At 57.2% G+C, this 54,512-nt stretch carries 61 protein-coding genes and 1 tRNA gene (2 of these 62 cut by a window edge); 26 read left to right on the plus strand and 36 right to left on the minus strand.

All coding sequences use genetic code 11. The annotated features are described in order from the left end of the window. Positions 1-286 carry the 5' portion of a histidine triad nucleotide-binding protein gene (locus BCF46_RS08950; RefSeq protein WP_121023438.1) on the minus strand. Its footprint begins 86 nt before the window's first position, so only the first 286 of its 372 coding nucleotides appear in the window; it begins with the start codon at positions 284-286; its stop codon lies beyond the left edge, outside the window. A 5-nt stretch (positions 287-291) separates the two neighbouring features. After that, entirely contained in the window at positions 292-1,869 is a 1,578-nt protein-coding gene (locus BCF46_RS08955) for a DUF5928 domain-containing protein (protein ID WP_121023440.1), read from the minus strand. A gap of 157 nt (positions 1,870-2,026) precedes the next feature. Between BCF46_RS08955 and BCF46_RS08960 the strand changes: the two genes are divergently transcribed. Further along, positions 2,027-2,845 (plus strand): sulfotransferase family protein, encoded by an 819-nt coding sequence (locus BCF46_RS08960; RefSeq protein ID WP_121023442.1) that lies wholly within the window; start codon positions 2,027-2,029, stop codon positions 2,843-2,845. 141 nt (positions 2,846-2,986) lie between these two features. Here the strand turns inward: BCF46_RS08960 and BCF46_RS08965 are convergent, their stop codons facing one another. The 3 genes from BCF46_RS08965 to nth all read right to left on the minus strand — a co-directional run bounded on the left by BCF46_RS08965 (position 2,987) and on the right by nth (position 5,527). Further along, on the minus strand, positions 2,987-3,676 hold the full coding sequence (locus tag BCF46_RS08965) for a VPLPA-CTERM sorting domain-containing protein (protein ID WP_147435982.1): 690 nt from the start codon (positions 3,674-3,676) through the stop codon (positions 2,987-2,989). Between the two features lie 206 nt (positions 3,677-3,882). Next, positions 3,883-4,878 carry an adenosine kinase gene (locus BCF46_RS08970; RefSeq protein WP_121023445.1) on the minus strand — a complete coding sequence of 332 codons (996 nt, stop codon included), beginning with the start codon at positions 4,876-4,878 and terminating at the stop codon, positions 3,883-3,885. After that, positions 4,871-5,527, minus strand: coding sequence for an endonuclease III (nth, locus tag BCF46_RS08975; protein WP_121024469.1), 657 nt, complete (start codon positions 5,525-5,527; stop codon positions 4,871-4,873). Before nth ends, BCF46_RS08970 begins: the two co-directional genes overlap by 8 nt. Before the next feature lie 116 nt (positions 5,528-5,643). Between nth and BCF46_RS08980 the strand changes: the two genes are divergently transcribed. From BCF46_RS08980 to BCF46_RS08995, 4 genes are all read left to right on the plus strand, one after another. Beyond that, positions 5,644-6,531, plus strand: a complete 888-nt coding sequence (locus BCF46_RS08980) for a methylated-DNA--[protein]-cysteine S-methyltransferase (protein WP_121023447.1) — start codon at positions 5,644-5,646, stop codon at positions 6,529-6,531. Between the two features lie 159 nt (positions 6,532-6,690). Further along, positions 6,691-7,326, plus strand: coding sequence for a YiaD family glycine zipper/OmpA-like lipoprotein (locus BCF46_RS08985; protein WP_121024471.1), 636 nt, complete (start codon positions 6,691-6,693; stop codon positions 7,324-7,326). A gap of 125 nt (positions 7,327-7,451) precedes the next feature. Further along, positions 7,452-8,096, plus strand: coding sequence for a YiaD family glycine zipper/OmpA-like lipoprotein (locus BCF46_RS08990; RefSeq protein WP_121023449.1), 645 nt, complete (start codon positions 7,452-7,454; stop codon positions 8,094-8,096). Between the two features lie 102 nt (positions 8,097-8,198). After that, positions 8,199-8,969, plus strand: a complete 771-nt coding sequence (locus tag BCF46_RS08995) for a FadR/GntR family transcriptional regulator (RefSeq protein WP_121023451.1) — start codon at positions 8,199-8,201, stop codon at positions 8,967-8,969. Here BCF46_RS08995 and BCF46_RS09000 read toward each other — a convergent pair. After that, complete coding sequence (locus BCF46_RS09000; RefSeq protein ID WP_121023453.1) at positions 8,959-10,188, minus strand: mandelate racemase/muconate lactonizing enzyme family protein; 1,230 nt, start codon at positions 10,186-10,188, stop codon at positions 8,959-8,961. The genes BCF46_RS08995 and BCF46_RS09000 overlap by 11 nt on opposite strands. Then, positions 10,185-11,273 (minus strand): alcohol dehydrogenase catalytic domain-containing protein, encoded by a 1,089-nt coding sequence (locus tag BCF46_RS09005; RefSeq protein WP_121023455.1) that lies wholly within the window; start codon positions 11,271-11,273, stop codon positions 10,185-10,187. The genes BCF46_RS09000 and BCF46_RS09005 overlap by 4 nt, the downstream gene beginning before the upstream one ends. A gap of 128 nt (positions 11,274-11,401) precedes the next feature. Here BCF46_RS09005 and pcaD point away from each other — a divergent pair, with 128 nt between their 5' ends. Both pcaD and BCF46_RS09015 read left to right on the plus strand, forming a co-directional pair. Beyond that, positions 11,402-12,187, plus strand: a complete 786-nt coding sequence (gene pcaD, locus BCF46_RS09010) for a 3-oxoadipate enol-lactonase (protein WP_245990056.1) — start codon at positions 11,402-11,404, stop codon at positions 12,185-12,187. A gap of 39 nt (positions 12,188-12,226) precedes the next feature. Further along, entirely contained in the window at positions 12,227-13,447 is a 1,221-nt protein-coding gene (locus tag BCF46_RS09015) for a TCR/Tet family MFS transporter (protein ID WP_121023458.1), read from the plus strand. Here the strand turns inward: BCF46_RS09015 and BCF46_RS09020 are convergent. The 8 genes from BCF46_RS09020 to fabA all read right to left on the minus strand — a co-directional run bounded on the left by BCF46_RS09020 (position 13,416) and on the right by fabA (position 20,579). Then, complete coding sequence (locus tag BCF46_RS09020) at positions 13,416-14,606, minus strand: endonuclease/exonuclease/phosphatase family protein (protein ID WP_121023460.1); 1,191 nt, start codon at positions 14,604-14,606, stop codon at positions 13,416-13,418. The genes BCF46_RS09015 and BCF46_RS09020 overlap by 32 nt on opposite strands. Beyond that, positions 14,603-15,583 (minus strand): threonine ammonia-lyase, encoded by a 981-nt coding sequence (locus tag BCF46_RS09025; RefSeq protein WP_121023462.1) that lies wholly within the window; start codon positions 15,581-15,583, stop codon positions 14,603-14,605. The genes BCF46_RS09020 and BCF46_RS09025 overlap by 4 nt, the downstream gene beginning before the upstream one ends. Next, on the minus strand, positions 15,580-16,401 hold the full coding sequence (locus BCF46_RS09030) for an alpha/beta fold hydrolase (protein WP_121023464.1): 822 nt from the start codon (positions 16,399-16,401) through the stop codon (positions 15,580-15,582). The genes BCF46_RS09025 and BCF46_RS09030 overlap by 4 nt, the downstream gene beginning before the upstream one ends. After that, positions 16,398-17,084, minus strand: a complete 687-nt coding sequence (locus BCF46_RS09035; protein WP_121023466.1) for a haloacid dehalogenase type II — start codon at positions 17,082-17,084, stop codon at positions 16,398-16,400. Before BCF46_RS09035 ends, BCF46_RS09030 begins: the two co-directional genes overlap by 4 nt. Before the next feature lie 56 nt (positions 17,085-17,140). Next, complete coding sequence (locus BCF46_RS09040) at positions 17,141-17,923, minus strand: metalloprotease (RefSeq protein WP_147435983.1); 783 nt, start codon at positions 17,921-17,923, stop codon at positions 17,141-17,143. Between the two features lie 103 nt (positions 17,924-18,026). Beyond that, entirely contained in the window at positions 18,027-18,815 is a 789-nt protein-coding gene (locus tag BCF46_RS09045; RefSeq protein WP_121023470.1) for an enoyl-ACP reductase FabI, read from the minus strand. 3 nt (positions 18,816-18,818) lie between these two features. Then, a complete protein-coding gene (gene fabB, locus BCF46_RS09050) occupies positions 18,819-20,048 on the minus strand; it encodes a beta-ketoacyl-ACP synthase I (protein WP_121023472.1) in 1,230 nt (409 codons plus the stop codon). A gap of 21 nt (positions 20,049-20,069) precedes the next feature. After that, positions 20,070-20,579 carry a bifunctional 3-hydroxydecanoyl-ACP dehydratase/trans-2-decenoyl-ACP isomerase gene (gene fabA / locus BCF46_RS09055; RefSeq protein WP_121023474.1) on the minus strand — a complete coding sequence of 170 codons (510 nt, stop codon included), beginning with the start codon at positions 20,577-20,579 and terminating at the stop codon, positions 20,070-20,072. 161 nt (positions 20,580-20,740) lie between these two features. Here fabA and irrA point away from each other — a divergent pair, with 161 nt between their 5' ends. From irrA to BCF46_RS09070, 3 genes are read left to right on the plus strand one after another with little or no spacing between them, the layout of a single operon-like run. Further along, positions 20,741-21,157, plus strand: a complete 417-nt coding sequence (irrA, locus tag BCF46_RS09060) for an iron response transcriptional regulator IrrA (RefSeq protein ID WP_073145298.1) — start codon at positions 20,741-20,743, stop codon at positions 21,155-21,157. 28 nt (positions 21,158-21,185) lie between these two features. Then, positions 21,186-21,857 (plus strand): DUF1007 family protein, encoded by a 672-nt coding sequence (locus BCF46_RS09065; protein WP_245989964.1) that lies wholly within the window; start codon positions 21,186-21,188, stop codon positions 21,855-21,857. After that, positions 21,842-22,744 (plus strand): nickel/cobalt transporter, encoded by a 903-nt coding sequence (locus BCF46_RS09070; protein ID WP_121023476.1) that lies wholly within the window; start codon positions 21,842-21,844, stop codon positions 22,742-22,744. The genes BCF46_RS09065 and BCF46_RS09070 overlap by 16 nt, the downstream gene beginning before the upstream one ends. A 30-nt stretch (positions 22,745-22,774) precedes the next feature. Here BCF46_RS09070 and BCF46_RS09075 read toward each other — a convergent pair whose 3' ends face one another. From BCF46_RS09075 to BCF46_RS09130, 12 genes are all read right to left on the minus strand, one after another. Beyond that, entirely contained in the window at positions 22,775-24,220 is a 1,446-nt protein-coding gene (locus tag BCF46_RS09075) for a TRAP transporter large permease (RefSeq protein ID WP_121023478.1), read from the minus strand. A gap of 3 nt (positions 24,221-24,223) precedes the next feature. Continuing rightward, positions 24,224-25,021 (minus strand): TRAP transporter small permease subunit, encoded by a 798-nt coding sequence (locus BCF46_RS09080; protein ID WP_121023479.1) that lies wholly within the window; start codon positions 25,019-25,021, stop codon positions 24,224-24,226. 95 nt (positions 25,022-25,116) lie between these two features. Further along, a complete protein-coding gene (locus BCF46_RS09085; RefSeq protein WP_121023481.1) occupies positions 25,117-26,163 on the minus strand; it encodes a TRAP transporter substrate-binding protein in 1,047 nt (348 codons plus the stop codon). A 271-nt stretch (positions 26,164-26,434) separates the two neighbouring features. Continuing rightward, positions 26,435-27,343: an FAD:protein FMN transferase gene (locus tag BCF46_RS09090; RefSeq protein WP_121023483.1), complete on the minus strand. Its 909-nt coding sequence runs from the start codon at positions 27,341-27,343 to the stop codon at positions 26,435-26,437. Between the two features lie 4 nt (positions 27,344-27,347). Next, complete coding sequence (locus BCF46_RS09095) at positions 27,348-27,908, minus strand: nitrous oxide reductase accessory protein NosL (protein WP_121023485.1); 561 nt, start codon at positions 27,906-27,908, stop codon at positions 27,348-27,350. Continuing rightward, on the minus strand, positions 27,905-28,729 hold the full coding sequence (locus BCF46_RS09100) for an ABC transporter permease (protein ID WP_121023487.1): 825 nt from the start codon (positions 28,727-28,729) through the stop codon (positions 27,905-27,907). The genes BCF46_RS09095 and BCF46_RS09100 overlap by 4 nt, the downstream gene beginning before the upstream one ends. Beyond that, positions 28,726-29,616, minus strand: a complete 891-nt coding sequence (locus tag BCF46_RS09105) for an ABC transporter ATP-binding protein (RefSeq protein ID WP_121023489.1) — start codon at positions 29,614-29,616, stop codon at positions 28,726-28,728. The genes BCF46_RS09100 and BCF46_RS09105 overlap by 4 nt, the downstream gene beginning before the upstream one ends. Further along, positions 29,582-30,913, minus strand: a complete 1,332-nt coding sequence (locus BCF46_RS09110; RefSeq protein WP_121023491.1) for a nitrous oxide reductase family maturation protein NosD — start codon at positions 30,911-30,913, stop codon at positions 29,582-29,584. The genes BCF46_RS09105 and BCF46_RS09110 overlap by 35 nt, the downstream gene beginning before the upstream one ends. 4 nt (positions 30,914-30,917) lie before the next feature. Next, a complete protein-coding gene (nosZ, locus tag BCF46_RS09115) occupies positions 30,918-32,855 on the minus strand; it encodes a TAT-dependent nitrous-oxide reductase (protein WP_121023493.1) in 1,938 nt (645 codons plus the stop codon). 13 nt (positions 32,856-32,868) lie between these two features. Then, positions 32,869-35,073 carry a NosR/NirI family protein gene (locus BCF46_RS09120; protein ID WP_121023495.1) on the minus strand — a complete coding sequence of 735 codons (2,205 nt, stop codon included), beginning with the start codon at positions 35,071-35,073 and terminating at the stop codon, positions 32,869-32,871. Further along, complete coding sequence (locus tag BCF46_RS09125; RefSeq protein WP_121023497.1) at positions 35,070-35,534, minus strand: hypothetical protein; 465 nt, start codon at positions 35,532-35,534, stop codon at positions 35,070-35,072. The genes BCF46_RS09120 and BCF46_RS09125 overlap by 4 nt, the downstream gene beginning before the upstream one ends. 124 nt (positions 35,535-35,658) lie before the next feature. Then, a complete protein-coding gene (locus tag BCF46_RS09130; RefSeq protein ID WP_121023499.1) occupies positions 35,659-36,471 on the minus strand; it encodes a LysR family transcriptional regulator in 813 nt (270 codons plus the stop codon). Between the two features lie 81 nt (positions 36,472-36,552). Here BCF46_RS09130 and BCF46_RS09135 point away from each other — a divergent pair, with 81 nt between their 5' ends. The 5 genes from BCF46_RS09135 (at position 36,553) to BCF46_RS09155 (ending at position 40,407) form a co-directional block, all read left to right on the plus strand. After that, positions 36,553-37,542: an aldo/keto reductase gene (locus BCF46_RS09135; RefSeq protein WP_211332796.1), complete on the plus strand. Its 990-nt coding sequence runs from the start codon at positions 36,553-36,555 to the stop codon at positions 37,540-37,542. Between the two features lie 220 nt (positions 37,543-37,762). Further along, a complete protein-coding gene (locus BCF46_RS09140; protein ID WP_121023501.1) occupies positions 37,763-38,542 on the plus strand; it encodes a hypothetical protein in 780 nt (259 codons plus the stop codon). A gap of 100 nt (positions 38,543-38,642) precedes the next feature. After that, positions 38,643-39,056, plus strand: a complete 414-nt coding sequence (locus BCF46_RS09145; protein WP_121023503.1) for a DUF7282 domain-containing protein — start codon at positions 38,643-38,645, stop codon at positions 39,054-39,056. Between the two features lie 122 nt (positions 39,057-39,178). Next, positions 39,179-39,721: a sigma-70 family RNA polymerase sigma factor gene (locus BCF46_RS09150; protein WP_121023505.1), complete on the plus strand. Its 543-nt coding sequence runs from the start codon at positions 39,179-39,181 to the stop codon at positions 39,719-39,721. Further along, positions 39,718-40,407 carry an anti-sigma factor gene (locus tag BCF46_RS09155; RefSeq protein WP_121023506.1) on the plus strand — a complete coding sequence of 230 codons (690 nt, stop codon included), beginning with the start codon at positions 39,718-39,720 and terminating at the stop codon, positions 40,405-40,407. The genes BCF46_RS09150 and BCF46_RS09155 overlap by 4 nt, the downstream gene beginning before the upstream one ends. A gap of 83 nt (positions 40,408-40,490) precedes the next feature. Here BCF46_RS09155 and BCF46_RS09160 read toward each other — a convergent pair whose 3' ends face one another. Together BCF46_RS09160 and BCF46_RS09165 are read right to left on the minus strand one after the other, a co-directional pair. Further along, entirely contained in the window at positions 40,491-41,036 is a 546-nt protein-coding gene (locus tag BCF46_RS09160) for an exopolysaccharide biosynthesis protein (RefSeq protein WP_245989967.1), read from the minus strand. A gap of 118 nt (positions 41,037-41,154) precedes the next feature. Beyond that, the gene (locus tag BCF46_RS09165; RefSeq protein WP_121023510.1) at positions 41,155-42,087 is read right to left on the minus strand and encodes a mechanosensitive ion channel family protein; all 933 of its coding nucleotides are present in this window, start codon (positions 42,085-42,087) and stop codon (positions 41,155-41,157) included. A 155-nt stretch (positions 42,088-42,242) separates the two neighbouring features. On the opposite strand from BCF46_RS09165, the gene BCF46_RS09170 reads away from it, so the two are divergent. The 3 genes from BCF46_RS09170 to BCF46_RS09180 all read left to right on the plus strand — a co-directional run bounded on the left by BCF46_RS09170 (position 42,243) and on the right by BCF46_RS09180 (position 44,460). Next, a complete protein-coding gene (locus tag BCF46_RS09170; RefSeq protein WP_121023512.1) occupies positions 42,243-43,046 on the plus strand; it encodes a formate/nitrite transporter family protein in 804 nt (267 codons plus the stop codon). A gap of 77 nt (positions 43,047-43,123) precedes the next feature. After that, on the plus strand, positions 43,124-43,312 hold the full coding sequence (locus BCF46_RS09175; protein WP_121023514.1) for a PLD nuclease N-terminal domain-containing protein: 189 nt from the start codon (positions 43,124-43,126) through the stop codon (positions 43,310-43,312). A 92-nt stretch (positions 43,313-43,404) separates the two neighbouring features. Next, complete coding sequence (locus BCF46_RS09180; RefSeq protein ID WP_121023516.1) at positions 43,405-44,460, plus strand: AI-2E family transporter; 1,056 nt, start codon at positions 43,405-43,407, stop codon at positions 44,458-44,460. Here BCF46_RS09180 and BCF46_RS09185 read toward each other — a convergent pair. The 4 genes from BCF46_RS09185 to BCF46_RS19785 are packed head-to-tail and all read right to left on the minus strand — an operon-like array spanning position 44,394 to position 48,347. Beyond that, positions 44,394-45,899: a phospholipase D family protein gene (locus BCF46_RS09185; protein ID WP_121023518.1), complete on the minus strand. Its 1,506-nt coding sequence runs from the start codon at positions 45,897-45,899 to the stop codon at positions 44,394-44,396. The genes BCF46_RS09180 and BCF46_RS09185 overlap by 67 nt on opposite strands. A gap of 29 nt (positions 45,900-45,928) precedes the next feature. Next, the gene (locus BCF46_RS09190; RefSeq protein ID WP_121023520.1) at positions 45,929-47,635 is read right to left on the minus strand and encodes a histidine kinase dimerization/phosphoacceptor domain -containing protein; all 1,707 of its coding nucleotides are present in this window, start codon (positions 47,633-47,635) and stop codon (positions 45,929-45,931) included. Then, positions 47,632-48,186 (minus strand): RNA polymerase sigma factor, encoded by a 555-nt coding sequence (locus BCF46_RS09195; RefSeq protein ID WP_121023523.1) that lies wholly within the window; start codon positions 48,184-48,186, stop codon positions 47,632-47,634. The genes BCF46_RS09190 and BCF46_RS09195 overlap by 4 nt, the downstream gene beginning before the upstream one ends. Then, a complete protein-coding gene (locus tag BCF46_RS19785) occupies positions 48,183-48,347 on the minus strand; it encodes a NepR family anti-sigma factor (protein ID WP_170157905.1) in 165 nt (54 codons plus the stop codon). Before BCF46_RS19785 ends, BCF46_RS09195 begins: the two co-directional genes overlap by 4 nt. A 98-nt stretch (positions 48,348-48,445) precedes the next feature. Between BCF46_RS19785 and BCF46_RS09200 the strand changes: the two genes are divergently transcribed. After that, positions 48,446-49,255, plus strand: a complete 810-nt coding sequence (locus tag BCF46_RS09200) for a response regulator (RefSeq protein ID WP_121023524.1) — start codon at positions 48,446-48,448, stop codon at positions 49,253-49,255. 47 nt (positions 49,256-49,302) lie between these two features. Here the strand turns inward: BCF46_RS09200 and BCF46_RS09205 are convergent, their stop codons facing one another. Next, positions 49,303-49,800: a Dps family protein gene (locus BCF46_RS09205; RefSeq protein ID WP_121023526.1), complete on the minus strand. Its 498-nt coding sequence runs from the start codon at positions 49,798-49,800 to the stop codon at positions 49,303-49,305. Positions 49,801-49,834: 34 nt separating this feature from the next. Beyond that, on the minus strand, positions 49,835-49,996 hold the full coding sequence (locus BCF46_RS09210) for a DUF1328 domain-containing protein (protein WP_121023528.1): 162 nt from the start codon (positions 49,994-49,996) through the stop codon (positions 49,835-49,837). 163 nt (positions 49,997-50,159) lie between these two features. Between BCF46_RS09210 and BCF46_RS09215 the strand changes: the two genes are divergently transcribed. Both BCF46_RS09215 and BCF46_RS20190 read left to right on the plus strand, forming a co-directional pair. Then, positions 50,160-50,495, plus strand: a complete 336-nt coding sequence (locus BCF46_RS09215) for an ElaB/YgaM/YqjD family protein (RefSeq protein WP_121023529.1) — start codon at positions 50,160-50,162, stop codon at positions 50,493-50,495. 3 nt (positions 50,496-50,498) lie between these two features. Next, entirely contained in the window at positions 50,499-50,834 is a 336-nt protein-coding gene (locus tag BCF46_RS20190; RefSeq protein ID WP_121023531.1) for a phage holin family protein, read from the plus strand. Between the two features lie 148 nt (positions 50,835-50,982). On the opposite strand, the gene BCF46_RS09225 is transcribed toward BCF46_RS20190, so the two are convergent. Beyond that, a tRNA-Arg gene (locus BCF46_RS09225) sits at positions 50,983-51,059 on the minus strand. Positions 51,060-51,153: 94 nt separating this feature from the next. Here BCF46_RS09225 and BCF46_RS09230 point away from each other — a divergent pair. From BCF46_RS09230 to BCF46_RS09250, 5 genes are all read left to right on the plus strand, one after another. Continuing rightward, complete coding sequence (locus BCF46_RS09230; protein WP_121023533.1) at positions 51,154-51,762, plus strand: TetR/AcrR family transcriptional regulator; 609 nt, start codon at positions 51,154-51,156, stop codon at positions 51,760-51,762. Positions 51,763-51,858: 96 nt separating this feature from the next. After that, positions 51,859-52,536, plus strand: coding sequence for a PspA/IM30 family protein (locus BCF46_RS09235; RefSeq protein ID WP_121023535.1), 678 nt, complete (start codon positions 51,859-51,861; stop codon positions 52,534-52,536). 39 nt (positions 52,537-52,575) lie between these two features. Then, positions 52,576-52,863, plus strand: a complete 288-nt coding sequence (locus tag BCF46_RS09240) for a hypothetical protein (RefSeq protein WP_073145277.1) — start codon at positions 52,576-52,578, stop codon at positions 52,861-52,863. 109 nt (positions 52,864-52,972) lie between these two features. Further along, positions 52,973-53,611 carry a lysophospholipid acyltransferase family protein gene (locus BCF46_RS09245; RefSeq protein WP_121023537.1) on the plus strand — a complete coding sequence of 213 codons (639 nt, stop codon included), beginning with the start codon at positions 52,973-52,975 and terminating at the stop codon, positions 53,609-53,611. Further along, a protein-coding gene (locus BCF46_RS09250) for a phosphatidate cytidylyltransferase (protein ID WP_342768420.1) crosses the window boundary here: on the plus strand, positions 53,611-54,512 show its 5' portion. 58 nt of this gene lie beyond the right edge of the window; only the first 902 of its 960 coding nucleotides appear in the window; its start codon is at positions 53,611-53,613; the stop codon falls past the right edge of the window. Before BCF46_RS09245 ends, BCF46_RS09250 begins: the two co-directional genes overlap by 1 nt.

Genomic DNA, 54,512 nt, shown 5'->3' on the forward strand with positions numbered 1-54,512 from the left:
CGCCGGTGTTGGCGATAGCACGGAAACCGTCCTCGCTAACGCCCTCAAGACGGCAAACTTCGCCTATTGCGCGCATGAAGCCCACCAACTCGGCCTCGGACGCCTCTTGGGTGAAATGGTCCATGGACACGTAAGACCCCTTCGGGATCACCAGCACATGACTGGGTGCCGCTGGAGAGATGTCGCGGAATGCCAAGGCGTGATCGCTCTCGAACACTGTGTCGTTAGGGATTTCGCCGCGCAGGATTTTGGCGAAGATGTTTTGGTCGTCATAAGTGTAGGCCATGGGCGTTAGTCCTCAAACAGATAGTCAATGTTCAGTATTTCATGGGCCGTGTCCTCGGTCACGTCTAGGAACGCCATCAACGGAGCCACGTTATCGCGGCGCGGCACGTTTTCGGATATTTTGAAATAGTTGGGGAAGTCCGCATCCTTGATCTGGTCACTTTCGTACAGGAAATTCTGGCGCACGGTGGGCAACAGCCGGTCGATTGTGTCTTGCGGCGTCATTTCACCTGCCAATCCGACACGCTTGGCATGGCCCAGCAGGTATTCATCCTCGAACCTGCAGTCAATTTCCAGCAGGCGGGTGGTTGAGTTGTCGGCGAACAAGTCCGTTAGCAAGTCCAGATTGGACGGATCAAGGCAGATTACCATGCGGTTCTGCTCGTAGTGGTCATAGAGCAATCGCATCAGCGCACGGCGGTGCCGTGTGCGTTTATCTAGTGTAGTCTGGATGCCGCCCAAATCAGGCAGAACCGCGCCCTCTTCGTCAAAAAGATACTCCGCCCCTTTCAACTCGGTATGTTCCAGAACGCGGCTCAGAAGGCGCTTGGCGACGTGCCATTTTTTGCAAGCAATAACCATCAGTTCGCGTTCGCGACCAAGCGAGCTTTCCCGTTCCCAGAAGCGCGGCGCGAACCGGCGGCCGATCCTGCCACGCCCTGTCAGGAACTTGAACAGCGTCTGCCCCTCGTTCGAGGTTTGGAAATCCATCCGCTCCGACGCATAGAGATCACCTAGCCGCTCTTTTAGCTCAAGCGCGTCGGGGGACGCCTTGCGGGCGAACAGAAACTCTTGGCTAAGCAGCAGATCATAGTGGTCGTTGTAGAAGGTGACCGGCATCCCGTAATCGGTGAACATCAGGAAGGTTAGGGTGCGGGTTTTGATCTCTGCGGATGGAACCAGATGGCGCACCACCGTCTGAAAGAAGGTCTCGTCGGGGATCCACGTGGTCTTGAAAAACCGCATCACGTCCGGCCTGTCGCGGGTAAAATCCAGCACCCATTCGACTGTACGCCGTCGCAAGCACCACCATTGCGACCCGATCATCATTTGCAGGTCAGCGGGTATATCGCGCTTTAGTCCAAGCTTCTTTTGCAGCTCATAGGAGGTGTAGAACAGCCATTTTCGCGCCCGTTCGTTGAACCAATGGCGATAGATCAGCCGGTCAGCCTTCATACCCGTCTTGATCCAATCGGACGCAAAAAAGTCGAAACTTTCGATGTAATCGACATCCTCCGCATCGAGCGCCTCATGGGCGTAGGTGGCAGATTTGATCGCCATGCAATCGCCTGACAGCATGTAGAAATGCGTGGCCCGCGGGAACTCGTCGACCGCTGCGCGCATCGCGTGCAAGGTGGCCTGCACCAAAGACCATTCGCCCCAACCACATTTGATGCGCTTTTTGGCGAAGGCGACGTTGGGATTATCATCCAGCGCTTCGCGAATTTTCTTGTAGGCAACGGGGTCTGCGGTGGCATCGAAATGGATCGCCATGCAATCGCCAGCCGCGGTCAGACGTTCAGCTTGATCAATAATCGCACCGGGGTCTTTATGACACAGCAGAATGAAGGCGATTTTTGCCATCTGGAATTTGACCCCGGACCTGTCTTAAAACTGTTTTAGGTTTTGCCTACATAACCTTAGCTTCTGTTGCTTAAACAGTCTGAGATTGTATTTTTAGGCTCAATCGTGGCTAAAACGTAAACAATAGGCCATTTGGTTCAAGAACGAGGGCGGTAGTATGGGGTTTCCAGGAACCTGGATGACGGAAAGCGAAAGTATGGTGTACCGCGTGGTGCCCAAATGCGCCTGCTCGTCCATCGGCCAAATCATGTACTATTCCGACCACGGCGAATTCTTCGACGGTGACATCCATGATGCCACCGGAAAGCTGCACAAATGGGCGATTGAAAAAAGCCAACCGAAGATCGAGAAGAACGTCACCTCCCACAAAAGCTATTCGTTCACCTGCGTGCGCAATCCGTATGGGCGCATCCTGTCGTCATTCTTCGACAAGATTTGCGGCATCCAACGCAACGGCAAACGCTATCGCGGCAATCTGGTCCCGTTGCTTGTGCAGAAATACGGCATTGAGGTCGGTGACCCGGAAACTGGCTTCGAATTCGACCAAATCGAGTCCTTCCGCCGCTTCTTGCTGTTCGCCCGCGACACCATCCGCTGGCGTCGCCCGATGGACCCTGACATTCATTGGTCAGCCCAGTCGGGCCACATCTCGACCTTCATTGTGAATGGCGGGCGCTACGACAACATCTTCTTTACCGAGAAGTTCAACGACGGCATGCAATCGGTGATGGATGCGGTGGACACCAAACACAAGGTGGATGTCGCGACGATCCCGCGCTTCAACGAAAGCGAAGGGCACGGCCCCAAGCGCGCGCACCCGATCGAGGATTATTTCGACGACCTGTCGATGCATCTGGTCTACGAAATCTACAAGCGCGATTTCAATCTGTTCAAATATGACTTCGACAACCCGGGCAACAAAATGCCCATCGGGGAAATTGATCTGGACGAGGTGCACGCCAAACTGGGTGACTAGCCTCGCATCCGGTTAAAGCCGTGCCCATGTTATCGCCGCCAATGACGAAGGTGAGGCCCCCGTTCTGACAAAATCGAATACCCAAACTAAAACGGCCGCGCTATGTGCGCGGCCGTTAAAAAGTGTTTCGAGAAGCCTAGCTTAAGCTGATTTTTTCTTACGACGCATCAGGCCAAACGCACCAAGTGCGGTCAACACAAGAGGCAATCCAGCTGGAACCGGTACAGTCGAAGGTGCCGCCGTGATGACACGGATCCAATCGCCAGGCTCGGATACGTTCATTTCGAGCGTAAGTACGCTGCCGGCGAAACTAAAGCCGTCATCGTTTGTTCCGCTGCCGTTAGTACCTTCCAAGCCGCGGGCACTGAGCGATGTGCCGTTGCCAGTCTCGTAGGTCGTCCCAGCGGCGCCCAGTTCGGCAGAACTGGCGATTTCCATCGTGCCATTTCTGTCTGCCATCACGCCAATGATGGCATCCGAGAACGTCCAGGTCACGCCGCCATGCTTCGTGACACCGTTACCTGCGGTGTTCAGAAAAATCATATGACTGCTGATGCGCGTGCCAGCCGCAAGGATTTGCGTGGCAAGGCTGTTGTCTAGATAGCTGTAAGACGACGCAGTAACGATGTTTTGCTGTTCGTTAAAACCTTGCTGCGCATTATTCGCCGTACCGTCCTCCAGCACATCAACTGGAGCAGTAATAATGGACGCAAAGGTGCCCCCTTCAGTACCTGTGGACAGTCCGCTACTTACACCGATTATCGCGGCCGACGCCATAGTCGGTAGCGCCAACGCAAGTGCGGATGCTGTTAAAATTTGTGTGAGTTTCAATTTATTCCCCTTAATTCAATCACTGTCTACAAGATGCCAGTATAAACGAAGCGTTGCCAAATAGCAACGATCGCGTCGGGAACGAGGAAAGCCGTTAGCTTTTTGTTAACAAAAAGCTTTCTGAAATCGCGTTTAGGTCACCCAAAAAGCCCATAGTAAGAGATCGCTCGCGAACTGCGGTCCGATTCTTTCAAAAATGCCAGGCTTTAGATTATTCGCTGGTCTTTAAAGAGCGCACGCAAATCAGCCTCTGGCCGTGCGCCGATGTGTGAAATCACCTCGGACGCTGCGACGCAGCCCATGCGACCACTGGTTTCCAAGTCGTGACCGTTGGTCAGCGCCCAGAGAAACGCCCCCGCGAACAAATCACCTGCTCCGGTTGCATCCACAATCTGCACTGGCATTGCGGGCACATGCCAACGCTGGCCGTGGGACAAAACATGCGCGCCGTCTTCGCCGTCGGTACAGGCCACGATCTCGACCTCGGAAGCAGCCATTGCCAGCGCCGTGTCGAAGTCTTCTGTCTCGTACATCGACAGCATTTCTGCGCGGTTGCAGAACAGAAGGTCGACGTGGTTTTGGATCAATCCGCGGAACGCATCGCGATGACGGCCAACGCAAAACGGGTCCGACAAGGTGAGCGACACCCGTCCACCAGCGCCGGTGCACGCAGCGATTGCCTTGTCGAATGCCGCCACGGATTGCGGGCCGTCAAAGCGGTAACCTTCCAGATAAATCCACTCGGCCTGCGCCATTTGATCCTCGTCGATGTCCTCTGGGCCAAGGAATTCGGTCACGCCAAGGTAGGTGTTCATCGACCGCTCCCCATCCGGCGTGACCAGCACAATGCAACGGCCGGTCTCGGCCTCGTGTGAAGCAGGCGCCAAAGGTGTCTCATAGACCGCACCCTGCGCACGCAGGTCATGTGCAAAGATCGCGCCAAGCTGGTCGTCCTTGACCTTGCCGACATACGCTGTGGAGCCGCCCAAATGGGCAATACCTGCGATGGTGTTGGCCGCAGAACCACCAGAGATTTCCTTGGCGGGACCGATAAGGTCGTACAACTCCACACCGCGCGCGCGGTCGGTCAACTGCATGATGCCCTTGTCGATACCGTTATCGGACAAAAACGCGTCAGTGGTGGATGCCAACACATCAACCATTGCGTTGCCGATGCCGACAACTTGGAATTTCTTAGTCATAAACTTTGTCCTCAGAGGTGCAGAGATCACGGATGATACAGTTGGCGCAGACCGGCTTGCGGGCTTTGCACACGTAGCGCCCGTGCAAGATCAGCCAATGGTGCGCGTGGTGTTGGAATTCGACGGGGATGTTGTCCTCGATGGCGCGCTCGACGACGTCCACATTTTTGCCCGGACAGATGCCGGTGCGATTACCGACGCGGAAGATATGCGTGTCCACGGCCTGCGCCGGATAGTGCCACCACATGTTCAGCACCACATTCGCGGTCTTGCGGCCCACGCCCGGCAGCGAGACCAAAGCGGCGCGCGATGACGGGACCACCCCGCCGTAATCATCCACCAGAATTTGGCTCAGTTTGATGACGTTCTTGGCCTTATTGCGATAGAGGCCGATAGTCTTGATGTGCTCGATCACCCCGTCGAGGCCAAGGGCCAACATCTTTTCCGGGGTGTCGGCAATCTCGAACAGTTTCTTTGTGGCTTTGTTGACACCGATGTCCGTCGCCTGCGCCGACAGTGCCACCGCGACAACCAAAGTATATGCGTTGACGTGGTCCAACTCGCCCTTTGGTTCAGGATCAGACGCGGCAAAGCGCGTAAAAATCTCGTGTATGGTGTGATAGTCGAGCTGTTTGGCAGGCTTGGTCATATGCGCGGTATGCCCCGTCACCCCATCAGGGGCAAGGATTTCCCTCTGTTGTTTCATCATGGCGAAAGCGCAAAAAACGGGTCGATACGGTGGGGTTTGCGGCATAGGTTGGATGTATGGAACATAGAACAGCACATATCGCCAATCATGACCACGCCGCCGGTGCTGAAGGCAGCTATCACTACGGGCTGGTGAAACGCGCCATTGAGGCGATTGACCAGCACAAAGATGGCCCACTGTCGCTGGAGCAACTGGCGCAAAGCATGCAGATGAGCCCTGCGCATTTTCAACGCGTCTTTAGCAAATGGGCGGGTGTGTCGCCCGGGCGGTTGCAACAATATCTGCGTCTTGGACATGCGAAAGCATTGCTGGAAGAGCGGTTCACCATGTTGGAGACATCGGACTCCGTTGGTCTGTCGGGGAGCGGGCGATTGCATGATCTGTTCGTCAAATGGGAGGCCATGAGCCCCGGCGAGTTTGCCCGCAAGGGCGAAGGTCTGACGATCTACTGGGGCTGGTTCGAAAGCCCGTTTGGTCCGGCCTTGGTGATGGGCACCGAGAAAGGGATTTGCGGCATCGGGTTCGGTGCGGAAACGGGCGAAGAGGCCGCGATGACGGATTTGGTCGGGCGCTGGCCGAACGCCACCTATGTGGAAGACCCGACGATGTTGCGCCCTTGGGTGCTGGCCGCTTTTGGCGCGGATGCGGCGGGAACCGAACATGCGCCGCTTTATCTGATTGGCGCACCCTTCCAGATCAAGGTTTGGGAGGCTTTGTTGGCGGTGCCAACGGGGCATGTCACCACCTATTCAGAGATCGCCAATACCGTAGGCCATAAGAAAGCAGTGCGCGCAGTGGGTACTGCCGTGGGGCGCAACCCGATAAGCTGGCTGATCCCGTGCCACCGCGCATTGCGCAAGTCTGGCGGGTTGGGTGGCTACCATTGGGGCCTGCCTGTGAAGCGCGCCATGCTGGCCTATGAAGCGGCGAAAACCGGCTTGTGATTTGGCGGTATTCCGCTGAATTTCGCTGTGTTTCAAAGACGTGACTACTGCGGCGGGAACCCGCCGGATTAGTCGTTTCGGCCTCTTGAAAGGCTTTCCGCGACGCCTCACCTTATGGGCAAGCGCCGCGCTGTCGCGGCTCAACGAGGAATTGAAACGATGAAACTTACTCTGCTTGCCCTGCCCGCTGCGGCCCTGATTTTGGCCGGTTGCGATGCGACCACTCCCAACCAGCGCACCAAGAACGGTGCACTGATTGGCGCTGCGATCGGTGGTGCTTTGGGCGCAAACTCTACTTCCGACAACAAGCTTGAGCGCGGCATCATCGGTGCCGCTGTTGGTGGTGCGGTCGGCGGTGCCATTGGCAACAGCTTGGACAAACAGGCCGAAGAGTTGCGCGGTGATCTTGGCAATGACAACGTAGGCGTGGTCAACACCGGCTCCGAACTTCGTGTGACGCTGCCGCAAGACCTGCTTTTCGCCACGGATAGCACAAACTTGCGTCCTGACCTGCGGGCCGATTTGCGTGCCGTTGCCAACAATCTGAACGACTACCCCAACAGCGAAGTCATCATTGTCGGCCACACCGACAGCACGGGTGACGCGACTTACAACCAGAACCTGTCCGAACGCCGCGCGCAGGCTGTTTCTTACGTTTTGCGCGATGCTGGCGTTTCGAGTTCCCGCCTGCGCACAATCGGTCGTGGGGAAAGCCAACCGATTGCGTCGAACGATAGCAATTCCGGTCGCGCCCAGAACCGTCGGGTCGAAATCATCATTCGCCCCTACTCCTAAACCAGCGGGCCGGCGGCATGTTTCCGCCGGCCTACGCTTCCCCCTTAACAGACGCATCGATTTGGCCTAATATCTGCCCATAACCCACGCCGCAAAGGCGGGACCCATATACCGAGGCAGGTACCATGACGATCAAACCTATCGCGGCCCTTGTGGCTGCCACGCTTGCTGTCAGTGCGTGTACAACCGACAGCGTTTCCCAAGCCAACAAATCGCAAACCGGCGCCATTATTGGCGGGGCCCTTGGTGGGCTTATCGGTGCGTCTAGTAACGACGACAAGCTGCTCAAAGGCATCGTTGGCGCTGGCATCGGCGCCGCTGCTGGTGGCGTGATTGGCCACCAGTTGGACAAGCAGGCCGAAGATTTGCGCCGCGACATCCCGAACGAGAACATCGACATCGTGAACACCGGCGAGGAGCTGCGGGTCACCATGCCGCAAGACTTGCTGTTTGCGGTGAACAGTTCTGATTTGCGCTATGATTTGCAGGCTGACCTGCGCGCCTTGGCTGGCAACTTGCGCGACTATCCGGACACGACGGTCAATATTGTCGGGCATACCGATGATACGGGCTCTGACGGCTACAATTACGAGCTGTCGGAGCGTCGTGCGCAGGCCGTTGCCTTCACGCTGGAAGACGCGGGCGTCACCCCATCGCGCATCCGGTCCTACGGGCAGGGCGAGACACGCCCCGTGGCATCCAACGTGACCGAGGAGGGCCGCGCCCAGAACCGCCGCGTCGATATCGTCATCCGGCCAAACGCGGCTTAATCCGGTTTAGAACTAATCAAAACGGCCCCCAAGTCGGGGCCGTTTTTTGTTGTCTAACGCGATGAGTGGTCATATATTTTTACCAATTAGCGGGGTGAGACAATGCCATTCAAGAAGATCGAGGCCGAGAAACTCTCCAACGCCGTTGTGCGCCAGATCGAGTTGCTGATCTTACGCGGCATCCTCAAACCGGGGGAGCGGCTGCCCTCCGAGCGCGAACTGGCGGAGAAGCTTGGTGTCTCGCGCCCGTCCTTGCGCGAAGCCGTTGCAAACCTGCAAGACCGCGGGCTTCTGGCGACCAAAGCGGGGGCTGGAATTTACGTGGCCGAAGTGGTCGGCGCGGCGTTTTCGGATGCCTTGGTGCAGCTGTTCGCGGATCACGACGAAGCGGTCTTTGACTACATTTCCTTCCGCCGCGATCTGGAAGGGTTGGCCGCCGCCCGCGCCGCGCGGCTGGGATCGGACACCGACCTGAAGGTCGTCGACACCATCTACCGCAAGATGGAAGCCGCGCATTCCAAACGGAACCCCGCCGAAGAGGCGCAACTGGACGCCGAGTTCCACCTTGCGATCATCGAGGCCAGCCACAACGTCATCATGCTGCACATGATGCGGGCGATGTTCCAGATGCTGCGCGAAGGCGTCTTCTATAACCGTCAGATGATGTTCAAGCAGCGCATCACCCGTGACACACTGCTTGAGCAGCATCGCGCAATCAACACGGCGTTGCTTGCCCGTGACGAGGACGGTGCCCGTGCCGCCGTGGAGGCGCATCTGAACTACGTTGAAGACAGCCTGAAAGACAGTCTCAAGGCGGAGCATAACGAGACAATCGCCAAGCTCCGGCTGGAGCACGAAAACGCTAGGTCTTAAGCGGCGCACCACCGGCAAAGGAATTGCCATTTTGGTAGTCACACGGCTCTTCCTGCATCTGAAGATGAAGGCCCGTTCCTGTGAACGGGTTTGCGCGCGCTAGATCCTCGTCCAGCGTAATGCCTAGACCCGGTGTTTCCGGTGGTGTGATGTAGCCGTTTTCAACCTTGATTGCCCCTCCGATCAAGTCAGCGTGGAAATCCGTCTCGATGGTTTCGCACATCAGCAGGTTGGGGATGGAGGTTGCCAGATGGATATTCGCGGCCCACTCGACCGGACCTGCGTATAAATGCGGGGCCATTTCGGCGTTGAAAACCTCGGCCAGTCCGGCCAGCTTCTTCATCTCCCAAATGCCACCAGCGCGGCCCAGTGCCGGTTGCAGGATTTTCACCCCGCCCGTGCGCAGCAAGGTTGCAAACTCCGCTTTGGTGGTAAGGCGCTCACCCGCGGCAATCGGGATGCGTACGGCTTTGGCGACCTCGGCGAACTCCAACGGGTTATCCGGCGGCAGTGGTTCTTCGAACCAAAGGGGTGAGTATGGTTCAATCGCCTGCCCCAACCGGATCGCTCCGGATGTGTTGAACTGACCGTGTGTGCCGAACAGCAGGTCGGCACGGTCGCCCACGGCCTCGCGGATCGCCTTGCAGAACGCCACAGACATGGTGATGTCGAACATCGCGGGTTGGTGGCCGGAATGGATCGTATAGGGGCCAGCGGGGTCGAATTTTACCGCCGTGTAGCCGCGATCAACGGCGTCTAACGCTGCTTCGGCGGCCATCTCAGGCGACGTCCAGAACTCCGTCAGATCGTGATGCGGCAGCGGGTAAAGATACGTATAGGCCCGAATTTTCGGGTTCATCTTGCCGCCCAGCATTGCCCAAACGGGACGATCCCGCGCTTTGCCAAGGATATCCCAGCAGGCCATTTCCAAGCCGGAAAACGCCCCCATAACAGTCGGATCAGGGCGTTGCGTAAAGCCGGAGGAATAGACGCGTCGGAACATCAGCTCGATATTTTCGGGGTTTTCGCCTTCGATATGGCGCGCGAAGACATCTTCGATCACGGCGCTCATGGCATCGGGGCCGACGGCGGAGGCGTAGACCTCCCCGATCCCTTCGATCCCGCAAGCGGTCGTCAGCTTCACGAATATCCAATACTGCCCGCCCCAGCCCGGTGCGGGGGGCGATGTTACGATGATCTGCAGGTTCTGGAGTTTCATTTGAACACAATCACGTTGCGACGTGCAGCGCCTGAGCGCGTGTCGGCAATGGCCTCGTTGATCTGATCCAGACGCCAGCGCCCCGACACCAATTCGTCGAGCTTCAGACGTCCTTGTCCGTACAGGTCTACCAGCCACGGAATGTCGCGTTTCAAAACCACATCACCCATTTTGGTCCCTTTCATGCCTTGCGCCATGGCGCCAAAAATAACTGGCTCATAGGTCGCCTTGTCACCCGAATGGGGCATTCCGACCAGATACATGTTGCCGCCAGAGCCTAGGAACCGCGGCGCGGATTCGAACGCAGGGATCGAGCCGACCGTGACCATGACGGCATCGGCCATGCGACCACCGGTAATCTCGGCCACTTTCTTCCATGGCTTGGGATCGGTCGCCAGCACACCGTCCGTCGCGCCGAACTCCTTCGCTGCTTCCAGCTTTTCAGGAACCATATCAATCGCGATAATCCGTGCAGCACCCGAGATTGCGGCACCTTGGATAGCGTTCAGGCCAACGCCGCCCGCCCCGATCACCACAACCGTTTGACCTGGCCGCACCTTTGCCGTGTTCACCACCGCGCCAACGCCCGTGACGACCCCGCAAGACAACAACGACGCGGCGTCCATCGGGATGGTGTCAGGGATGCGCGCGATCTGGCTTTGGTCAACCACCGCGCGTTCCGCAAACGCCCCGCAGGCCAGCCCGTGCTCCAACGCGCTTCCGTCGGGCATGGAGAGCGGGCCAGCCATCCGGTCATAGGGCGTCGCGCATTGCGTCGGCACGCCGGACGCGCAGGGTGTGCAGGTCGCGCAGGAGCGGATCAGGGTGACCAAGACCGCGTCGCCGATGGACAAGCCCGTGACGCCGGCGCCCAAGGCGGCCACGCGACCGGCAGCCTCATGGCCGTATACTGCGGGCAAGTCACCGCCCCATCCACCATCCAGATAGGAGATGTCGGAGAAGCAAATCGCGCAGGCTTCAAGGTCAACCTCCACCTCGCCCGCCTGCGGTGCACGAAGTTCCACCTCCTCGATGCTCAGAGGTGCACCGAATTCGTGGCACACGGCGGCTTTGATTTTGGTCATGGCTCGGCCCTCGCAGAATGTTGTGTTTGAACACAACCCGCGAAGCTGGCACATCGCAAGGGCGATATGCAATATTTCTGCCACGGGCCTGCATTTTCGCCCCCAACACGGATCATGAGGCCGTCACTGTGAAACTAGACCTTGGACACATCACCCTGAACGTAGTTGAGGACGGTGACCCGTCCGGCGCGCTTGTTGTGTTCTCCAACTCGCTCGGGACGTCGCTGGAGTTGTGGGACAAAGTGATTCCCCTGCTCCCGCAAAATCTGCGGCTAATCCGCTACGACATGCGCGGCCACGGGGCGTCGGATGTGCCGGATGCGCCCTATTCCATGGGGATGCTGATACGCGACGCCGAGGCATTGCTGGACCACCTGAAGGTGCGCGACTGCGTGTTCGTCGGGCTGTCGGTTGGCGGCATGATCGCGCAAGGTTTGGCTACGAAAAGGCTGGACCAGATACGCGCCATGGTGCTGTCCAACAGCGCCGCCAAAATGGGACATCCCCAGATGTGGAAGGACCGCATTGCGGCTGTTGAGCAAGGCGGGATCGAGAGCATCGCCGACGATGTTATGGAACGCTGGTTCTCGCGTGCATTCCTGAAAACGCCGGAGCTGGCCTATTGGCGCGACATGCTGAAGAGCACGCCGAAGCAAGGCTACCTTGGAGCGTGTGCTGCAATCGCAGGAACCGACTTTTACACGACCACAGCCGCGTTGACGCTTCCGACGCTGGCAATCGCGGGTAGCGAGGACGGGGCGTCGCCACCAGACTTGATCCGCGAGACGGCCGACCTGATCAAAGGTAGCCGGTTTGAGCTGATCCGGCGTGCGGGTCACCTACCTTGCGTGGAGCAGCCCGACATTTATGCGACCTTGCTGACGCAATTCCTGAGCGACATTGGCCATACGTAAACCTTGCCTTGCCCACTGGTCGCAGCCATTTAGACCGCTATGACCCGTAATCTGCCCATCACGTTCATTCTGATCACCGTGCTGATCGACGCCATGGGCATCGGCCTGATCCTGCCGGTGATGCCGCAGCTTATTCAGGATGTGGGACATACCGACATCTCAGGGGCGGCTGTTTGGGGTGGTATTTTGTCGGCGGTGTTTGCCTTCATGCAGTTCATGTTCTCGCCCATGGTTGGCTCTTTGTCAGACAGGTTCGGGCGGCGTCCGGTGCTGCTGACCTCTAACGCCGCCATGGCGTTTGACTATGTGTTGATGGCCTTGGCCGGCACCATCTGGTTGCTGTTGATCGGGCGTATCATCGGCGGCGTCACAGCGGCCACCCATGCGACGGCCAACGCCTTCATGGCGGATGTGTCCCCGCGCGAGAAGAAATCCCAGAACTTCGGCCTGATCGGTGCCGCCTTTGGCGTCGGCTTCGTCCTTGGCCCCGTGATCGGCGGCTTGCTGGCAGAGCTTGGACCGCGTGCGCCGTTTTGGGCGGCGGCGATATTGGCAGGTGCGAATTTCGTGCTTGGCTATTTCGTGTTGCCGGAAACCGTGACGCCTGAAAAGCAACGCTCGTTCCAATGGGCGCGGGCCAATCCGGTGGGCGGGCTGAAAGCTGTCACCGCCCTCCCCGGCCTTGGCGCTTTGCTGTCGGTCTATTTCTTCTACCAGATCGCCAACATGGTCTACCCGGCCATATGGGCCTATTACACCGCAGCCAGCTTTGGCTGGTCCCCCGGTGTCATCGGGGCGTCGCTGGCGATCTACGGTGTGTCCATGGCGATCACTCAGGCCGTGCTGATCCGTTGGGTGATTGCGAAACTGGGAGAGGTCAAAACCGTCTATTGGGGCTTGATATACAACGCCTGCACTTTGGCGATGATGGCGTTTACTTCCGACGGATGGGTGTTGCTGATGCTTACCCCGTTGGCGGCATTCGGGGCCGTCGTTGGCCCTGCGTTACAAGCCGTGATGTCGGGCCGCGCTGCCGACAACCAGCAAGGTGAACTGCTAGGGGTGATGTCGTCGATCAACGCACTTGGCATGATTTTCGCGCCGCTGGTATTCACCCGCGTGTTTTCCTATTTCACCGGTGAGGACGCGTTGTTTTTCCTACCGGGTGCAGCCTTCTTGCTGGCGATGGGATTGATGCTTGTCGCGTGGGGCATGGTCGCCCGCGCCCTTACGCGTCCCATAAGCGCAGGTGCGCCATGATTTGCCCGTGGTCCGAGGCCAGCTTGTTATAGGGTGCCTCGTCATGCGAGCCATCTGTCAGGTGGTCGTTGAATACCGAGAAGTACGACATTTCACCGATCTGATTGGTGCCACCTGTGAAGTGGCGTGACAACAGGATCTGGTCGATGCTCTCGAAGACCCCGCCAAACGCTGACGTATAGACCATGTCGCGCAGTGACTTGCGGACGAACAGCTTTTCGCAGCTTTCCAGACGCACCGCTTTGATCTTTTCCTGAATGATCTCGTTTTCTTCGTCTGAGTATCGGTCATTTGCCTTCTTGGCATCGTGCCGCCGCATCCACGCGTAATTTTTGAACGGGCGTTCACCGGCAATGATCTCGGAGCTGACGGCATTGTCGCTGTCGTTTAAATCGCCCAGCACGATGACGGGGTTCCCTTTGTTGATCTCTTCGACAACCAACTGGCGCAGCACCCAAGCCTCGGCCATACGCCGCGTCGCGGCACGTAGCGACCCAAGCGCGCGACCGACCGGATCATAGTTGACCAAGTCGACCTCGGGCGGCTGACCGCCCCCGTCAGGGCGCGTGAAATCGCCCAGTTTCGACTTCAGGTGGCAGTTGAAGACCGTGACGACCTGCTTTCCCACCGGAATCCGTGCCTTTAGGATCGGGCGCGACAAGCGATCGAGACGGAACGAGCCGCCATCCCCTCCGCCCATCATGGCGAACGGGATCACCAAGTCGGGATCAACCTCCTGAATCACTTCTGGTTTGCCGACGAAGCCATAGCGCGACAGGATTGCCAAACCGGGGCGGCGTTCCCCTGGCTCCCCGTCATTCAGGTTCGGCGCGAACGCCAGTTGCGCGCCGGAATAATCCTTGTAAGCGAGCTTGCGGAAAATCGCCTTGCGGGCGTAGCGCTTGTTGCGATCCGGCACGGCGTCTTCGTTGGAGGCCTTACCGCGACGGTCCGCCTCCGCGATCACCTCTTGTAGTGGGGCTTTGTCGAATATTTCCTGAAAGCCCACGATATCGGCGTTCAGCGTGAAGACCTGATCGGCCAGCCAGTCCTCCTTCCACGCGTGCTCCTCGGGTGTGTATTTCTCGAAACGATAATACTCCTGATCGGCGGCGATCAGGTTTTTGACGTTGAAGCTGGCAATGGTGAAATCGGTCATACGTCATCCCCGTATTTGGCGAGCGCCATCTGGAATACTTCGGCATCGACATTACCACCAGATGCCACGGCGATGACGTCATCGCCCTCGATTTTGTCCCCGTGAAACAGCGCTGCTGCAAGCGCGATCGCCCCGCCCGGCTCCAGCACCACCTTGAGGCGGGCAAAGGCGACAGCCATGGCGCGCAGGCAATCTTCCTCGGGCACGACAAGGCCAGAGCCACACAAGCGCTTGAGGATCGGGAAGGTAACATCGCCCGGTTGCGGGGTAATGATCGCGTCACATATCGAGCCTGACAGGCTTTTGTTGCGCTTGATCTCCCCCGCTTCCAGCGAACGGGTCACGTCGTCGAAGTTTTCCGGCTCAACAGGGCGGACACGCATGTCCGGCGCTTTGGCCTCCAGCGCCAATGCGATGCCAGAGGTCAGCCCGCCACCGCCGCAGCAGACCAGAACCTCTCGCGCATTCGCACCAAGTTCCGCCGCCTGCTCCGCGATTTCCAGACCGACAGTGCCTTGGCCTGCGATCACCAAGGGCTCGTCGAATGGCTTGATCAGGGTCAGGCCCCGTTCCGTTGCGAGGCGTGCGCCGATTTCGTCGCGATCCTCGGTTGCACGGTCATATAGAACCACCTCCGCACCCAAGGCGCGCGTGTTCTCGATTTTCATCTGGGGTGCGTCCGCTGGCATCACGATGACCGCACTCGTCCCGTGCTCACGCGCCGCCAAAGCCACCCCTTGCGCGTGGTTGCCAGATGAAAAGGCAATAACACCAGCCTTGAGCGCATTGTCGGTGAGCGCAGAAACAGCCGACCACGCACCGCGAAACTTGAAGGACCCTGTGTGTTGCAATGCCTCGGGCTTCACGAACACGCGGCGACCGGCAATGTCGTCAACAAACGGCGAGGTCAGCAGCGGTGTGCGCCGTACGTGGCCGTCAATCCGCTTTGCGGCGGCTTCGATCATTTCGATGTTCATTGCATTTCCCCCAACCACGCTTTGATCGTCAGCAGGGATTCCGGCTCGTCAAGGAATGGAACATGGCCCCGCCCTTGCACCTCGACGGACAGCATGTCCGGTCGGCGTCGCTCCATCTCTGCCGTGGTTTCGCGTGTTAGCAGGTCTGAATTCGCCCCGCGTAGCAGTGCCAATGGCAAGCCCTCCAAAGCATCGAAAAAGGGCCACAGATCGGGGTTCAGGTTTTGCGGCCCTGACAGCACACCTTCGCGCAGTTTGGGATCGTAGTTGATGTCCAACCCGTCGGGCTTTTCGACATAGTGTTTCTCTGCCTCTTCGCGCCAGCGGCTTTCGGGGACATCCTCGAACCCTGCCATCAATTTGGCGCGTTGGGCCGTTGCTTCTTCATATGTTTTGAACGCCGGGCGGCGGCCAAGATAGTTTTTGATCGCGTCCAGACCCGTCTCTGCGATCTCCGGTCCGATATCGTTGAGGCACACGCCCAGAAGCCGGTCTTTGACCGTCGCCGCCAACCCCATGGCAATGATGCCACCGCGCGAGGTGCCCAAAATTGCGGCTTTCGGGATGCCTAGATGATCCAGCAAGGCCAGCGCGTCCTGCCCTTCCTGCGGCAAGGTGTAGGTCGACGGGTCTGCCCAGTCCGACTGTCCGCGCCCGCGATAATCCATGCGGATCAGACGCACCTCATTCAGGTGCGGCGCGACATAGTCGAAGTCAGAGCTGTTGCGGGTTAAGCCTGCAAGACACAAGACCGGAAGCCCCTCTCCCTCGTCGGTGTAGTGCAGTGAAATGCCGTCAGCGTTGGTGAAATTGCTCATAGGGATGCCGCCAGTTCTGGAATGGTCGTCAGGTCGCTGAGGATGTGTGCAGGTTTCCATGGCAAGCGGTCGACGGGCTCGCCGGCACGGTTCACCCATGCGGTCGCAAAGCCGTAGCCTGTCGCGCAAGCCGCGTCCCAACCGTTTGAGGACACGAACAGCACTTCGTCCTTCGCGCAGCCGAACCGTTTACCGACCAAGTCGTAAACCGAAGCATGAGGTTTGAAGACACCCACATCTTCCACCGACAGGACATCGTCCAGATGTTCGCCAATGCCCGCTGACGACACTGCACCATCAAGCATGTTCGGGGAGCCGTTCGACAAGATCGCTGTGTTCATTCCAGCCGCCTTCAAATGGGCGAGCATGAACGGCACTTCCTTGTAGGCACGCAATTCCCAATACAGCGCGAGCATGCGTTCCCGAAGCTCCGGATCGTCCAGACAGTTGGCTTCCATGGCCCAGTCCAGCCCGTTTTGGGTCACGTCCCAGAAATCGGCATGGTCACCGGTTACCGCGCGGAGCCATGTGTATTGCAGCTGCTTGAGACGCCAGTCATTCGCGACCTTCTGCCAGCAAGCGGCAAGCTTGTCGCGGCCCGGCTCCTCTGCCGCGATACGGGCGGCGGCGGACACGTCGAACAAGGTGCCATAGGCATCGAAAACACAGGTGGTGATTGGCATAGGGGTTCCTCCGGCTGTGCAGGCAGAGTGGCACAGCCCGAGACCGAGGAAAACGCCTAAAGGTAGCGCATCAACATCGTGAGCCCGCCCCAGAAATGCGCGCCCGCCGTGAACAGATAGGCCGCCAGTGCCAACACGCCTTGCGGCTTGGTCAGCGGTGTTCTGTGCACCCAAGCCTCCGACCAGCTGAACAGAGATTGCGCGCCGAGTATGGCGAAAAAGAACAAGGCCATGGAGTGCATTGCCACGGCAGCGGCGGCCAAAGCCGCACTCATTCCCAAGGTGACGAAGTTTGTGACACCGGGCGCGAATGTGTCGATCAGGATGCGCACGCAACGCCCGCCATCAAGGGGCCAGAACGGCAACAGGTTGAAGAAGTTCAACGCACCGGTGACGATGGCAAACACCCATAAGAAATGCGCCGCCTCGGCGGAGTATGGCACGATGACCTCCGACAAGGCGTAGGCCAGCGCCATCGGGGCGAGGCAGATACCCGGCCCCATCAGGGTGATGAAAAAGTCGTGCGCTTGCGTCTCTGGCGCGCGGTCCGATATCGCCACGCCGCCCATCAACGGGATCAGGCGAAAGCGTGCGTCGTCATGGCCTGCGATGCGGTAAGCGGCAACGTGACCAAATTCATGGATCATCACAGACAGAACAATTGCCACGCCATAAAGCGGGCCGAAATACCAAGCGGCCGCCACAAAGGCGAGCACGCCCATGCCGAGCCCTTGGATGTCCATGCCAACGACCGTCAGGCCGCGATTGGATACCATCCCACCGCGAAGGGTGTAGACCATCAATGTGCACAGCACGATTGCAGCGAATAGCACGAACATTGCGAAACCTTTTTCAGACCTGACGGCAAAGAACACTGTTAAGATGGCCAAAGAAGGACGTCATATTGGCCCAATTATGGGCAAAAGCCGCGTGGCCTTGGCCCTACAGGTTCTCTGGTTGAGGCATGCCGAGCACGTGATATCCACCATCGACGCGGATAATTTCACCTGTCGTGCAGTTGCCGTGATCGCTGGCAAGGTAGACGGCGGTGCCGCCCACGGCCTCCAGCGTCGCATTGGCCCGCATGGGGGAATTTGCCTCCGTCTGGCGGAAGGTCTTGCGCGCACCGCCGATGGCAGCCCCCGCAAGGGTTTTCATCGGACCGGGGGAGATTGCGTTCACGCGGATGCCGTCCGGCCCAAGATCGTTGGCCAGATAGCGCACGGTTGATTCCAACGCCGCCTTGGCGACGCCCATGACGTTGTAGAACGGGGTCACGCGGTTTGACCCTTGATAGGTCAGCGTCAGCAAAGTGCCGCCGTCTTTCATCAACGGGGCCGCACGGCGGGCCACATCAATCAGCGAGTAGCAGCTGATGACGAGCGAGTTCTTGAAGTTGTCGCGGGAGGTGTTGATGAACCGGCCCGTCAGCTCGTTCTTGTCCGAAAATGCGATGGCATGGACGACGAAATCGAGGCCGCCCCACTTGTCTTCAAGTGTCTTGAAACAGGCATCTAGCGAGTCGTCGTCGGTGACATCCACATCCACCAAGATGTCAGACCCTACCGACGCCGCCAAAGGCTCTACACGTTTACCAAAAGCATCGCCTTGGTACGAAAACGCCAGTTCCGCGCCCTCGGCCGCCATGGCTTTTGCAATGCCCCATGCGATGGACCGCTCGTTGGCGACCCCCATGATCAGGCCGCGCTTGCCGTCCATCAATCCAGCCATTCTTTATTCCTTGAACTTTGAAAGCAACATGGACCCGTTGGTCCCGCCGAACCCGAAGGAGTTCGTCATAACCGTGTCCAGACCTGCGTTTTCCACCAGCTTGGTGGCAATTTCTTCCGGCTTCAGAGCCGGATCCAGCGTCTCGACATTGATCGAGGGGACGATGAAGTCGTCCTTCAGCATGAGCAGGCAATAGACGGCCTCCTGCGCACCGGTCGCCCCTTGGGAGTGGCCGGTCATCGACTTGGTGGAGCTGATTGGCGGCGTGCTGCCCTCGCCGAACACACGGCGGACGGCTTCGACCTCGCCCACGTCACCTACCGGTGTCGACGTGCCATGTGCGTTGATGTAGCTAACCTTGCGGCCTTCCGGGATCGTGTCCATCGCCAAGCGCATCGCCCGCTCGCCGCCTTCGCCCGAAGGTGCGACCATGTCGGCGCCATCGGAGGTTGCGCCGAAACCGGTGACTTCCGCGTAGATTTTTGCGCCGCGCGCTTTGGCGTGTTCCAAATCTTCCAGCACCACGATGCCGCCGCCGCCAGCAATGACGAACCCGTCCCGATCCGCATCGAACGCGCGGGAGGCTTTGGTCGGCGTGTCGTTATACTTGCTGCTCATCGCGCCCATGGCGTCGAACAGGCACGACAACGTCCAGTCCAACTCCTCGCCGCCGCCCGCAAACATGACGTCTTGTTTGCCCATCATGATCTGCTCGGACGCGGCCCCAATGCAGTGCAGCGAGGTCGAGCAGGCGGAGGTGATCGAGTAGTTGATGCCCTTGATTTGATACGCTGTCGCCAGATTGGCGGAAATGGTGGAGCCCATACATTTCGGCACCGCAAACGGCCCGATGCGTTTGGTCGCGCCCGTTTTTAGCACCGACTGGTGCGCGGCGAACATGGCAGAGGTAGACGGCCCGCCAGAGCCAGCAATCAGGCCGGTGCGTGGGTTGATCACATCGCTGTCCTCTAGGCCCGCATCAGCAATCGCCTGCTCCATCGCGATATGCGCGTAAGCAGCCCCCGGCCCCATGAAACGCAGGCGGCGTTTGTCGACATGCTCGGCCACGTCGATCTTCAACGTGCCGGCAATCTGGCTGCGAAATCCGTGCTCCGCCATCTCCGGCGAGGCGACAATGCCGGAGGTGCCGGATTTCAATGCAGCGGTGACTTCTTCGGCTGAGTTGCCGATGGGGGATACGATCCCCAGACCTGTAACGACGACGCGGCGCATGGGCGTGCTCCTCTTTGGACTTTAGCTCTCGGAGAGAGCGACTTTCATATCTTTGACTTCGTAAATCACTTCACCATCGGCTTCCACAATGCCATCGGCGACGCCCATAGTCAGGCGGCGGGTCTGGAGCGCTTTCGTGAAATCAATCTTGTAGGTCAGCATTTTGCGATCCGGGCGTACCATGCCTTTGAGTTTGACTTCACCCACACCCAACGCATAGCCGCGCCCCTGCCAGCCGCGCCAGCCAAGGTTGAAACCGGTCAGTTGCCACAGGCCATCGAGGCCAAGGCAGCCGGGCATGATGGGGTTGCCGGGGAAGTGGCACTCGAAGAACCACAGGTCGGGCGTGATGTCGAACTCGGCCAGAATGTGGCCTTTACCATGTGCGCCGCCATCGCCAGAGACCTCGGTGATGCGGTCCATCATCAACATGGGCGGCGCCGGAAGCTGCGCGTTGCCCTCGCCAAACAGCTCACCGCGCGCGCATTTCAGAAGTGCGTCCTTGTCAAAGCTCGTTGGGTAATCGCTCATGCCACCCTGCCCCCATATCTCGTTTTGTTACCTTATGTTACACCTAGCATTGGCGCTTTATCGCGTGCAAGGGCCGCCAACCTGTAAGCTGCGACTGATTTTCATTTGAAACATGGGGGGTGCACGCCCTATATGTAAGGCGAGCAAAGGGAATTTGGCGAATGTTGTCGATAGAAACCAAGCGTGGAACAGAATGGCTGGCGGGTGCAGGGTTGCGCCCGACGCGTCAACGCGTGGCTTTGGCGGAACTTTTGGTTGGCGACGGCCAGCATCGCCACATTACCGCTGAAAGCCTGCACGCGGCAGCCACTGACCAAACCGACGGTGTATCGCTGGCGACGGTTTACAACACGCTCAAAGCATTCTCCGAGGCCGGACTGATCCGCGAAATCATGGTCGACGGCACCAAAAGCTACTTCGACACCCGTGTAGACGACCACCCCCATTTCTTCTGGGAAGACGAAGGCCACCTGACCGACGCCCCGAAAGAGCAGTTGGAAATCGCCTCGTTGCCCGACGCACCCGCTGGGACCGAGATTGCCAAGGTCGATGTCGTGATCCGGCTGCGCCGCACCTGAACCGCCCGCATCAAGGGAATCTGACCCAATGTTGAATGCCCGAACAGGTATCGCCGCTGTACTTGCCGCGATGCTGGCCACTGGACCCGCACCTGTCGCCGCCCACCCTCATGTCTTCATTGATACGGGCCTCGAGATTATTTTCGATGCCGAAGGCCGGCTGACCCATGTGAAGGTGACGTGGAACTACGACGATCTTTATTCGCTGCTTTTGGCCGAAGATTATAAGGTCGACGCAGATGGCGACGGGATGCTTACCCCCGAAGAGCGCGAAGAACTGACGGGCTTCGACGCGGATTGGGTGCAGGGCTATGCGGGCGATTTGGAAGCGATACTGGACGGCCAGATATTGAGGCTGTCACGACCAATCGAGCCGACCGCGGATATGGTGGATGGCAGAATCATCTCGACGCATCTGCGCGAGGTTGTCGGGACGCCAATCCTGTCCGGTGACCCTATATCGTTTAAAGCCTTCGATCCGACATATTACACCGCTTATGACATGACGCTTCCGGTCACTGTCACAGGGCGCGACGACTGCCAAATCCTGCGTATCGAGCCTGATATTGACGGCCAGCTTGCGCAGATGCAGGCGCAGCTTTTGACGCTGGACGCGAATGCCGACCTTGAGGAAAACGACATCCCGCTGATCGGCGGGGATTTCGCCACCGACATCCGCGTCACATGCCCCGCGTTGTAATCGTTCCAGTCGCAATAGCTATTGCAGCGCTGATCTGGCTGTGGAGCAGCGGCGGATTTGACAGCCTTGCGGCCTTTGCAGCAGGCGAACAACGCGACTTTCAAAACCAAATCGCCCGCACTCTGCGCGCGTTGCGCAGTGGCGACGCGGGCGCGCTTACCCTGCTGATGACGCTGTGCTTTGCCTACGGATTCTTCCACGCCGTCGGGCCGGGTCATGGCAAGGTTTTGATCGGCGGTTATGGATTGGGTCGTCAGGTGCCATGGATGCGCTTGTCGCTGATCTCGCTGATCTCAAGCCTTGGGCAAGCGGTCACCGCCGTCTTGCTGGTCTATGCAGGTGTGCTGGTGTTCAACCTGAGCCGCACCCAAATGGTCGGCGCGGCCGAGGACTACATGGCCCCGTTCAGTTATGCCGCAATCGGGGCGATCGGGGTTTGGTTGACGGTGCGCGCGCTGCGGAAGTTCCTAAAGCTTCGCGAGCAGCCTGCCCATGACCACTCGCATCACGGGGACGGCACCTGCTCGGAATGCGGGCACAAACACGGGCCCAGCATGGAAGAGGTGGAGAATGCCAGCTCGCTGCGCGATGCGCTGATCCTGATCGGGGGGATCGCCATCCGGCCCTGCACTGGCGCGTTGTTTGTTCTGATCATCACATGGCAGATGGGCATTGCGATGGCGGGAATTGCCGGAGCCTTCGCCATGGCGCTTGGCACCGCTGTCGTCACCATCGGCGTCGGGGTTGCAGCCGTGACGATGCGGGCGGGTGTGATCGGATCGTTTGCGTCGTCGCGCGTCGCGACCCAGATCGTGCCAGCCATTGAATTGATTGCGGGGCTGCTGGTCCTTGTGATCGCGTCGGGCCTATTGCTGCGCGCCATATGAAAAGGCCGCCCCAAGGGGCGGCCATTCAGGTCAATTTCCGTATGCGATGGCAGGTAGCCACGTCACGATACTGGGGAAGGCGAACACGATCCCGAGCCCCGTGAGTTGCAGCAGCACAAAGGGGATAACGCCGCGGTAGATGTGGCCCAATGTAATATCCGGCGGGCAGACACCCTTGAGATAGAACAGCGCAAAGCCCACAGGCGGCGTCAGGAATGACGTCTGCAACGTCACCGCCACCAGAATGGCAAACCAAACGATAGACGGGTTATCCACCACCCCAAAACCGTCGACAGGGATGTCCAAAGCCAGAACAACCGGCAGCATCAGCGGCATGATGATCAGCGTGATCTCGATCCAGTCCAGCAGGAAGCCCAGCAGGAAGATGATGAACAGGATGAACAGCACAACCATATACTTGTCGTCGAAGGAGGACAGCACCAGATGCTCGATGATCTCATCCCCGCCAAAGCGGCGCAGGATGAAGGCAAAGAAATTCGCGGCGATGAAGATACCCACGATATAGCCCGAGGTGTTCAGCGTCTGGCGCATCACGTCCTTGAACACGGTCATATTCAGCTTGCGGTTCAGGAACGCCAGAATGGTCGCCCCCATGGCCCCCAGACCGGACGCCTCGGTTGGTGTGGCGAAGCCGAAGAAGATCGAGCCGAGAACCAAAAGGATCAGCGCCATTGGTGGCATGACCGACAGGGCGGTTTCCTTGATGATCGTCATATCGACCGGAGGGCGGTTTTCCGGCACCGGCATCGCTTTGGGATTAATCAAGCCATAGACGATCAGGAATACGATGTAGAGCACGCCCAACAAAAGGCCTGGGAACAGCGCGCCCATGAACAGGTCACCAAGCGAGATGGCCAACTGATCCGACATGATCACCAGCATGATCGACGGCGGGATTAGAATGCCCAACGTGCCGGACGCCGCGATCGTACCCGTCGCGATGGGTTTGGAGTAGTTCTGCGCCATCATGGTTGGGATACCCATGACGCCAAGCAGCACCACTGACGCACCGATCACTCCAGTCGAGGCGGCAAGGATGATACCGATCAACATGACCGACAGCGCCAACCCGCCTTTCAGCGCGCCAAACAGCACCTGCATGGCCTTCATCATGCGTTGGGCAACACCGGATTGATCAAGCATCAACCCCATGAAAATAAACATCGGCAAGGCGACAAGCACCGGGTTGTTGATGATCCCGCCAAAGAAGCGGCTGCCATTGGCAAAGAGCTTCGTGTACGTGATGCCGGTTCGGTCAAATTCTATGAATTCGTTGATGTATTTGCGGTTCGGATCAAGCACGAATTCGCCCAAAACGATGAACACCAATGACACCCCCACAAGGGCGTAGGCCACCGGAACACCACGAAACAACATCACAATGAAGACCGCAAACATCAGCAGAACAGACCATTCGTTCAGCGTCAGGAAGTTAAAGAGGGAAAGCAGTTGCATGAGTTACGCGTCCTTCGCTGAATTGCGCGATAGCGCATAGCCCACGACCAGCAACACTAGGATAGTCGCGATAGCGATGTAGCCTGTTTGCTCGAAAATGGGTTCTTTGGTGATGCGACGTGGATTTAGATCGGGCTGGCTCAACGCGTAGAACCAATAGGCCGCATAGTGGATAATGCGCGTCAGGAAGAACAGCATCGCAGGCAAGCTCCAAAGGACGACTTTGTGCAGCGAAACCGACGAGAAGATTGCTAGATTGCGCCGGAAAACACCCCATGCTGCAATAATCGCAATGATGAACATCACCGGCAGCGAGGATTTCAGCAGGTAGAGGTGGTGCAACCCGTTGGGGCTGCTCGACCCTTCAAGCGCAACGATGGACGACCACGCATAATGCAGCAGAATATCAGTCATGATGACCAAAAATGGCAGCAGCAGCCAGCCAATCGCGAAGACCTCGATCCTCGCCTTTTTGGCAGGTGAATAATTTTGGTGCAGAATGTCGACGCGCACATGGCTTTGCGTGGTGATGGCATAGGCGAAGCCCGTGAGCATCGCGAAGCCGTAGATCCACCATTGCGCATCATCAAGCCATGCTTGGTTCACACCGCTTTGGCGCAAGATAACTTGAGCCACGATGCCCACCATCAGGAGCGGAAACAGCCATGCAACGACATTCCCGACATTGATCATCAGCCGGTCAGGCCAGCCGTGATGCTCGCGATCTACGTCACCGGGATCGGTGATGGCGATGGATACATCATCCAGCCCTCCGGCCAGCTCTACAGTTTCACCCGACATGTTGTTCTCCCCCGCCCCGCTCGGAACGTCCAAATCTTTGGAAAAAGGGCGACCGACCGGGCCGCCCTCAAAGTTTTAGTCTCTAACTGCGCGCCTTAGTTGCGTGGGCGTGGCAGGTAGATGTTGTCGTTCCAGACTTTGTAGCCGGCACGGTATTCTGCCAAGTCAGCCCAGACTTCAGCGAAGAGCGGGTCTTCTTTTGCCAGATCGGCCGCAACTTCGTTCCAAGTGCTCTCGAACAGGTCAAGAAGCTCTGGCGACCACTGACGGATTTGAACGCCGTTCTTTTCGGTGTTCTCTACCATGGCTTCAAAGTTGGTCGCTTCGCCTTCCGCAAGGTTGGTCGTGATGTTGGCCAAGCAAGCCACTTCGATTTGTGCCTGTGCCATTTCGCCAAGACCTTCCCACGCGTCTTTGTTGACCAGCAGTTCGAACAAAGTGGATGGCTGGTGCCAGCCGGGGAAGTAGTTGAACTTCGCGATTTTGTGGAAGCCCAAGCGCGAGTCGATGCGCGGCATGGAGAACTCGGTCGCGTCGATTGCGCCACGCTCAAGTGCCGGGAAGATGTCCGACGCGCCAAGAAGCGACGTAGAGACGCCGATCTTTTGCATGACTTCAGCGCCAAGGCCGAAGAAGCGCATGTTCAGACCTTGCAGGTCTTCAGCGGAATTGATTTCATTCTTGAACCAACCGGAGGTTTCCGGCGCAATCACACCGCATGGGGTCACGTGCACGTCGTAGCCGGCTTCGTCATACATACGCTGCCAAAGTTCTTTGCCGTCATCATACAGAATCCAGCCAAGGAATTCGCCAGCTTCCGGGCCGAACGGCACAGCGGCAAACAGCGAGGCGGCCGTGATTTTACCCTGCCAGTAACCGGACGTCGTGAACGCGGCGTCGACAGAGCCGTTCGATACGGCGTCCAGTGCTTCCAAAGTCGGAACCAATTTGCCGGGGTCAAAGTGCTCAAACTCAACTTCGGTCGAAATCGAGTTCAGCTTTTCAACAAAGTCCGTCGCTGCAGTGCCAAGGATCGGAAGGTTCTTGCCGAAGGCAGATGTCATTTCCAGCACGTCTTGTGCTTGAGCAGAGCCAGCAGCGACCGATAGGCCAAGCGCGGCTGCGATTAGGTTGGTTTTCATAGTATCTCCTCCCAGAGAGCTAAATTGGTAATATTTTTTCACCACATTGGGGTTTTGCGTCAGTAGAGCGCCGTCAGCAATACCCAGAATTTAGTAGACTAGGTCCAAAACACGTCGTTAGCAGCCCTTAAATTGGCTGAAAGTTCGTTTTGACCAAGTTTTCCGGCTTTCGCAGTGAACCCGGAGCGGGGGAGTGAGCCTTGTCAGGCCCCCGATTCGCGACACCAGGCATGACGTGCGCCCGCATCACGGGGACGCATCACGACGTGCCTCAAACAGCGGAAATAGCTTCGAGATGTACATCTTTGAATTGCGCCAGACAGGCGTCAATCTCGGTACGAGTTTGGAACAAGCAGACCGCCGTCGAAAGGGCATCGGCAAGCGCCGCAGTCGGTGCCGACACTGTGATTTCACGCCAGCGGGTGTGGCTTGGCAAACCTGTGCGCGGGTCAAGAATGTGACCCACTTGTGCGCGTTCGTCAAAAGTTGTTCCAAGTGGCGCAGAAGTGGCCAGCGCCCGCGCGGCAAGCGGGACTTCACCGCCTGCTGCTAGCTTGACAGGCCACGCTTTTCCATCCGGATGCGTGCCAAGTGCGCGAAACTCACCTGTGTCGATCAATATATTGGTTAGGCCCTCGGAACGCAGCATCTCAGCCACGCGGTCTGCGATGTAACCTTGCGCGATCCCGTTCAGGGTCAGCGCCATGCCCGGCCGTATGGTTATCGAGGCGGGTTCAAGTGCGACCTGCTTCCAACCGGTAAGCGCAAGGGCATTTGTTACCGCGTGCTCATCTGGCAATGTGCCGTTTGCCGACGCCTCGGCGTAGCAGGCCCAGAGCGGTTGAACGGACGGATCGAACCGACCACCGCTTGCTTTATATACCGCACCAGCCAGCGACAGGCACTCCAGCAACTCAAACGCTGGGGCACGAAGTACGGCCTCACGGTTCAACCGCGACAACGCACTATCAGGGCGATAAAGGCTGAAAACGTCCTCCAGTCGCGAAATTTCATCGGCGACCCGCGCGCTGATCGCCTTCGCGTCCGGATGGGCAAAGCGCAGCGTGGCGCGGGCGCCAAGGGCAACCCCTTGCCATGTGTAGACCGGCTGCGCGTTGCTGCGTCCCGCGCAGGCAAGTGCGGCGGCGGTGATGGTCAGGAAACGGCGGCGGCTGGTCATGGGGTCATCCTTCCGAATTGCGCGACAGGGCGCGCAGGCGGTTGTCAAAATCGTCATCAGTTGTGTCGCCGTCCAAGGCAACGGGCGCAAGCACGGCACTGTCGGGTATCTGCGACAGCTGCATCACGTCGCCGCCATTGACGGCGGCAAACTTCACGGCGTCCTCGCGTTTGGAAAACGGCACCAGTTCCGGTGCGCCCATACCGCCCAAAACGCGGCCACCTACGACATAAAATGCATCCTCGGCGGTGATCCAGTTTGCCGCGCCGGGGGCGTCCCAAGTGGCGTTAGGGGCGCTCATGTCGTTGACCCAGACGGCCAGAATGTCGTGGCTCTGCTCCGGCATCCGCGTATAGGCCACCACGTCACGCACCTGAGAGAAAAACAGCGGCGCACCGGGAAGTCCGCCCAGATGCGCCTGCGCTTTGGGGCCTTCGTGTTCCAGCAGGTTCATCTGGCAGTAATGGCCCACGGCCTCCTCGGTCAGCGGCAAAGCGGTGGTGTCCTGCACGGCCTCTTCCTTGCACGCAGTCAGCAGCATCAGGGCGACGAGCAGATACCTCATGGCTCCACCTTCCTAAATGCCAATGCCGCCAGCACCAGCGAGACCAGCGGCCAGATCAGGATCGACAGCAGCGACTGCCACAGCGGGATCGCCGCCGCCGCCCCCGCCACGCCGGACGCCGCTGCGGTGGCTTGCGAGGCGGTCAGGTTGAACAGCCGGAACGCGTCGGCGGGGTTGGCGAGCAGCGCTGCGGGGAACACGTCCGTGGTGAAAAAGCCGCCATCATCGGCCACCACGGCGGCCAGCAGGCCCAGATCGTAGAGCACGACCAGCCCGAGCCACAGCCCGATTGCCAGACCGGCGGCGCCGGACACACGCCGCGCCAGCGAAGACAAAGCGTAGCCGATGCCAATAAACGTCGCGCCCAGCAGCACGGAAGTCCATGTCAGCCGCCACAAAGCACCCAGACCCGAAACCGCCGCCGGATCGGCAGCAATGGTGATCGCCGCCGCCACGCCATAGCCCGCGACGATGGCCACGATCAAGATCGCCGTGTGCGCCAGCAGCTTGCCTGCCAGCACTTCCCAGCGGGCGACGGGGTAGGTCAGCAGCAAGGGCAACGTGCCGCGTTCCACCTCGCCCGCGACGGCTTCAAACGACATGAGCAACGCCACCAAGGGCACCAGATAAACCGACAGCGAGGTCAGCGAGGCGACCACGACCGACAGCCGGTCCGCCCCAAGCGCACCCGTGGGCGCGGAGCCTGCGGCGGACAAAACCAGCGAGAACACTACCATCAGCGCCACGGCGATCAGCACCCAGCGGTTGCGCCGCGCGATATGCGCCTCGGTGACGGCGGTGGCAAGGATGCGGGCGATCATTGGCCGTCCCTCCGGCTGAAATGGCTGTAGATGTCTTCGAGCGACGGCGGAATGACCTCCAGATCCGCGACCTTTTCCTGCATCGCGGAGATACGTGCCAGCGTCGCCAGCTTGTCCTCCTGCGTGCAACTCAGATGCAGCCCGCCATTCAGGCGGATGGCATCGGGCAAGGCTGACATGATGTCCGTGACATAACCGTTGAGCGCGGTGATCTGCATCGATACCGGAAGCGCCGCCTCGCGCCGCAACTCTGGCAAACTGCCCTCAGCCACCATCCGTCCGCCAGACAGGATCAGCAGGCGGTCGGTGCGGGCCTCCACCTCGGTCAATGCGTGGCTGGACAGCAGGATCGACGCGCCATCGGCGGCCAAGCCGTCAAGCAGTTCGTAGAAGTCGCGGCGGGACACGGGGTCAAGGCCGCTGGTCGGCTCGTCCAGCACCAAAAGGCGCGGATGCCCGATCAGCGCCTGCGCCAGCCCCACCCGCTGCCGCATGCCCTTGGAGTAGGTGCCGATGCGCCGCTTGGCAGCATGGCCCAGCCCGACGCGATCCAGAAGCTCCATCGCGCCGGACACAGGCTCGCCGCGCAAGCGCATGTAATAGGTGATCTGCTCCAGACCCGTCAGGGCCGAATGGAACGCCGCGTTTTCCGGCAGGTAGGCCACTTGGCTGCGCGCCTTGCCCGGCGCCGCGCCGCAAACGGTGATCTCGCCACCATCCGGCGCGATCAGGCCAAGGATCACCTTCATCAGCGTTGACTTCCCCGCGCCGTTATGGCCCAGCAGCGCCACACGCTCGCCCGGCTCCACGGCGAGCGACACGTCGGACAGGGCTTTTACCCCGCCAAACGCCTTAGTGAGATGCGAGATCGTTAGCGTCGAAGTCATCTAGGTCACTTTCTTTCCGCCGCGCGGCCGCGTCGGCCTCCATCGCGGTGTATTCGGGTGAAACGGTTATGGTCGGTGCCGCCATCAGCGGTGCGCTATCGACCACGCCGCCGGGCAGCGTGGCGGGGAAGCTGGACTGCGCCCAGCGGATCAGTTGTACGGCAGGCGCGCCGGTCAGCAAAGACGCAGCGGGTTGCGACCACAGGATATGATCCATCAGGTCATTGGGGCGGAACGGGCTGTCGGCGATGCCGTCGCCGCCAAGGTCGAAACCGGGGTGGTCGGACCAATAGTTGCCACGCCCCTCAAAGCTCCATTCGATGTCACGGGTGCCCACGTATTTCACCTGCGTGCGGTTGCCGATGAAGGCGTTTCCGGTCAGCACATTGCGCTCCGAACCTGCGGTGAAATGTATGCCGATATTGCAGCCCTCGAAACGGTTGTCATAGATCAGGTTCTTGTGCGCGTTGTAGATAAACGTGCAGCGATCCGCCCCGCCGCGCACCAGATTGCCCGACACGTCGGCGTTGTTGGCGTAGTTCAGCATGACCCCGTGGCTAATGTCGGACAGGCTGAGGTTATTCTTCAAAACGACCTTGTTGGAGAACATGATCGCATAGCCCAGATGGTTGCCGATGGATACGTTGCCCGACACCTCGGAATCGTTGGTATACATGTAGTGCACCGCAAAACGCAGGTCGCGGAACAGGTTGTTGCGGTAGGTGCCCTTGCGCGAGGTGTTGGAGAATATCCCGTCGCGGCCCCAGCGGACGGTGTTGCCCTCGACCAGCGTGCCGGGAGAGTTCCACACATAGATGCCGTTGCCGCGGTCGTTCATGCGAAATTGCTGAGTACCTTCGATCACGTTGCCGCGCACCTGCGCGTCATGGCCGCCATGCACGTCGACGCCGTGCAGATTGCCCAGCACGCGGTTGTTTTCCACCAGCGCGCGGTCGGCCTTCTTCAAAATCTTGATGCCCGCGTCAAGGTTCTGGCTGTCCAGCCCCGAGCCTGTAACGGTCACGCCGGTCACGGACACATCCGGTGCGTCGATGGTCACCACGGTGCCCTGCCCCGTGCCGTCAATGATCGCGTCATGGGTGCCGGTGATGGTCAGCGGGCGGTCGATGGTGACGGGGCCGGCGTAAACACCGGCTGAAAGGGTCAGCACATCGCCGGGATTGGCCCCGGCGATGGCTTTTGCAAGCGTCCCCTGCCCCGCAGGCACGCTGACCTGCGCGGCCCAAAGGGGCAGCGCGACCAGCAGTGACAAAACAAAGAGCAGGGACCGCATCATGGCTTTAGGTTGCCTTTGGCTCAACGAACATCCGGCCGCGCATCTCCATGTGGAGCGCGTGGCAGAACCACTGGCAATAGTACCAGAAAACACCGGGCTGGGCTGCCACAAAGGTGACCGAGGAGGTTGCTTGCGCCCCGACTTCCATTGCAACACCGTGATTGCCCATGGTGAAGCCGTGGGTCAGATCGTCGATGTCATCAAGGTTGGTGACATAGACCGTCACCTCGTTGCCTTGCTGTACGGTAAACGACTCCAGCGAGAAGTTCGGCGCTTGGCTCGACATGTAGACGCGCACCTTGTTGCCATCACGGATGATAGTGTCCTGATAGTCATCCAGATCAACGCCATCTGCCTCGGCTTGTGCGCGGGCATCTGCCCACATCGGGTCATTGCGATCCCAAACCGATTTCGGGTTCACCTTGGACGGGTCAACGATGATCGAATCGTGCGGCTCGGCAAAAGTCGGGCCGTCATGGATCAAGGTCATCTCGTCGCCATCAATGGCAAAGAGCTGCTCGTTCTCCGGCTTCAGCGGACCAACATTCAAGAACCTGTCTTTCGAGAACTTGTTCATCGTCAGATAGTACTTGTCGTTCGCCTCCAGAGTTTCCCCCATCACGGTCGAGTTGTGGCCGGGCTGATAGTGCACGTCCTTCTTGGTGCGGATCGGGTCAACGTCTTCGCCGTTATACAGCTTGATCGCGTCTTCGATGTTCCATTTCACAACCTGGCTATCAAGGAACAAGGTGGTGTATGCGCCGCCCTTGCCGTCGAAGCAGGTGTGAAGCGGGCCAAGACCCAATTCAGGCTCTGCCACGACAACGCTGCGTGGATCGGCGCCGTCGTTGAAGACAGCATCCAGTTTGCGCACGTCGATCACCGACACGGTGGGCGACAGCTTGCCCGCGATGCAAAGGTGGATCTTGTCGGGGGCCATGTTGCAGCCGTGCGGGTTGTTCGGGATCGGGATGTAGCGGGTGTATTTGTTGCTCGTACCCTTACGCCCGTCCAGTACCTTGACGCCGTTCAACTCTTGGAAATCGCCAGCCTCGATGCCTTTTTCGATTTCCTTGATGTTGAAGACGACGACATGGTCCATGTCGGCCTCTGTCATCTCGGGCAGGGTCATGCCCATTTCCGAGTTATACGAGGTCGAGAACGCGTATTTGCCCTCATAGTCGCAATCGGTGTTGTCGAGGTTACCCGTTACCATCACCTGCCATGCAACCGTCATTTCGTCGGCATTCACGGCGGTGTAGAAGTTTACGTACTTCTCTGGCTCATCCAGAATCTGGCCATCATTGACCATCGGTACTTCGTCTTCACCGTTACAGAAGACGTAGTTCGTGCGTGGCCATTTTTGTGGACGCAGACCGTGGATTGCCTTGGCGTTCGGGATCTCGATGATCTTGTCGCACTTCATCACGTCACAGCGCACGCGGGCAACGCGGGTGTTGGCCTTGTCGTTCATGAACAGGAAGCGGCCGTCATATGTGCCTTCGGTGAAGGACATGTGCGGGTGGTGCAAATCGCCGTTTGGCGGGAACTCGTGGCCGTTAGCCGCCAGATATTCCTTGGTTTTGGGCAGCAGACCCTCGGTCAGGATCTTCTTGGATTCATTGGTGATGCCCCAGCCCGTCGCCGAGCAGGTGTTGAACACGGGGACCCGCATCAGTTCGCGCATGGATGGAACGCCCAGAATACGCATCTCACCGGCTTGGCCCGAGGACCAGAACCCGTAGAATTCATCAAGCTGGCCCGGGCCAACTTCGGCACCAGCCGCCGCGCGGGCGCTAGTGGCTGTGGCCATCGTGGCCGCCGTAACAGCGCCGCCGGCCAACATGGCACGACCGCCGAATGCCCCTGCGAGCGCTGCGCCTCCGGCCGTGGCGCCTAGCAGGCCACGACGGGTAATTGGCAGTTTCTTATCCTCAGACATAACTGATCCTTTCTCAGTTGGTTACTTGTGATTTGGTTTGGTTCGGGTGTCCCAGATTGGCGCGCGACAGGTCTGGCGCGGCGCCAACTTTCTCGCGGCGTTTCACCTTTTTGATGACGACGGGACAGGTGGTTTTGGACTGGTAGAGCACTTGGCAATGCAGGCAGTTGATGCATTCGTTCGGGTTGATTTCTCCCGTCGGATGGATCGATTGCACCGGACACTGATTGGCGCAGGTCTGGCACGGATTGCCGCACTCGTGATACCGCTTGAGCCAGTCGAACATCCGCAGCCGCGCCGGGATGGCCAGTGCCGCGCCCAGCGGGCAGAGGTAGCGGCAGAAGAACCGCTCCACGAACAAGCCCGCAATCAGCAGGGCGGCGACATAAGCCACAAACGGCCATGCGCGCACAAAGTTCAGGATGATGGCGGTCTTGAACGGCTCCACCTCGGCCAGACGCTCGGCTTGCTCGATGCTGGTCAGCGACACGCCAAAGAGGCCAAGGAAGATCATGTATTTCAGCGGCCACAGGCGTTCATGCAGACCCCAAGGCAGCGTCCATTGCGGGATGCGCAGCTTGCGGGCCACTTGGTTCAGCAACTCCTGTAACGCGCCAAACGGGCAGAGCCAGCCGCAATAGGCACCACGGCCCCAGAACAGCAAGGCAGCGGCCACGGCGAACCACAGAATGAACGTCAGCGGGTCAAGTAGGAACGCCTGCCAGCTGAAGCCCGAGACGAGCGAGCCAAACAATGCCATCAGATTAACGACGGACAGTTGCGCGTTGGCGAACCAGCCCAGATAGACCAGCGTGACGGTCAGGAAGCCCATTCGGAACCAGTAGAAGCCGCGTTCGTTGCGGGTGACCAAGCCTTGGAAGAAGAAGACACCCGTCAAGATCGTTAGCATGATGCCAAGCACCACAATTTCAACCTGTTTGCCCGCCCATATCCGTTTCCAAAGCGCCTGATGAGCGTCGGCCTCGGACTGGGTCGTGACCTGCGCGACCTCAGCCGGCACGTCCGGCGCAGGGGGCGGTGCGATGGTGCGAATGTATTTCTCCGGCAGCTCGTAGCCCAGATCGAAGGTGGTAAAGACCTTCTCAATGGCACCGACCTCGCGCTGCACCAGAAGCTGAATGCGGAAGGGTTGGGTTGGATCGAACCCGCTATCAGCGGGAATTTTGAACAGGTCGGCCTCGTTGAAGACCGGCGCACCGTCGGCTTCGATGGTGTTGATGCGCTTGTGCATCCGGTCACGGAACCGCACCGACACGTCGTCCTGAATAAGCACGATACGGTCGAAGATGCCGCCGCGCACATAGCCTGACCCCTTGAAGGAATAGAGCCCGCGCCCGACGATGGCGACGGCATGATCACCCTCCTCCAGCCAGTCTTGAATATTTGCTGCAACGGCGTCGCCCAGTAATGCGCGCCCGATGGCAGGGTGCGACACAAGGGCGGCCTGCATCTCGATAAACGTGGTTTCCGGCGCTTCGGTCAGGGCACGTTTGCCCGCACGCTCGTCTTCCATCGCGGCGAAGGCGGCGTTGACCTGCCCCACGTCCAGCGACAGGCGGCGCAATGTACCGTCGCCCTCAAGCGTCATCCAGTCAGTGGCGGCTTCTGCATCCGGGTTGATTTCGAACTGCGGGCCAGTGCCAGCCTCTTCTACCGCCAGCCCGCCCAGACCAAGCTCACGGGCAACTTTCAAACCCGCTCGAATAATGGAATCGTCGATCACCATGATCGTTACGGTCGCGCCCGAAATGATGTCGAGCTTGTGTGCGGAACCACCGGACTCTGCCTCGGCTACAAGGTCGAGGCCACGGTAGTTTGCCACCAATGCCTTCACCTTCTTGTCGGGGATGCCGATCAGAACAATCGGCTCGGAGTGTTTGACCAGTTCCACCCCAATAACCTGCGCCGCATCATCGACCGCGACCATTGTATGTATAGGCTTGCCTGAATAACCGGTGGTCGACACATAATCGGAGGTGACAAATGCCCACCCAACGCGGTCGCCATTCTTTAGAACCTGAACCGCAGCGATATCAGGATGAGTTGCGCCAAAAGCGTCGGCCCCTTCGACCAACTCGCCTGCTTGGACATCGGGCAAAAGCTTCGACAAAACCGACTCCGCTGCGGCTGGAAGCCCGCAAAGGAACGTCACTGTAACGAATGTCAGGATTTTCAGGAGGAAACGGAGGGTCGTCATGCGGCGGCATCCTTGAGAGAAGGGTGCCCGTCGCTGCGCATCACAAGGCCGGTGATATCCTGATCCGTTTCGGTCAGGAGCGGCTTGGTAAGCAGTGTAGCAAGCACAACCGGAGGGCCGCGCAGCATAGGGCGGATATTTCTTTTTTGAAGTCGTAGACATTGAATACGAACGCGATCCACCGTCGTTTCCAACGGCAAGAAGATCAGCTCAGAAGGCGATGACACGTTCGCTTGAAGCTCGGTTGACTGGCAACAGGTCAGGCAGTTGTTGCAGTCATTGGCAGGCTCAACAGGGACTCCATCCGCGTCAACAGGCACCGTTTTCACAACGCCATTGGCGCAAATTTCCACATAAGAGGTCGCGTTCTGAGAACCCGCGTGACCCATGCCCAGTTGGCCATACAAAGTAACGCACACGACCAAAAATAGCCGGATCAATAGGAAGAACGGTTTATTCATGGTTGCGATCTAGCAACGCGCTGATCGGAGTTCTTTGTGCTAAATCAAATAACTCCGATTCATCTAGAACTCATGGTTCGCCGTATCGCGCCGCTTGTGCACGCATAGCGGACAGGCGTGACCTCTAGGTCTGATGCTTTTTCAAAATCGCAAAGATGCGATCAATGACCTTACGCACCTCGGGGACGAACCGGTCCTCGTGGTGTGTCACAAGCCACTGATCATGCTCTAGTTCATCAATGACGGGTGTGACTTGTTTGAGCGCGCCAAAGTGGCGACCAATGAATGTCGGCAACACAACGCGCGCCGTTCCGGTCAATGCCAGATCAAGTGCATTTCGGGGACTCGTGACCTCGATCGAGTCGCCCCCATCTATCATCTGGAGAACCCATTTCGCGGAGGGCGTAGACCCAATGACCCGCGCCCATGTTTTGACGTTCCCATCACGGGCATAGACCGCAAACTGAATGCGCGTGACCCTGCGCCCTGCCAGGCCCGGCCCCTCAGGACGCTGGTTTCGAATGCCTATCAGCGCTTCACGTCTACCGATATCGACCTGCTCATCCGCCGCAATAAATCTCAGACGTATCTGATCTTGGCTGATAATATCGGCCACGTGGTCACATAATAAATGTGTCACCCACAGTCCGGCTGAGACCTTCACAACAGGCGTGTTCTGAACGGTAACAATCGGGAGAATTTGTTTCTCAAGCTCCTTAACCTTCGATAGCAACGCGTGCCCGTCTTCAGTCAACTCGTAGCCTCGTGCCAGACGCCGGAACAAATCCAACCCTATGCGCCGTTCCAAGGACAGCATTCGTCGCCCCAATGTCGGCGGGCTCTTTCCTGATTGTGCGGCGGCTGCAGCCAACCCACCCTCGCGCGCCACTGCTAGAAATAGGCGCAGATCATCCCAATCGAAGTTCATTTCATTCATGTAACGATCATTACAATACGTTTCATTTTGTTGAAACCGCTTTGGTGCTTTCTTGGTCATGTAAAAATTTAGGAGAGCACAATGAAATTTCTAGATAGCGAAATTGTTCCCTTGGGTATGGGCTGCTGGCCAATTGGCGGGGCGATGTATTCTGGCGATCAGGCACTTGGCTACACCCAAACCGATGATGATGAATCTATTCGCACCATTCACGCCGCACTCGATCACGGGATTACACTGTTCGACACTGCCGCTGCCTATGGGGCGGGACATTCCGATCGGTTGCTGGCCCGTGCTTTGCAAAAGAGACCTGACGCCAAGATCGTGTCAAAGATCGGGATCGCCATTGACGAAAAATCTAAGCAACTTACCTTCGGCGACACCAGCCCAGCAAGTGTTCTTCCGGCGATTGATCAGTGTCTGGCACGGTTAGAACGGGACAGCATTGATCTAATGCTACTCCATGACAATGCCCTGCCGGTCGCGCAAGCTGAAGTCGTATTTGACGAGATGGAAAAGGCCCGGCAAGCTGGCAAGATCCGCGCCTTTGGGTGGAGTACGGATTTTTCGACCAGTGCCGCAGCGGTCGCAAAGCGACCGGGGTTCGCAGCGGTCGAGCACGCCATGAATGTACTTGTCGATGCGCCGCGTATGCAGCGCGTTGTGCAGCAGAACGAGGCGATATCCCTTATCCGCTCGCCGTTGGCCATGGGGCTACTCAGTGGGAAATACGGGGCTGACAAGATCATTCCTGCAGGTGACATCCGGGCGAGCTCAAACTTGGTGGTTGAATACTTCAAGGGCGCGCAGGCGAACCCTGACTTCCTTGAAATGCTTCACGCAGTGCGTGACTTGTTAACAATTGGTGGTCGTAGCCTGGTGCAAGGATCACTCGGCTGGATCTGGGCAAAGCGCGCAGCGAACATTCCAATTCCTGGGGCTCGCAATGTTGCGCAAATCGAGGGCATTGCCAAAGCACTTGAGTTTGGCCCGCTGCCGCAGGGCGCAATGACTCAAATCGAAGAGCTGATATCACGAGACACGGAAGGTGACGCCGATAAGGAACTATGATCCCGAGGCTAGAACAATAACTAGAGCGCCCTACTCACTTCGTGCGGTCTGCGTTCCACGTAAGGGGGTATGGCGCCCCCACAATAATAACAAACTTGGTTGAAACTTTTTAGCACCCCATTCCGTGACTAAGCATATGGGAGTGTGTTTATCTCGAGCGCATTGCGCTGCGAATGATCATGGCATTCCTTGTTTAAAGTGGATCAAACAGGGGAAGAATATGAGCAAATCTGCAAAATTTATCGCGGCGGCCTTATCATTGATGGTGCTTACGGCGGGCGCAAATGCCGTAACCGTGGGCTCGTTCGACAGCACCCGCGTGCTGGCAAAACGTGTCCTGAACACTGGCGCAGATCGGGATGCCTTGCGGGGTGCAATCGCTGATGACGGTCACACATTGGCCAACACAACAGATGTCCTGACAACGGGTTATCTCAATGGGCTGGACGTTTTCTACACCTCAGTGCTGGGCTTTGGTAGCAGTTCCAGCGTCTTGTCCGCCGCGGAGCAATCCGCTCTGGTGAATTGGGTCAGTGACGGCGGCATCCTTTTGTCCACAGGCGAGCAGCCCTTTTTCCGCGCAAGCTACGAGTCTCTTCTTAATCCTTTTGGTATTGACCTCGTTGGGCAGGCATCCGCCAGCGGTTCTGTCTGGTCGGCAGACACCACTATCGCGTTACTTGGAAACGGTGTCGCGGGCAGCCTCATGTCGGACTCCGGTACCGGCATCTTGTCGACGGGACCCTCCACGACGCTTGCTACGAACAACGGTAGCGTTATTGGCCTAAGCAAGTCTTTCGGGTCAGGCCTCGTCATTGCCATCGGAGATAGCAACTTTCTTGACGACCAGCTTATCAATCCCGCCGGGGAACAGTTCTTCCGCAATGCGCTGAACACAGAAATTTCTACGGTCCCGCTCCCTGCCGGGCTGCCGCTACTCCTTGGAGGCATGGGTTTGCTAGGTCTAGCGCGTATGCGCAGCAACCACCGCAAAGGCTAACGCGGGAATAGATCAGCACATCTTTGAAACTATTCGGCGTTCATTTGCGTGACTACTGCATCTGGCCAATGAGCGCCGAGATTTATAACGGGAGAGAAACATGGAAAAGTTCACAATACTTGTATTTTTGGGCATGATGACCACGGGAGCCTTCGCGGACGGACATGCGCTTACTCCATCTGTTGAGGCCGCAGATCAGTCAGTTTCAAACGGCGTGGTAAGTGCTGAAACGATTGTCGCGGCTGAAAACGGATGGCTCGTAGTGCACCGTACAGATGCCGACAAAACGCCGGGCCCTGTGGTTGGACATGCCCCCCTGCGCATGGGAGAGAACATCGACGTCGCGGCAATCCTAAACGAAGATATCAAGGCGGGCGAAATGCTGATGCTAATGGTCCATTCCGAGGCTGGCGGCACAGAAACTGGCATTTTTGAGTATACTCTTGGCGCGAAAGAAGATGGTCCGGTTCGTGTTGACGACAAACTTGTCATGACCGTTGTGACTGCGCAGTAAACGCGACGTCTACGGGTCTCGAAAACTTAGCGTGTCGTCCGGAAGCTCCGGGAGGCACGGTGTCTCGAATTTGACATCACCTCTATTAAGCATACCGTATCGCCGATGGGGAACGGAACCAAATGACCACACCGGCAGAAATAGAAAAAATGATCGCGCAAACGGCTTTGCGCGATCAATCTGCTTTTTCTGCACTTTATGACGCGACAAGTGGGAAGCTTTTTGGCGTCTGCCTCCGGGTGTTGAACAACCGCGGCGAAGCGGAGGAAGTGCTGCAAGAGGTCTATATCCGCATCTGGCACAAGGCAGACAACTATGCTGTCACAGGCCATAGTCCCATGACTTGGCTGATAACGGTGGCGCGCAATCTTGCAATCGACAGGTTGCGGACGCGCAAAGCGCCCACCAGAGATATCGAAACAGTTTTTGATTTGGCAGATGAGGGACCCGGCCCCGAAGCCGCGGCCATCGCCAGTTCACAGCGAACTCAGTTGAACGCATGTTTGGACGAGCTTGAACCTGAGCGCGCTGATGCTGTGAAGCAGGCCTACTTGGCGGGAGAAACATATAAGGATCTAGCGGCGCGTCACGCAGTTCCCTTGAACACAATGAGGACTTGGCTCCGGCGCAGTCTACTCAAACTGAAGGAGTGCTTAACGCGATGACTGCTCCTCATGACCCCAATGACGACGACATCCTGGCAGCTGAGTACGTTTTGCGCCTTCTGGATACTGCAGGCCATCGCCAGTTCGAGGCGCGTTTGCGTGACGAACCAGCCCTACGCGATCTCGTGCATGAGTGGGAAGCGCGTTTGGCAGCGATTGCCGCCAGTGAGGTAGAAGAGGTCGCCCCTCCCTCCACCGTTAAGCTCGCCGTTTTCTCGGCGGTCGCGCCAGAGACAAGGGAAACATCGTCCCGCCGCAGCTGGTTCACGGGGCTAATCGGAGTTGCAGCCGCGGCGGCCATCGCATTTGTAGCAATTGGCCCACTCCTGCGCGACCAAGTCGACCTTAGCCCAAAATTTCAGACCGAGCTTGCATCAGCGGATGGCGAACTTGTTTTGGTTGCGGGTGTTATCCCGGCCATCCATGAGATCGTGATTGAACGCGTTGCGGGCCAAGCGCCAGAAGGGCGCGTGTTGGAGTTGTGGCTGATTGCAGAGGGGTCTGACGCGCCGATCTCCCTCGGCCTCCTCCAAACGACCGGCGAAACTCGCATTCGCGTAGCGGATGACATCGCCCCCAGCGTTCGCAGCGGTACAATTGCGATTTCTGAGGAGCCGCCGGGCGGGTCGCCTACGGGCATGCCCACAGGCCAAGTTTTGGCTACCGGAACTTTCGTCGATATATAAGATGCTCGCGCTATTTACCGAGGCAGTAGATCACCTTTGCGAGTGAAACTTGAATATAAGTTATGACAGGGATCAAAGCACCATCAGGTTACGCGTATGATCAACCAGGCAGCACCAACATACGGCACCAGACCAAGCATCACGAAAAGGCCGTCGCGGGCGAGCATTCCAAACGCCAATAGTGACACAGCGATACCAATCAAAGACGACGAAAACGGAACGAACTCCAGAAAGGGCATGATGAGCCCTGATAGAACACACAGTATTTGGGGGACAAAAATGAGTGGTCTATGTGCGAATGCCTCCAGTCGTGCCTGTGTATGATCATCCAACCAAGACAGTATCGGGCGCAACCTCTCGAAAGCAGATCTAACGCGCATACCATCTGCCTTGCGGGAGAGCAGCCACTCAGGCAGCCAAAGGTGATCTCGGCGCAACAGCATTTGCAGTGCAACAAAGAAGATCAAGAGACCCATCAGGGAAGAAAACATTGGTATCCCGCTGAGTGGTGTCGCGACCGCAATCGCGGGAACCAGCAAAACAGGGGAAAAACTGGCTTGGCCGACGCTTTGCACCAAGTCTCGAATGCCAATTTGCTTGTCTTCAGCGGCCTCAACAATGCTATCCAAAACGCTGATCAAGCTTCGCTGTCGTTTCACAATGTTGCCTTTTGTTATCTAGCGCACCGCCCTGCCCACTCGCGGCGACAGTGAGCACAGCCTTCGGGCGGTTAGATCCGTTTCAAAATCACTCGGCTGCTATCGATTGTGATTGTGCGGCGTCATCCATTGCCTCCTCACGCTCCACCACGATTGTTCGCGTCGGGAACGGGATATCAATATCGGCGTCATCCAACGCTTCTTTCACCTTGCGCTTCATGTCAGCCTTGTATTGGAAATACACGTCCGCATCACACCAGACCCGCAAAAGAAAATCTACGCTGCTGCTGCCAAGATTGTTTACTTGCAAGAACGGCTCTGGGTCCGCGTGTGACCTTGGGTCCGACATAACTGTATCTTTGATAACGCGCTCAGCCTGCGCAAGATTCACCCCATAGCCCACGCCAAATGTCCATTCGGCGCGCCGCGTCGAATACCCCGAATAATTCATGATGGTATTGCCCCAAACTTCCGAATTAGGGACAACAACGCGAACGTTGCTGAGATCTGCCAACTCAGTGTAGTTGAGAGTGATTTCTTTTACCGTGCCCATCACGTCATCGACTTGAACAAAATCACCTACTTTGAGCGGGCGAAACAGGATGATCATCACGCCAGCCGCCACATTGGACAGCGTCCCCTGCAGCGCTAAACCTACTGCCAGACCGGCAGCACCTATCACAGCCACAATCGAAGTCGTTTGAACTCCAAAAGTATTCAGGACGAACAAGCCTGTGAAAGCCAATATCGTGTAGCGCGCGATGTTACCCAGAAAGCTGAAAAGTGTCTTGTCCAATCCTCCATGCGATTCCGCGACACGACGAATCCGGCGGCGCAAAAACCCGGAAATGGCAAAACCAAGAATGATAATAATGGCAGCTGCGGCTAAGCTTCCCACAACAGAAAGCATGGCCTCTAAGGTAAGGATATCTGCGACGGACTTGCCATTATAGATGTCCATTTGAAATACCGAAGCCAACTGATCCCAGACCGATTCTTTAGATTCTGTGGTCTGTTCCATGTGCTTTTCCTTACTTCATCATCAATTGCGTTTTAGGGGCGCTTTCTTCCCCGAACTCTGAGTTTGAACGCACAAGGGCCCAAAGAGTTCCGCCCTTGGGGAACATTGCGCCGCATTGAAGCGTTGGACTGATCACTCACAAAGGAACGGTGACAATGGCGAAACAAGAAAAACTTGCGATAGAACGAGCTGAGAACCTTTCACCAAAAATGATCTTCGAAGTAATCCGTCGTGATGGGCAGGAGGAGTTGGAGCGCCCAAACCTTTCCCTCATGTGGTCGGGTGTCGCAGCAGGCATCATGATCTCGCTCTCAGTGCTGGGAGAGGCGATTTTTCGAACCCACTTGCCTGACACGGGTTGGAGATTTCTCGTGGAAAACATCGGGTACAGCCTTGGTTTCCTTGTGGTAATCCTAGGCAGGATGCAACTTTTCACCGAGAACACAATCACGACTGTTTTGCCCGTGATGCAAAAGCCAAACCGCGAAATGTTTAGCCGAATGGCTCTGCTATGGGCCATTGTATTGTTCGCAAATGTCGTAGGCGCTTTTGCTGCAGCGGCGCTTTTTGCATTTACATCAGCAATCCCCGCCGAACTACTTCCTGCTATTGAAGAGCTGTCACGCCACGCGACAGGGTTTGAGCCAGCAGAGGCATTTCAACGTGCGATTCCCGCCGGAGTACTCGTTGCCGCTATCGTTTGGATGCTGCCTGAGTCCGAAGGTTTCGGCTTCTTCGTTATCCTGACTTTTACTTGGTTGATTGCTGCGGGCGATTTTACGCACGTCGTAGCTGGCTCCGTTGAGATGGCATTCTTACTGGTACAGGGCCTGCTCCCCCCCCATGACGCAATTTTTGGGTTCTTCCTCCCGGTGCTAGCAGGCAACATTCTTGGTGGTACTGCGATCTTTGCGCTGTTGGCATTCGGGCAGGTCCGCAGAGAGTTGCCGGACGAGTAACTCGAAATATTGTTAGGAACCTTTATTGGCTTGGGGTGTTGGGATTGCGATAACAACGAATTGGAGGGTCTTTTCAAATGGAATATGCAGGTATTGGCGGTTTTATCGTCCTTGCGCTCAACATCTGGGCTATCGTTTCAATCATCGGGTCCGGTGCAACAACTGGGTCTAAGGTTTTGTGGACATTGCTCGTTCTCATACTTCCGGTGTTGGGCTTCATAATCTGGTTGATTGCAGGTCCGCGCGCCAACCGAAGCACAGTGTAACGACGCATTAATTATCGCACCTGGTTTCTGAGGCGCGCGAGGCTCAAGCCCGTGCGCCTCTATATTGGGCATTCTTATGATGGAGATAGACCATGCAACGACTGTCACTACAGACAACTTGTCTAGTCCTCCTCACGACCATCAGTGTCTTCACCGTACTGCACTACACTAAAGATATTTTTGCACCAGTTTTTGCGGCCCTGTTGCTTGGTATCGTTCTTACCCCGCTATCGGACTTTTGGATCCGGTTGCGCATCCCACCCGCACTGGCGGCCCTAATCTCCACCTCGCTGTCTCTGATGAGCATCATGATACTTTTGCTGTTGATTGAGCCCTACATTACCCAAGCAATCAACAAAGCTCCTATTATCTGGTATGAGCTTCGAGAGACAATCGATGAGTTCAAACGCATGTTACGCGGGCTTGAACGCATGTCTGAAGATGTCGCAGATGCTATCGAGCCGACATCCGGTGAAGCCGAAAAAGCGCCTGCGATACTCCCCTCGGTCACCGACGCGCTATTTTATGCCCCCAAGTTTGCGGCCCAGTTTATGATGTTTACTGGCACGCTTTATTTTTTTCTGATGGCGCAAAACAGCATCTATGCGTGGGTGGGCCAAACCTTCAGTGAGTTTGGAGAAGAAGATTTACGTCACGCTGGCAGTCAGGTTGCACGCTATGTTGTGACGATTTCGGCCATTAACTTGGGCTTTGGGGTGCTGGTAACATTGGCTATGCAACTTCTTGGGATGCCATCGCCGGTGTTATGGGGGGTGCTGGCATTTACGTTGAATTTTGTACTTTATCTTGGCCCGATTGCATTGGTTTGCGCGCTGCTTGTGACCGGCATTGTCGTATTTGACGGTGTCGAAAGCTTCGTTCCGGCCGCGCTCTACCTAGCGATGAACGCCACCGAGGCGCAATTTGTGACGCCTACGCTTGTTGGTCGCAGCTTATCAGTGAACCCCCTGTTGGTATTCTTGTCGCTGGTTTTCTGGCTTTGGCTTTGGGGGCCGATCGGCGGCATTATTGCGATCCCGATTTTGATTTGGAGCATGTCGGTATTTCAAAGTGCCTATGGTCAGACCATCTCTTCCGGCACACCGGGTAAATTGCGCCCAAGCTCTGCAGCCGGCTCCGCCGAATAGGGAAGTATAAACCCCTCACGTTTGTCCGGCGGGACATTGGCATTCATCTCGGCGCGCTCGGCCCAAGCCTTTCGCGCCGACGTGTTGCCGTAAAACTCAGCCCCTGCCTTGGTGCCAAGCCAGTGCTGGAAACAGCGTGACTTCAACAAGGACACTTCTTGTTTGCTCTCTGTTCCCACACCGGCTTCTGTATCCCATGCCATACTGCGCCCGTTTAGGTTGGCAGACGAGATGGTCCCGTATTGATCGTCGAATATCGAAACCTTTGCATGAAGATAGACAATTGGCGCGCCGTAATGCGTGTCGCGGCCGCTGGATGCAGCGGCACGAGGCTGTGCAGGAGAGCCGACAAAAAGCCGTTTGCCAAAACCATCCGCTAAGATTTCTAACGACTTAGTCTGAAGATGTTCGCCATACTCGACATCGCTCGATGGTTCATCAACGAACGCTACATCGTCTGGGGCGGCAGGCAAAATTAGAATGAGAGATAGGGCTGGTTTCTTCTTGGCACATTGAGCGATTTGCTTTGCAAAGCGCCGATCCCGAAAAAACTGAGTTTCCAGATATATCAGCCTCTCGGCGCGCGCGGCCCACGCATGGTGGGCTTCCGCCAGTTCGTTGACAACGGGTCGGGGCGAAAGGAATGGAAACGATATTGAACGCTTCGCCGAGATCGTCCGGAGCAGATGGCGAGTTGGCTTCGGTTTATCCCCGCGGGTGACCGCTTCGAAACTCTCCAAATGATCCGCAGCTTCTGCTGCAACCGGGCCATCGACCAAAACCTGCGTGTCATGCCAAGTCTGATCGGCCGCACAGGAATGCTCAAGCGTGTCGTAGCGCCGATCGTTCAGATCAAGGCCGCCAATGTAGAGTCTTTTGCGGTCGAAGACAGCAAGTTTCTGGTGATGGGTTACGGGCGCGAGCGGTGGCGGTGCAATGCGAGTGACCAGCATGTCACCTCGCCATTTCAACAATGGGCGCAGCCCAGGGGCGCTGTCCAGGAACGCCTGTTTCTCCGGGCGCGACCTTTGATTGATGTCTGACAGTCCGCTGCGTATCTCCTTAAGGAGACGCGGCCATAAAATAAGCCTTGGTAGCAAACCTACCCGAGCCGGGTGCATTGAAACACGCATCCTCAACAAATCAGAGCGATCCGACGCCTCGCCCGCAGCCAAAACCCCACGTGCACATTCCCAAGAGTATCTGTGCTCATTCAGGCCAACGACCGGATCAAAATCGCTGAGGAATAGGGTTACTTGAACGCCTCGGTTTAGCGTGTCGACCAGCAGATCGGCCCAAGTGTCCCCTACCTTTTTCGCCTCGTCAGAAAGAAGCTTGGTGCGCGGATCGAAGATACGAAAACCGGCAACGATACTGTGTGTGGCCCCTAAGAATTCGCGCTCAAGGACGGGAAACGCCTCGTGTGCGGTGAGCAACACCTGAAACCGCCTGTCTAATCCCCGCTCCACTAATAATCTCGACTTTCAGGAGCAAACTCTTGAGCCTGGAAATAGACGCAGACCGAATATCTATCTGGTCTCTCGCCTATCTCGACCCGCCCACCTAATTGGATCGCAAAAGCGCTGATCAGCTCGGCCCCAAGACCGGTGCTTTCAATTTCGGCGGCTTCGCCAACAGAGTTTGCCAGCGTCAACACGCATTCCCTGTCATCTTGATGAAGCGAGACAGTAACCCAATCCGTAGAACCTGCCGAAACGCCAACGAATTTCACGATGTTGGTCGCCGCTTCGGCTGCAAGCAATGATAACGGAACAGCCTGATCTGGATAGAGCAAGACGTCTTCAATATCAATTTTGACATCCAAATCGACGTTCTCAGGCAATGCGACTTCAAACGTTTTCTCCACCACTTCGGAAATCAACGCGCCTACATTAACCATACCCCCATGCTGAGATCGATATAAGTTTCGGTGGATCGTAGCGAGGCTGAGAACACGATTTTGAAGCCGAGCGAGCACCGATTTGGTCTCGTCCTCAGTGGCGGCTCGGATTTTCATGCTCATGATCGAGGAAATCAGTTGAAGGTTGTTTTTCACCCGATGATGGATTTCTTTAATCAAAACTCCCTTCTCGTGCAGAGCATCTTCAAGATTGGCTTCGTCTTGCACAATATTCTCCGTCATGCGGTCGAAATTATGCGACAGGTCCCGCAATTCATTTGGCATAGATTGGGTATTGTTTGTGTGTGCAAGGCTGCGATCCCGCGTGAAGGCATCCATATTTTTCCGCAATGTCGCTACGTGACGAAGCACGAGCAGATAGACGGACATCAACGCGACACCCATGCTTGCCATCCACATCAACAACGGAAAGAGGGACGGGCCAACATAGGCTGCGGCTTCATTAGCCAACCCGTCACCGACACGCCAAATACCGATAGTGGTCGCCGGGCTGCCTTCGATTGGGACGATCGTGTAAGTCCGCCGCTCACCTAACCGATTGCTAGCTTGGAAAGCATAGGACTGTCCGGTATTCAACTGGGCCAAGGCGCGCGATGCTGGCAACTCGTTACTTGCGTCTTCGATGCTCGCGCGGGCCGTTAGTACCGCCCCGTCAGTGTTGAAAGTTATAAGCTCTTCCAGCCCAAGATCGGTTAGGTCATCCGGCGTGTTAGGCAGCCCTGAATGTGGGATAGATACCGTTACGAACCCGGCAAATTTGTCGTTGATCTCATAAGGTTCCGAAATAACAAAAACGGACTGTTTGCTAAGAGGAGCGTCCTCACTCACAACGATTGTGGGCTTCGGCGTCGCCATAAAGTTATTGAAACTCGCCCCACCCGAAAAGTCGTAGGTATCGCCGGATGACGTACAGGTCATCATACCTGTTTTTGGAAGAAGTCCGATAAAGCTATAACGCTGATTGGTATCAACGAATTTCCCCAAATCTCGGTTACAGCGTTCTGGATTTTCAATAAAATCAGGCGCGATCGTCGCAAGAAACCGCGCGGTTCCAAAGGCGCGCTCAATGATAAGCTCTTCGGTCTTAGCGGCGCGACCAGTCACCGCAACAAGAGCAAGGTCTGCGTTTCGACCTGCCTCTTGGGCCACACGATTGGTCTGATAGACCGCAACGGCACCAAGCGGAAAAAGAGCCAGCGACAACAACACAACGATTTGCACGCTTAAACTGTTGTACCAAGGGGCGGTTTTCACGCGGGTAGCCCCGGGTTACCCACAACAGCGATCGTAGCACTATCGGTCAATTCAAGCGCGTCGTCCTCATCAAGGTGCAACAATTCCGTCAACTTCGCGCGGGCGCGGTTCACGCGGCTTTTGATCGTTCCCGTTGCCACGCCGCACATCTCCGCAGCATCGTCATACGAAAACCCTGACGCACCCACTAACATCAGCGCTTCACGCTGCTCGTCGGGAAGTTCATTAAGCGCCTGCTTGAAATCCATCATCTGAAGTCGCCCATCATGTTCCGGCTTTACTGACAAGGTATCCGTGAACACGTTGTCTACATCAGCGACTTCGCGGTTGAGTTTGCGACGTGAGGTGTAAAAATTGTTACGCAAAATTGTGAACAGCCAAGCGCGCATGTTCGTGCCCGGCTCGAACTTATCAATATTAGTCCATGCCTTAAGCACTGTATCTTGCATCATATCGTCGGCAGTCGCACGATTACGTGTGAGGCTCAAAGCGAATGCGCGAAGGGCAGGCAAATGCGTGACCACCTCATCTCTGGGATCAGGAGCGTTCATTTTTTTGCCTTCAGTTCTTCGTCTTGCGCGCGAAGAACAGTCAGTAGGTCGGTCAGCTGATCAGGCAGTTGATCCTGCTCGAATTCTGAAAAGACCTGCTTCAGGTTTTCTTTGATGTAATTTTCAATCTTGTCCTTTTTGGGATCTCGGTTACTTGCCATTAGAAATCGATGCCTCATCTGAAGAAATATCACACATAACTGGAACCAACTGTCGTCTAGGGTGTTTGGTTCCCAGAAAAATCGAAAAAGGGAAAACCATGAGCGACATCAGTGCAGAACCAAATTTCACGGACCTTATTGCCGCTGAGCTACCTTACCTACGCCGTTACACCCGCGCTCTTACCGGATCCCAAACCCGCGGCGATACCTATACCGTTGCCACGCTTGAAGCCATTCTAAAGGACAGATCGCCATTTGAGAATGATGCTTCGACCAAAGTGAATCTGTTCAAATGCTTCCATTCGATCTGGTCGACATCGGGTCAGGCCCTCTCAGAGCCTGAAGACAACCTGCGTAGCCGTGCCCACGGGCTTCTGGCGAAACTCACCCCCTATTCGCGCGAAGCCCTGCTGTTAAGGACAGTCGAAGAGTTCAGTTTGGCTCAAATCGCCACTATTATGCAGATTGATCTGGAAGATGTACGTCACCTGATCACGAAGGCGAACGAGGAACTGTCCCACAGCGTCAAAGGCCGTATCATGATTATTGAGGACGAACCGATAATCGCAGCCGACTTGAAGGCGATTGTAACCAGTCTGGGTCATGAGGTTACAGGAATCGCGCGCACACACCGAGAAGCCGTGGCGCTTGGAAAAGATCAAACGCCGGACTTGATCCTTGCCGATATTCAGTTAGCAGACAATTCTTCCGGCATTGATGCGGTAAATGACTTGCTGGAGCTCATGGACGTACCCGTAATCTTTATAACGGCGTTCCCTGAACGACTTTTGACGGGCGACCGTCCGGAGCCGGCGTTCTTGATATCCAAGCCGTTCCAAGAAGCTCAGGTCCTGTCTGCTGTCAGCCAAGCTATGTTCTTCGCGTCAACGGAAACGCTGAAGGCATAGTCAAAAAAGTCTGCCCCGCACATTTGTTGTGCGGGGCTACGTTTTTGTTAGTCTGCCGTAATCGCCCGCCACATCCACGCGGCCTGTTCGTGAAAGGCCGATCGCGCAGTCGCAAGGTCTTCTGTGACCGGGTCATTTTGTTCTCCTGCGATCTCGATCAAGGCATGTAAGCGGTGAGCAACGCGCTCATGATCATCTGCAAGGATGGCGCACATCTCCCCAGCAGTCGGCGACTTGTTGTCGTCTTTGACAACCGATTTCTCAATAATCTCTTCCATAGCCATGGGGGCCATTTGACCAACTGCGCGAATGCGCTCCGCCAACTTGTCGGCCGCAGCGAACATATCCTCGTACTGGGCCTCTGTCAGGTTGTGGATCGAGTAAAACAGCGGCCCTTCGACATTCCAGTGAAACGCGTGGGTCTTGAAAGTCAGCCGGTATGTATCTGCAAGTACTTGGCTCAAACCTGTTGCAATAGTCTCAGGCTTTCGAACTCCGGATGAGACTTCTTTTGGCGTCGCTACAACATTAAGTGGCTGTGTCATTGTCTGTCCTTTCTATCAAATGGGCGAGGCTGAGTTAGCTGCGGAAGGCGCGTAAAAGTAGTGTCCCGACGAACAGCAGTAAGAATACGAAGAACAGGATCTGTGCGATCCCTGCCGAAGCCGACGCGATACCGCCGAACCCAAAGACCGCTGCAACCAACGCTACGACCAAAAAGACGAGTGAATAATAAAGCATTTTCGTTCTCCATTTTCCCAATTTTGCGCAAACCGTTGGCCGCGCTTTCTGAGTCACCAACCGTTTGTCATGCGATCCGGTTCCTAATCATTTGAAAAAAAGAAATTGGAACTACATCGGTTGTCCCGCGTTGAGCAGGAAGAAACGTATGAGGAGAAAAATCATGGCATCTACAATGACCAAGCTTAGCACCAAGTCGAAATCCGCTACCGCAGAGGATCTCGCTGAACAAATTGAGACCTTGCGCAACGATCTGGGATCGCTGACACAAACTATCGCTGATCTTGGGAAAGCGAAGGGTGACGAGGCCCTCGCAAGCGCCAAGTCAACCGCTGACAACGTTCGCGCCAAAGCGGCCGACTCCGCTGAGACAGCTCGCCTTCAGGCGATGGAGCTCCAAGATCAGGCCAACGATTTCGTTAAGAATCAACCCGCAACCGCGCTCGGGATTGCGGCAGGGCTTGGGTTCTTAGTCGGCTTCTTTGGCGCGCGGAAGTAGTCGATGTTCAACATTGAACAAAAGGTAGCAAAAACTGCCAGGAAAGTAGGTCTCCTATCCGGAGGCCTACTTCTATGTAGTATAGGGATTGGCTTTCTAACCGTTGCTGGGTGGCTTGCGTTAGCTCCAATCGTTGGCGTCCAGCTGACGGCAACCATAATGGCCGGCCTGTACTTGGGCGTCGGCTGCATTATGATTGGGATTAGCTCAAGAAACTCTCATAGCCCTGAATACCAGAAACAAGCTGAAGCGCCTGTAAAACCCGAAGGACCACCGGTCATGCAAGCGTTCATGTTTGGCCTTCAGGCCGGCGCAAAAGCCGAGCAAGCGCGCCGTTGAACAGCGGCCCGACTCGACACCAAAGCGAAATCGATCGACCTAGGTCACCATAGACATCCCTTTTGGTGGCAGCATGCGTGCATGATGAAGCCCCCCTGCCAGAAGGTGCTCGTATGAGTACATCAATTTTCTAATCTATTTGTCTTGGTGGCGATCCCTGAAGGACTCGAACCCTCAACCTGCTGATTAGAAGTCAGCTGCTCTATCCAGTTGAGCTAAGGGACCGCTGCCCGCTTATTGCGAAAGGCTGACTTGAAACGCAAGGGCTTTGCTTCTTTATCGTCACTGGTTAAACGTGAACATAGTTCAAGGGGGCCATATGGCGGGTAAAGTTCAAAAGAAGCGCGAAGATTTGCGCGCAAAGCTCATTGATCTTGCTGAGGAGCGGATCAAGGTCGGCGGCATCTCGGCAGTCCGCGCCCGTGATCTAGCCAAGGAAGCAGGCTGCGCGGTCGGAGCCATCTACAATGTCTTTGGTGACATGAACGATCTGGTGATGGCCGTGAATGCGCGCACGTTCAAACGCGTCGGTGCTCAGGTCTCCGCAGCGGTCGCAGAAGAACCGCCCGGCCATCCCGTCAAAACCATGATCGCGATGTCCCATGCCTACCTTCACTTCGCGCGCGACAACACACCCGCATGGCGAACCCTTTTTGATCTAGAGGTTTCGACCGAGGAATCCGTGCCGAAGTGGTATCTTGAGGAACTGCAGAAGGTATTTTCGCTGATTGCTGATCCACTCAAGCGAATCTTCCCTGATATGTCGCCCGAAGATGTGAGTCTTATGACCCGCGGGCTGTTCTCTTCGGTGCATGGAATCGTGCTATTGGGGCTGGAGAAGCGTATTTCGGGCGTCCCTATCGACCAGCTTGAGCATATGATTACCCTTGTTTTCAGCCACTTAACCTCCACTCCGTCAAAAAAGTGAACATTGTTCAAAATATTTCTTGAACAATGTTCAGAAACTCGTATCTTGAATTCATGAACGGCGTTCACGAAGCGCTACCATGTAGGAGAGACCAAGATGTTTTTGACTTTGAAGACCCTTATGACCGGTGCGAACGCCCGGGCCGAAGAAAAGGTCCGCGACGTCTATGCCATCGAATTGATTGAACAAAAGACACGTGAAGCCTCAAGCAGCCTCGCCGCTGCCAAGGCGACGCTTGCCAGCCTGATCCAACGCCACCGCGGCGAGGATCGCCAGGTCCGCTCGATAGAGGCCCGCGTATCTGACCTTACTGATCGTGCCACGAAGGCGCTGGACGATGACAACGAAGCCATGGCCTCCGAGGCAGCCAACGCGATCGCCCAGCTTGAAAACGAGCTGGAGGTCCGCCGCCAGACCCTCGCACGCCTTGATCAACGCATCATGCGTCTGCGTCAAAGCATTGAGACCGGCCACCGACGCATCATCGACCTGAAGCAAGGCGCCATCACCGCTAAGGCTGTGCGCTACGAGCAGTCGATACAAGCCAAGCTGAACACAACCCTGCAAGGGCAATCCAGCGTGGCCGAGGCGGAAGAGCTGATCGCAAACGTCCTGAAGAAGGACGACCCGTTCGAGCAGGCAGAAATCCTCGCCGATATCGACCGCGACCTGAGCCACGAAACGCTCGCCGATCGTATGTCTGACGCCGGATACGGTGCCGCGACGCGGGCCACGGGGGCAGATGTCCTCAAGCGCCTGAAGTCCAAGAAATAAGCCAATTCAAACGCAATATCCAAGACAAGGAATACTCCAATGAACAACGCATTCAAATCCGACAACGCCCTGATCATGATGGTGAACTTGGCTGGTGTTTTTATCGCCTACGGCATGCTGGCCCTATCGCTTTACATGTCCCCTGACGTGCCGCTGGCCACCAAAGGTTACTGGGGTATCGGTATCCTGATGCTGTCGCTCAGCTTGGTGAACTTCGTGAAATACCGTTTTGACGAGCGGATCAACGAAGACCGCATCCAGCAGATCGAACGCGCCAAGAACGAGAAAATCCTCGAGGACTACGTGACGGTCGACAAAGCTGCTTAGCCGACCCTCACGATAGCAACCGCGCCCTCCTCCCCGGGGGCGCGGTTTTTCTTGATTAAAGCACGCAAAACTTGTCCCTTGGGTGGACCAAATAAAAAGAGACCCCCGTATGCGCCGTTTCGCCGCCTCCATCGTTGGGCAATTGCTGATCTTCTTCGCGCAGTTCATCACCGCCGCGCGCGCCGACTGGCGCGGAATCGAGCCCGTTCGCCGTCAACGCATCTACTATGCCAACCATTCCTCCAATGCGGACCTGCCCCTGATCTGGACTGTGCTTCCCGCAGCTTTGCGCCGCGACACCCGTGCCGTGGCCGCTGCCGACTATTGGCTAAAAAACAAGCTGCGCGCCTTCATCGGCCGCGACGTGTTCCACGGCATCCTGATCGACCGCCGGGCCGAGCACCGCACAGAGGACCCGATTGCCAAAATCGTCGAAGCCTTGGACGAGGGCGCGTCGATCATCATCTTCCCCGAAGGTGGCCGCAACCGAACCGAGGACCCGCTGATGCCGTTCAAGGCCGGCCTCTACAATATCGCCCGCCAACGCCCCGAGATTGATCTGGTCCCTTGCTGGATCGACAACATTTCCCACATCATGCCGACGGGCGAGGTGATCCCCGTCCCGCTTGCCTGCACCGTCACCTTTGGGGCCCCCGTCCATGTGCGCGAAGAAGAGGCCAAAAACGCCTTCCTCAAACGCGCCTCCGACGCCTTGCGAGACCTGATCCCCGCGCGAGGGCATGCGTGATGGAAATGACCCAAACCAATTCCGACCTCCTATTCCTGCTGGCGGCCTGCTGCGGCCTCCTCGTCATCGCGACGCTGATCGGTGAAGTGCTGCGCGCGCGCCTGCACAAAACCCATGCGAACCTCACGGTGGAGACCTACCTGACGCGGGTCCACAGCTGGTGGGGAATGGTGTTTCTGTTCTCCATCGCCTTGTTGCTCGGACCCGTGGGGATCATCACCCTATTCGCCTTTTGCTCACTCGCCGCCCTGCGCGAATTCCTGACGCTGACCACCAAAACAAACGCCGACCATTGGTCGTTGATCGCCAGCTTCTACCTGATCCTGCCGCTGCAATACGTGCTAATCTGGTGGGGCGCGGTCGGGCTGTTTTCAACGCTGATCCCGATCTACGCCTTCCTCCTGCTGCCCATCCTCAGCGTCCTGCGAGGCGGCGAAGGGGCCGACAAAAACTTCCTCGCCCGCATATCCGAAACCCAATGGGGCCTGATGATTTGCGTGTTCTGCGCCAGCTACATCCCCGCCTTGGTCACACTCGACATTCCCGACTACGGCGACCGCGCACCGCTGCTCATCGCCTACTTGGTGTTTGTCATCCAGATGGGTGATCTGATGGAGTACTTCGCAGGCCGCCGCATCGGCAAACGCAAGGTGGCGCCAGCCGTTTCGCCAAAAACCCGTGAAGGCATTGCGTGTGGCGCAGCGCTCGCTGCGGGTCTCGGCCTGCTGCTCACATGGATGACGCCATTCTCGCCGCTCGCATCCATGGCGATGGCAGTGATGGCATACATGGTCGGCGTCGGTGGGTCTTTGGTTCTGGCGGCAATCAAGTCAGATCGCGGCATCAAGAACTGGGGCCACCTGATCCCCGGCCAAGGCGGTTTCGTCGATCAACTCGACTC

Source organism: Litoreibacter meonggei, from assembly GCF_003663885.1.
Lineage (GTDB): Bacteria > Pseudomonadota > Alphaproteobacteria > Rhodobacterales > Rhodobacteraceae > Litoreibacter > Litoreibacter meonggei.

What these genes read in the sequence shown, in the direction of transcription:
- BCF46_RS08955 (WP_121023440.1), bottom strand. Translation starts at nt 1,869, where the DNA reads ATGGCAAAAATCGCCTTCATTCTGCTGTGTCATAAAGACCCCGGTGCG.
- BCF46_RS08960 (WP_121023442.1), top strand. Translation starts at nt 2,027, where the DNA reads ATGGGGTTTCCAGGAACCTGGATGACGGAAAGCGAAAGTATGGTGTAC.
- BCF46_RS08970 (WP_121023445.1), bottom strand. Translation starts at nt 4,878, where the DNA reads ATGACTAAGAAATTCCAAGTTGTCGGCATCGGCAACGCAATGGTTGAT.
- nth (WP_121024469.1), bottom strand. Translation starts at nt 5,527, where the DNA reads ATGACCAAGCCTGCCAAACAGCTCGACTATCACACCATACACGAGATT.
- BCF46_RS08980 (WP_121023447.1), top strand. Translation starts at nt 5,644, where the DNA reads ATGGAACATAGAACAGCACATATCGCCAATCATGACCACGCCGCCGGT.
- BCF46_RS08985 (WP_121024471.1), top strand. Translation starts at nt 6,691, where the DNA reads ATGAAACTTACTCTGCTTGCCCTGCCCGCTGCGGCCCTGATTTTGGCC.
- BCF46_RS08990 (WP_121023449.1), top strand. Translation starts at nt 7,452, where the DNA reads ATGACGATCAAACCTATCGCGGCCCTTGTGGCTGCCACGCTTGCTGTC.
- BCF46_RS08995 (WP_121023451.1), top strand. Translation starts at nt 8,199, where the DNA reads ATGCCATTCAAGAAGATCGAGGCCGAGAAACTCTCCAACGCCGTTGTG.
- BCF46_RS09000 (WP_121023453.1), bottom strand. Translation starts at nt 10,188, where the DNA reads ATGAAACTCCAGAACCTGCAGATCATCGTAACATCGCCCCCCGCACCG.
- BCF46_RS09005 (WP_121023455.1), bottom strand. Translation starts at nt 11,273, where the DNA reads ATGACCAAAATCAAAGCCGCCGTGTGCCACGAATTCGGTGCACCTCTG.
- BCF46_RS09015 (WP_121023458.1), top strand. Translation starts at nt 12,227, where the DNA reads ATGACCCGTAATCTGCCCATCACGTTCATTCTGATCACCGTGCTGATC.
- BCF46_RS09020 (WP_121023460.1), bottom strand. Translation starts at nt 14,606, where the DNA reads ATGACCGATTTCACCATTGCCAGCTTCAACGTCAAAAACCTGATCGCC.
- BCF46_RS09025 (WP_121023462.1), bottom strand. Translation starts at nt 15,583, where the DNA reads ATGAACATCGAAATGATCGAAGCCGCCGCAAAGCGGATTGACGGCCAC.
- BCF46_RS09030 (WP_121023464.1), bottom strand. Translation starts at nt 16,401, where the DNA reads ATGAGCAATTTCACCAACGCTGACGGCATTTCACTGCACTACACCGAC.
- BCF46_RS09035 (WP_121023466.1), bottom strand. Translation starts at nt 17,084, where the DNA reads ATGCCAATCACCACCTGTGTTTTCGATGCCTATGGCACCTTGTTCGAC.
- BCF46_RS09040 (WP_147435983.1), bottom strand. Translation starts at nt 17,923, where the DNA reads ATGTTCGTGCTATTCGCTGCAATCGTGCTGTGCACATTGATGGTCTAC.
- BCF46_RS09045 (WP_121023470.1), bottom strand. Translation starts at nt 18,815, where the DNA reads ATGGCTGGATTGATGGACGGCAAGCGCGGCCTGATCATGGGGGTCGCC.
- fabB (WP_121023472.1), bottom strand. Translation starts at nt 20,048, where the DNA reads ATGCGCCGCGTCGTCGTTACAGGTCTGGGGATCGTATCCCCCATCGGC.
- fabA (WP_121023474.1), bottom strand. Translation starts at nt 20,579, where the DNA reads ATGAGCGATTACCCAACGAGCTTTGACAAGGACGCACTTCTGAAATGC.
- irrA (WP_073145298.1), top strand. Translation starts at nt 20,741, where the DNA reads ATGTTGTCGATAGAAACCAAGCGTGGAACAGAATGGCTGGCGGGTGCA.
- BCF46_RS09065 (WP_245989964.1), top strand. Translation starts at nt 21,186, where the DNA reads ATGTTGAATGCCCGAACAGGTATCGCCGCTGTACTTGCCGCGATGCTG.
- BCF46_RS09070 (WP_121023476.1), top strand. Translation starts at nt 21,842, where the DNA reads ATGCCCCGCGTTGTAATCGTTCCAGTCGCAATAGCTATTGCAGCGCTG.
- BCF46_RS09075 (WP_121023478.1), bottom strand. Translation starts at nt 24,220, where the DNA reads ATGCAACTGCTTTCCCTCTTTAACTTCCTGACGCTGAACGAATGGTCT.
- BCF46_RS09080 (WP_121023479.1), bottom strand. Translation starts at nt 25,021, where the DNA reads ATGTCGGGTGAAACTGTAGAGCTGGCCGGAGGGCTGGATGATGTATCC.
- BCF46_RS09085 (WP_121023481.1), bottom strand. Translation starts at nt 26,163, where the DNA reads ATGAAAACCAACCTAATCGCAGCCGCGCTTGGCCTATCGGTCGCTGCT.
- BCF46_RS09090 (WP_121023483.1), bottom strand. Translation starts at nt 27,343, where the DNA reads ATGACCAGCCGCCGCCGTTTCCTGACCATCACCGCCGCCGCACTTGCC.
- BCF46_RS09095 (WP_121023485.1), bottom strand. Translation starts at nt 27,908, where the DNA reads ATGAGGTATCTGCTCGTCGCCCTGATGCTGCTGACTGCGTGCAAGGAA.
- BCF46_RS09100 (WP_121023487.1), bottom strand. Translation starts at nt 28,729, where the DNA reads ATGATCGCCCGCATCCTTGCCACCGCCGTCACCGAGGCGCATATCGCG.
- BCF46_RS09105 (WP_121023489.1), bottom strand. Translation starts at nt 29,616, where the DNA reads ATGACTTCGACGCTAACGATCTCGCATCTCACTAAGGCGTTTGGCGGG.
- BCF46_RS09110 (WP_121023491.1), bottom strand. Translation starts at nt 30,913, where the DNA reads ATGATGCGGTCCCTGCTCTTTGTTTTGTCACTGCTGGTCGCGCTGCCC.
- nosZ (WP_121023493.1), bottom strand. Translation starts at nt 32,855, where the DNA reads ATGTCTGAGGATAAGAAACTGCCAATTACCCGTCGTGGCCTGCTAGGC.
- BCF46_RS09120 (WP_121023495.1), bottom strand. Translation starts at nt 35,073, where the DNA reads ATGACGACCCTCCGTTTCCTCCTGAAAATCCTGACATTCGTTACAGTG.
- BCF46_RS09125 (WP_121023497.1), bottom strand. Translation starts at nt 35,534, where the DNA reads ATGAATAAACCGTTCTTCCTATTGATCCGGCTATTTTTGGTCGTGTGC.
- BCF46_RS09130 (WP_121023499.1), bottom strand. Translation starts at nt 36,471, where the DNA reads ATGAATGAAATGAACTTCGATTGGGATGATCTGCGCCTATTTCTAGCA.
- BCF46_RS09135 (WP_211332796.1), top strand. Translation starts at nt 36,553, where the DNA reads ATGAAATTTCTAGATAGCGAAATTGTTCCCTTGGGTATGGGCTGCTGG.
- BCF46_RS09140 (WP_121023501.1), top strand. Translation starts at nt 37,763, where the DNA reads ATGAGCAAATCTGCAAAATTTATCGCGGCGGCCTTATCATTGATGGTG.
- BCF46_RS09145 (WP_121023503.1), top strand. Translation starts at nt 38,643, where the DNA reads ATGGAAAAGTTCACAATACTTGTATTTTTGGGCATGATGACCACGGGA.
- BCF46_RS09150 (WP_121023505.1), top strand. Translation starts at nt 39,179, where the DNA reads ATGACCACACCGGCAGAAATAGAAAAAATGATCGCGCAAACGGCTTTG.
- BCF46_RS09155 (WP_121023506.1), top strand. Translation starts at nt 39,718, where the DNA reads ATGACTGCTCCTCATGACCCCAATGACGACGACATCCTGGCAGCTGAG.
- BCF46_RS09165 (WP_121023510.1), bottom strand. Translation starts at nt 42,087, where the DNA reads ATGGAACAGACCACAGAATCTAAAGAATCGGTCTGGGATCAGTTGGCT.
- BCF46_RS09170 (WP_121023512.1), top strand. Translation starts at nt 42,243, where the DNA reads ATGGCGAAACAAGAAAAACTTGCGATAGAACGAGCTGAGAACCTTTCA.
- BCF46_RS09175 (WP_121023514.1), top strand. Translation starts at nt 43,124, where the DNA reads ATGGAATATGCAGGTATTGGCGGTTTTATCGTCCTTGCGCTCAACATC.
- BCF46_RS09180 (WP_121023516.1), top strand. Translation starts at nt 43,405, where the DNA reads ATGCAACGACTGTCACTACAGACAACTTGTCTAGTCCTCCTCACGACC.
- BCF46_RS09195 (WP_121023523.1), bottom strand. Translation starts at nt 48,186, where the DNA reads ATGAACGCTCCTGATCCCAGAGATGAGGTGGTCACGCATTTGCCTGCC.
- BCF46_RS19785 (WP_170157905.1), bottom strand. Translation starts at nt 48,347, where the DNA reads ATGGCAAGTAACCGAGATCCCAAAAAGGACAAGATTGAAAATTACATC.
- BCF46_RS09200 (WP_121023524.1), top strand. Translation starts at nt 48,446, where the DNA reads ATGAGCGACATCAGTGCAGAACCAAATTTCACGGACCTTATTGCCGCT.
- BCF46_RS09205 (WP_121023526.1), bottom strand. Translation starts at nt 49,800, where the DNA reads ATGACACAGCCACTTAATGTTGTAGCGACGCCAAAAGAAGTCTCATCC.
- BCF46_RS09210 (WP_121023528.1), bottom strand. Translation starts at nt 49,996, where the DNA reads ATGCTTTATTATTCACTCGTCTTTTTGGTCGTAGCGTTGGTTGCAGCG.
- BCF46_RS09215 (WP_121023529.1), top strand. Translation starts at nt 50,160, where the DNA reads ATGGCATCTACAATGACCAAGCTTAGCACCAAGTCGAAATCCGCTACC.
- BCF46_RS20190 (WP_121023531.1), top strand. Translation starts at nt 50,499, where the DNA reads ATGTTCAACATTGAACAAAAGGTAGCAAAAACTGCCAGGAAAGTAGGT.
- BCF46_RS09230 (WP_121023533.1), top strand. Translation starts at nt 51,154, where the DNA reads ATGGCGGGTAAAGTTCAAAAGAAGCGCGAAGATTTGCGCGCAAAGCTC.
- BCF46_RS09235 (WP_121023535.1), top strand. Translation starts at nt 51,859, where the DNA reads ATGTTTTTGACTTTGAAGACCCTTATGACCGGTGCGAACGCCCGGGCC.
- BCF46_RS09240 (WP_073145277.1), top strand. Translation starts at nt 52,576, where the DNA reads ATGAACAACGCATTCAAATCCGACAACGCCCTGATCATGATGGTGAAC.
- BCF46_RS09245 (WP_121023537.1), top strand. Translation starts at nt 52,973, where the DNA reads ATGCGCCGTTTCGCCGCCTCCATCGTTGGGCAATTGCTGATCTTCTTC.